Origin of the sequence: Pseudobutyrivibrio sp. UC1225, assembly GCF_900115215.1 — a bacterium.
Classification (GTDB): domain Bacteria; phylum Bacillota; class Clostridia; order Lachnospirales; family Lachnospiraceae; genus Pseudobutyrivibrio.
Window position 1 is genome coordinate 403,701 of the sequence record NZ_FOVQ01000002.1, and the last position, 57,671, is coordinate 461,371.

At 39.5% G+C, this 57,671-nt stretch carries 46 protein-coding genes and 1 pseudogene (2 of these 47 cut by a window edge); 40 read left to right on the forward strand and 7 right to left on the reverse strand.

The window, feature by feature from the left end; translation table 11 throughout:
- Window positions 1–38, forward strand: partial view of a hypothetical protein gene (locus tag BMZ41_RS04715; RefSeq protein WP_090527256.1) — the 3' end only. The gene continues 235 nt to the left of window position 1, outside the view; 38 of the gene's 273 nt are visible here — the last part of the coding sequence; its start codon lies beyond the left edge, outside the window; its stop codon occupies window positions 36–38.
- A gap of 129 nt (window positions 39–167) precedes the next feature.
- Window positions 168–815, forward strand: coding sequence for a hypothetical protein (locus BMZ41_RS04720; protein ID WP_090527259.1), 648 nt, complete (start codon window positions 168–170; stop codon window positions 813–815).
- Between the two features lie 41 nt (window positions 816–856).
- Here the strand turns inward: BMZ41_RS04720 and BMZ41_RS04725 are convergent, their stop codons facing one another.
- Window positions 857–1,753, reverse strand: a complete 897-nt coding sequence (locus BMZ41_RS04725) for a Fic family protein (protein ID WP_090527262.1) — start codon at window positions 1,751–1,753, stop codon at window positions 857–859.
- A gap of 210 nt (window positions 1,754–1,963) precedes the next feature.
- On the opposite strand from BMZ41_RS04725, the gene BMZ41_RS04730 reads away from it, so the two are divergent.
- The 7 genes and pseudogenes from BMZ41_RS04730 (at window position 1,964) to cysK (ending at window position 7,944) form a co-directional block, all read left to right on the forward strand.
- Window positions 1,964–2,272: a hypothetical protein gene (locus BMZ41_RS04730; RefSeq protein WP_090168811.1), complete on the forward strand. Its 309-nt coding sequence runs from the start codon at window positions 1,964–1,966 to the stop codon at window positions 2,270–2,272.
- A gap of 82 nt (window positions 2,273–2,354) precedes the next feature.
- Window positions 2,355–3,416 (forward strand): metal ABC transporter substrate-binding protein, encoded by a 1,062-nt coding sequence (locus BMZ41_RS04735; RefSeq protein ID WP_242942012.1) that lies wholly within the window; start codon window positions 2,355–2,357, stop codon window positions 3,414–3,416.
- A gap of 9 nt (window positions 3,417–3,425) precedes the next feature.
- Window positions 3,426–4,094 carry a metal ABC transporter ATP-binding protein gene (locus tag BMZ41_RS04740; RefSeq protein WP_090527264.1) on the forward strand — a complete coding sequence of 223 codons (669 nt, stop codon included), beginning with the start codon at window positions 3,426–3,428 and terminating at the stop codon, window positions 4,092–4,094.
- Window positions 4,088–4,920: pseudogene (locus BMZ41_RS04745) on the forward strand (metal ABC transporter permease). Before BMZ41_RS04740 ends, BMZ41_RS04745 begins: the two are co-directional and overlap by 7 nt.
- Before the next feature lie 6 nt (window positions 4,921–4,926).
- Window positions 4,927–5,460 (forward strand): hypothetical protein, encoded by a 534-nt coding sequence (locus tag BMZ41_RS04750; RefSeq protein ID WP_090527267.1) that lies wholly within the window; start codon window positions 4,927–4,929, stop codon window positions 5,458–5,460.
- A gap of 175 nt (window positions 5,461–5,635) precedes the next feature.
- Entirely contained in the window at window positions 5,636–6,967 is a 1,332-nt protein-coding gene (locus BMZ41_RS04755) for an O-acetylhomoserine aminocarboxypropyltransferase/cysteine synthase family protein (protein WP_090168801.1), read from the forward strand.
- Between the two features lie 44 nt (window positions 6,968–7,011).
- Window positions 7,012–7,944, forward strand: a complete 933-nt coding sequence (gene cysK, locus BMZ41_RS04760; protein ID WP_090527269.1) for a cysteine synthase A — start codon at window positions 7,012–7,014, stop codon at window positions 7,942–7,944.
- Here the strand turns inward: cysK and BMZ41_RS04765 are convergent.
- Window positions 7,934–8,134 (reverse strand): hypothetical protein, encoded by a 201-nt coding sequence (locus BMZ41_RS04765; RefSeq protein ID WP_090168797.1) that lies wholly within the window; start codon window positions 8,132–8,134, stop codon window positions 7,934–7,936. The genes cysK and BMZ41_RS04765 overlap by 11 nt on opposite strands.
- A 612-nt stretch (window positions 8,135–8,746) precedes the next feature.
- Here BMZ41_RS04765 and feoB point away from each other — a divergent pair.
- The 7 genes from feoB to BMZ41_RS04800 all read left to right on the forward strand — a co-directional run bounded on the left by feoB (window position 8,747) and on the right by BMZ41_RS04800 (window position 17,853).
- A complete protein-coding gene (gene feoB / locus BMZ41_RS04770) occupies window positions 8,747–11,107 on the forward strand; it encodes a ferrous iron transport protein B (RefSeq protein ID WP_090527273.1) in 2,361 nt (786 codons plus the stop codon).
- Between the two features lie 224 nt (window positions 11,108–11,331).
- Window positions 11,332–12,624, forward strand: a complete 1,293-nt coding sequence (locus BMZ41_RS04775) for an ABC transporter substrate-binding protein (protein ID WP_090168793.1) — start codon at window positions 11,332–11,334, stop codon at window positions 12,622–12,624.
- A gap of 66 nt (window positions 12,625–12,690) precedes the next feature.
- The gene (locus BMZ41_RS04780; RefSeq protein WP_090168791.1) at window positions 12,691–13,569 is read left to right on the forward strand and encodes a carbohydrate ABC transporter permease; all 879 of its coding nucleotides are present in this window, start codon (window positions 12,691–12,693) and stop codon (window positions 13,567–13,569) included.
- Entirely contained in the window at window positions 13,569–14,423 is an 855-nt protein-coding gene (locus BMZ41_RS04785) for a carbohydrate ABC transporter permease (RefSeq protein ID WP_028246512.1), read from the forward strand. The genes BMZ41_RS04780 and BMZ41_RS04785 overlap by 1 nt, the downstream gene beginning before the upstream one ends.
- 19 nt (window positions 14,424–14,442) lie before the next feature.
- Window positions 14,443–15,858, forward strand: a complete 1,416-nt coding sequence (gtfA, locus tag BMZ41_RS04790; RefSeq protein ID WP_090527276.1) for a sucrose phosphorylase — start codon at window positions 14,443–14,445, stop codon at window positions 15,856–15,858.
- Window positions 15,859–15,942: 84 nt separating this feature from the next.
- Window positions 15,943–16,923 (forward strand): LacI family DNA-binding transcriptional regulator, encoded by a 981-nt coding sequence (locus BMZ41_RS04795; RefSeq protein WP_090168789.1) that lies wholly within the window; start codon window positions 15,943–15,945, stop codon window positions 16,921–16,923.
- Window positions 16,924–17,853 (forward strand): carbohydrate kinase family protein, encoded by a 930-nt coding sequence (locus BMZ41_RS04800; protein WP_090527280.1) that lies wholly within the window; start codon window positions 16,924–16,926, stop codon window positions 17,851–17,853.
- Window positions 17,854–17,903: 50 nt separating this feature from the next.
- Here the strand turns inward: BMZ41_RS04800 and BMZ41_RS04805 are convergent, their stop codons facing one another.
- Window positions 17,904–19,187 (reverse strand): diguanylate cyclase domain-containing protein, encoded by a 1,284-nt coding sequence (locus BMZ41_RS04805; protein WP_090527283.1) that lies wholly within the window; start codon window positions 19,185–19,187, stop codon window positions 17,904–17,906.
- A gap of 169 nt (window positions 19,188–19,356) precedes the next feature.
- Between BMZ41_RS04805 and BMZ41_RS04810 the strand changes: the two genes are divergently transcribed.
- Both BMZ41_RS04810 and BMZ41_RS04815 read left to right on the forward strand, forming a co-directional pair.
- Window positions 19,357–20,001 carry a type I phosphoribosyltransferase gene (locus BMZ41_RS04810; RefSeq protein WP_028246521.1) on the forward strand — a complete coding sequence of 215 codons (645 nt, stop codon included), beginning with the start codon at window positions 19,357–19,359 and terminating at the stop codon, window positions 19,999–20,001.
- A 145-nt stretch (window positions 20,002–20,146) separates the two neighbouring features.
- Complete coding sequence (locus tag BMZ41_RS04815) at window positions 20,147–22,861, forward strand: GH36-type glycosyl hydrolase domain-containing protein (protein WP_090527286.1); 2,715 nt, start codon at window positions 20,147–20,149, stop codon at window positions 22,859–22,861.
- A 7-nt stretch (window positions 22,862–22,868) separates the two neighbouring features.
- On the opposite strand, the gene BMZ41_RS04820 is transcribed toward BMZ41_RS04815, so the two are convergent.
- Window positions 22,869–23,651 carry a helix-turn-helix domain-containing protein gene (locus BMZ41_RS04820; protein ID WP_090527288.1) on the reverse strand — a complete coding sequence of 261 codons (783 nt, stop codon included), beginning with the start codon at window positions 23,649–23,651 and terminating at the stop codon, window positions 22,869–22,871.
- Window positions 23,652–23,820: 169 nt separating this feature from the next.
- Between BMZ41_RS04820 and BMZ41_RS04825 the strand changes: the two genes are divergently transcribed.
- The 18 genes from BMZ41_RS04825 (at window position 23,821) to BMZ41_RS04925 (ending at window position 50,549) form a co-directional block, all read left to right on the forward strand.
- Window positions 23,821–25,230, forward strand: coding sequence for an ABC transporter substrate-binding protein (locus BMZ41_RS04825; RefSeq protein WP_090527291.1), 1,410 nt, complete (start codon window positions 23,821–23,823; stop codon window positions 25,228–25,230).
- A gap of 84 nt (window positions 25,231–25,314) precedes the next feature.
- Window positions 25,315–26,280: a carbohydrate ABC transporter permease gene (locus tag BMZ41_RS04830; protein ID WP_090168775.1), complete on the forward strand. Its 966-nt coding sequence runs from the start codon at window positions 25,315–25,317 to the stop codon at window positions 26,278–26,280.
- Window positions 26,280–27,128, forward strand: coding sequence for a carbohydrate ABC transporter permease (locus tag BMZ41_RS04835; protein ID WP_090527294.1), 849 nt, complete (start codon window positions 26,280–26,282; stop codon window positions 27,126–27,128). Before BMZ41_RS04830 ends, BMZ41_RS04835 begins: the two co-directional genes overlap by 1 nt.
- A 175-nt stretch (window positions 27,129–27,303) precedes the next feature.
- Entirely contained in the window at window positions 27,304–28,611 is a 1,308-nt protein-coding gene (locus BMZ41_RS04840) for an ABC transporter substrate-binding protein (RefSeq protein WP_090527297.1), read from the forward strand.
- An 18-nt stretch (window positions 28,612–28,629) separates the two neighbouring features.
- Entirely contained in the window at window positions 28,630–30,399 is a 1,770-nt protein-coding gene (locus BMZ41_RS04845) for a methyl-accepting chemotaxis protein (RefSeq protein ID WP_090527300.1), read from the forward strand.
- Window positions 30,400–30,574: 175 nt separating this feature from the next.
- Window positions 30,575–32,827: a glycoside hydrolase family 31 protein gene (locus BMZ41_RS04850; RefSeq protein ID WP_090527303.1), complete on the forward strand. Its 2,253-nt coding sequence runs from the start codon at window positions 30,575–30,577 to the stop codon at window positions 32,825–32,827.
- A gap of 80 nt (window positions 32,828–32,907) precedes the next feature.
- Window positions 32,908–33,921 carry a LacI family DNA-binding transcriptional regulator gene (locus BMZ41_RS04855; RefSeq protein WP_090527306.1) on the forward strand — a complete coding sequence of 338 codons (1,014 nt, stop codon included), beginning with the start codon at window positions 32,908–32,910 and terminating at the stop codon, window positions 33,919–33,921.
- Window positions 33,922–34,188: 267 nt separating this feature from the next.
- Entirely contained in the window at window positions 34,189–35,457 is a 1,269-nt protein-coding gene (locus BMZ41_RS04860; RefSeq protein ID WP_090527309.1) for an extracellular solute-binding protein, read from the forward strand.
- Window positions 35,458–35,468: 11 nt separating this feature from the next.
- Entirely contained in the window at window positions 35,469–36,788 is a 1,320-nt protein-coding gene (locus BMZ41_RS04865; protein WP_090527311.1) for a carbohydrate ABC transporter permease, read from the forward strand.
- A complete protein-coding gene (locus BMZ41_RS04870) occupies window positions 36,788–38,050 on the forward strand; it encodes a sugar ABC transporter permease (RefSeq protein WP_207646135.1) in 1,263 nt (420 codons plus the stop codon). The genes BMZ41_RS04865 and BMZ41_RS04870 overlap by 1 nt, the downstream gene beginning before the upstream one ends.
- A gap of 190 nt (window positions 38,051–38,240) precedes the next feature.
- Complete coding sequence (locus BMZ41_RS15560; protein ID WP_177184152.1) at window positions 38,241–42,098, forward strand: starch-binding protein; 3,858 nt, start codon at window positions 38,241–38,243, stop codon at window positions 42,096–42,098.
- A gap of 223 nt (window positions 42,099–42,321) precedes the next feature.
- Window positions 42,322–43,638, forward strand: coding sequence for an IS4 family transposase (locus BMZ41_RS04895; RefSeq protein ID WP_090527314.1), 1,317 nt, complete (start codon window positions 42,322–42,324; stop codon window positions 43,636–43,638).
- 398 nt (window positions 43,639–44,036) lie between these two features.
- Window positions 44,037–44,486, forward strand: a complete 450-nt coding sequence (locus tag BMZ41_RS04900; RefSeq protein ID WP_090527317.1) for a CotH kinase family protein — start codon at window positions 44,037–44,039, stop codon at window positions 44,484–44,486.
- Window positions 44,487–44,593: 107 nt separating this feature from the next.
- Window positions 44,594–45,955: an MATE family efflux transporter gene (locus BMZ41_RS04905; RefSeq protein WP_090527320.1), complete on the forward strand. Its 1,362-nt coding sequence runs from the start codon at window positions 44,594–44,596 to the stop codon at window positions 45,953–45,955.
- A complete protein-coding gene (locus tag BMZ41_RS04910; protein ID WP_090165530.1) occupies window positions 45,948–46,601 on the forward strand; it encodes an HAD family hydrolase in 654 nt (217 codons plus the stop codon). Before BMZ41_RS04905 ends, BMZ41_RS04910 begins: the two co-directional genes overlap by 8 nt.
- Window positions 46,602–46,610: 9 nt before the next feature.
- The gene (locus tag BMZ41_RS04915; RefSeq protein WP_090165532.1) at window positions 46,611–47,822 is read left to right on the forward strand and encodes a class I SAM-dependent rRNA methyltransferase; all 1,212 of its coding nucleotides are present in this window, start codon (window positions 46,611–46,613) and stop codon (window positions 47,820–47,822) included.
- A gap of 26 nt (window positions 47,823–47,848) precedes the next feature.
- Window positions 47,849–49,708 (forward strand): RsiV family protein, encoded by a 1,860-nt coding sequence (locus BMZ41_RS04920; RefSeq protein WP_090527324.1) that lies wholly within the window; start codon window positions 47,849–47,851, stop codon window positions 49,706–49,708.
- Between the two features lie 106 nt (window positions 49,709–49,814).
- Complete coding sequence (locus BMZ41_RS04925) at window positions 49,815–50,549, forward strand: hypothetical protein (RefSeq protein WP_090527327.1); 735 nt, start codon at window positions 49,815–49,817, stop codon at window positions 50,547–50,549.
- Between the two features lie 43 nt (window positions 50,550–50,592).
- On the opposite strand, the gene BMZ41_RS04930 is transcribed toward BMZ41_RS04925, so the two are convergent.
- Window positions 50,593–51,675: a PTS sugar transporter subunit IIC gene (locus BMZ41_RS04930; RefSeq protein ID WP_090165538.1), complete on the reverse strand. Its 1,083-nt coding sequence runs from the start codon at window positions 51,673–51,675 to the stop codon at window positions 50,593–50,595.
- Between the two features lie 244 nt (window positions 51,676–51,919).
- Between BMZ41_RS04930 and BMZ41_RS04935 the strand changes: the two genes are divergently transcribed.
- The 4 genes from BMZ41_RS04935 to BMZ41_RS04950 all read left to right on the forward strand — a co-directional run bounded on the left by BMZ41_RS04935 (window position 51,920) and on the right by BMZ41_RS04950 (window position 56,126).
- Window positions 51,920–54,199 carry a hypothetical protein gene (locus BMZ41_RS04935; protein WP_090527330.1) on the forward strand — a complete coding sequence of 760 codons (2,280 nt, stop codon included), beginning with the start codon at window positions 51,920–51,922 and terminating at the stop codon, window positions 54,197–54,199.
- A 210-nt stretch (window positions 54,200–54,409) separates the two neighbouring features.
- Complete coding sequence (locus BMZ41_RS04940) at window positions 54,410–55,270, forward strand: NAD(P)/FAD-dependent oxidoreductase (protein WP_090527333.1); 861 nt, start codon at window positions 54,410–54,412, stop codon at window positions 55,268–55,270.
- Window positions 55,271–55,314: 44 nt separating this feature from the next.
- On the forward strand, window positions 55,315–55,626 hold the full coding sequence (trxA, locus tag BMZ41_RS04945; RefSeq protein WP_090165544.1) for a thioredoxin: 312 nt from the start codon (window positions 55,315–55,317) through the stop codon (window positions 55,624–55,626).
- 56 nt (window positions 55,627–55,682) lie between these two features.
- The gene (locus BMZ41_RS04950; RefSeq protein WP_090165546.1) at window positions 55,683–56,126 is read left to right on the forward strand and encodes a MarR family winged helix-turn-helix transcriptional regulator; all 444 of its coding nucleotides are present in this window, start codon (window positions 55,683–55,685) and stop codon (window positions 56,124–56,126) included.
- A gap of 3 nt (window positions 56,127–56,129) precedes the next feature.
- On the opposite strand, the gene BMZ41_RS04955 is transcribed toward BMZ41_RS04950, so the two are convergent.
- Window positions 56,130–57,317, reverse strand: coding sequence for a hypothetical protein (locus BMZ41_RS04955; RefSeq protein ID WP_143001972.1), 1,188 nt, complete (start codon window positions 57,315–57,317; stop codon window positions 56,130–56,132).
- 10 nt (window positions 57,318–57,327) lie between these two features.
- Window positions 57,328–57,671 carry the end of a tetratricopeptide repeat protein gene (locus BMZ41_RS04960; RefSeq protein WP_090527334.1) on the reverse strand. It continues 604 nt past the right edge of the window, so 344 of the gene's 948 nt are visible here — the last part of the coding sequence; its start codon lies off the right edge, out of view; its stop codon occupies window positions 57,328–57,330.

Consider the following 57,671-nt stretch of genomic DNA (forward strand, 5'->3'; position numbering starts at 1 on the left):
GGATGCGTGGAGCACAAAATTTTTTTGGACCAAAATAGAAGATGCTTAATCCTGTAAATGATACGCTAGAGAACTTCGTTTAGAGTGTGGATTGATTATCGGCTAGAAATTGGCAACAAAAAGGGCTTGCTCATTGAGAACAAGCTCTATATATTAATAATATGATTATGGAAGCAGATTCAAATAAATTTATAGGTGGAGCTGATGGCCCGACTTCTATAGTGTTTTATAATAATTCTCATAAGCTTTCAATATCGCAAAGAATACAGCTAACTATAAACAATCTAAAAAGAAGATATTGGGCGAGACGTATAGTTCCAGGTACTCATAGCTTAGAGGAAGTTGAAGAGTTACTTTCAACAAAATATGGTTTTACTGAAGTAGATGTATCAGGTGTTGAATTTATGGAAGAGTATCAGCAGATGCGGACAACTTTTCTTCTTGAGGACATGCCTGAGTTAGCTGCGGATAGTTCTTATCTATCGTCAACAAGTGATGATGTTGGGACAATCATAAAGAATCTTGAATTAAAACTACAGCAAGAGCGCATGTTAGCGGAATCTATTCCTTCAGAAGTGTATGATATTGACTTTCATAAGTATATAAGACGAGGAAAATCACAAAACGACGAAATGCATATCATTATAGAGCGCACTCACGAATATATTGGTGGCGGTGCAGGTGGAAGTGAAAGATTTATACGCGAATGGAAAAAAATAATGAAGAATACCTATCTTTACTACGGAGTATCCGAGGAGGACATTAAAACCAAATCACAGCGCTACAAAGAATTGCTATTAGAGCTTATCCTATAGTAATTCACAAAAAAAGACTTGTCCTTTGTAACCGCATTTATTTAGTCATTATACTTTAAACTATAATAATCCATGTACTTCTTAAATCGATCTTGGCATGAGAGAATGGTATCGGTGAGATAACCTTTTTCATTATTCCATTCTTTCAGACCTCTATAGTAAAACTCTTTTATATCGTCTTCAATTATAAACGGAGTAATTCCATTTCTAAGACATTCTTTGAACATGATAAGTCGCCCAATTCGTCCATTTCCATCTTGAAATGGATGGATTTTTTCAAACTGATAGTGAAATTCGATTATGTCATTTATGGATTTTATCTTGTCTTTATTATATGTCTTAATAAGTTCTTTCATGGAATTTGGAACATTTTCAGGAGAAACAGTTTCTAATCCTCCAACCTCGTTGGCGAGTCTTTTGTAATCGCCTACAGCAAACCAAGGTTTTCTACTGTCAGAAGTGCCCGATTTGAGAACAAGATGTAATTGCTTAATAAAACTCTCGCTAAGTGCATAATTTGCCTGTTCAATAGCAAGATCTATACAGCGGAAATGATTGACTGTTTCCACAATATCATCGACATTAATAGTATCTTTCTCTACGCCTATTGTGTTTGTCTCGTATATGTATCTTGTTTCATCGTGTGTAAGGCGACTTCCTTCTATATGGTTGGAATTATATGTTAATTCAATCTGAATTTTGTGATATATTCCACCCGTGATTCCTGCGTCCTTTTCTATTTTTAAGCGTGAAAGAAGATCTGTCGGAAGTTTTCCAGCTCTTTGCTTTCTTGCTGGTTTTTCAGCATCCGAAGGGATAGCCCACGAACCATTTTGTATTACTGCTCCAGGGATTCTCCCAGCATTACAATAATTTCTTACACTACGTTCTGATATATTCCATTTATTTGCGGCTTCTGTAACATCAATATAAATCATATGCTTCTCCGAAAGTTCATTAATTATCTTTATGGAATAATTATAACATATTCGGCAATATAAAGCAGCATTCTGTTAGTTAAATATCTGTTTTATATTGCCGCAGATTTAGTACAAATTTACGCTGCCGAGGGGCAATTATTCTTTGACAAATGAAAAGAATTTATCTATGATTTCTATGACGTTAATTTTTTGAAAAAGGATATTTGCATGTATATGAATAAGTCTCACAGCAGAATAATATCTATGGTAGCCCTTGTAGCTACTATCTTTGTGATGCTTTTTTCAGTTGCGTATTCTTCAGGGCATGTTAACCATCATTGTAATGATAGTGCAGATTGTCCTATATGTTCAATGCTTGCTCAGTGTGAGAGCAGTCTTAAGTCACTTGGCACTGGTCTTATAGTTGCAGTATTATATGCGGCTGTTTTAGTGCAGCTATTTACTGTAAGCTTAGATTATAAATATCAGTCTGTTCAGACTACATTAGTTTCACAAAAAGTTAGATTAGATTCTTGAAAAACGCTTATTATTCAGGCCTGATAGCTCAGGTCTTATTTGTGTTGCATGAAATTGATAATTAGCATGAAAGGATCCAAAAATGAAAAATTTAATATCGAATGTTTTTACCAAAAGACTATTTACAAAGAATCGTAGAATTATGACTCTTCTATTTACTGCAGTCATTTTGGCAGGAAGTGTAATTGGCTGTGGCAATGCTCAGTCTTCAGAGATTACTGAGGAACAGGTACCTGCTACAAGTGAATCAAGTGAGAAAATTTCAGTAGTTACCACAATCTTTCCAGAGTACGACTGGGTAAAAGAGATTGTAGGAGATAACGATAATGTGGAAATCACAATGTTACTTGATAACGGCGTTGATTTACATAGCTTCCAGCCAACAGCTGAGGACATTATGAAGGTTGCCAATTGCGACATGTTCATTTACGTAGGTGGAGAATCAGATGAGTGGGTTGAGGATGCCCTTAAAGAGTCTGTTAATCCAGATATGGTTGTTATCAACCTTTTAGATGCTTTGGGAGAGAGCAACCTTAAGGAAGAAGAGGTTGTTGAAGGTATGGAAGCTGAAGAAGAGGAAGAAGAAGGAGAAGAGGAAGAAGGGCCTGAAATCGATGAGCATGTTTGGCTTTCTCTAAAGAATGCACAAACGCTAGTGAAGGTAATTGCAGAAAAGCTTTCAGAGATAGATGCCCCAAATAGTCAGACATACTCTTCAAATGCAGATTCTTACATTGCAAAGCTTGCAGATTTAGATGAAAAATACACTGCAGCAGTAGCTGATGCAAGTAAGGATACATTACTTTTTGGAGACAGATTTCCATTCAGATATTTGGTTGATGACTATGGTCTTAACTATTATGCAGCATTTGTAGGATGTTCTGCAGAGACAGAAGCAAGCTTTGAGACTGTTGCTTTCCTTTCAAAGAAGGTAGATGAATTAGATTTGAATACTGTGCTTACAATAGAAAAATCTGATGGAAAAATCGCAAATACGATAATTCAAAACACTGCAAACAAGGATGCAATAGTCTTGGCTATGGATTCAATGCAGGCTACTACAAGCCAGGATGTTGCAGGAGGGGCTTCTTACATAAGTATTATGGAAAGCAATTTGGAAGTATTAAAGGAAGCATTGAGGTAAGAAATAAAAATGATTGTATTATCAGCAAAGGATTTGGCGGTTGGTTATGAAGGAAAGGCTGTACTTCAAAATGTTAACTTTGAGGTAAATATTGGGGACTATTTCTGTATTGTGGGAGAGAATGGCTCAGGAAAGTCTACTCTGCTTAGAACAATTGTGGGGCTCATTCCTCCTATTTCAGGCGAATTGAATTATGGAGATGGTTTTACTAAGACTGCTGTAGGATATTTACCACAGCAGTCTGATGTTCAGCGTGATTTTCCAGCATCAGTATTTGAGATTGTTCTTTCAGGCTGCCAAAATGGCTTGGCACATAAATTCTTCTATTCAAAGAGTCAAAAGGAAATGGCACTGAAAAATATAGAGCGAATGGGGATAGGACATCTGGCAAAATGTTGCTACAGGGAACTGTCAGGAGGACAGCAACAAAGAGTTCTTCTGGCAAGAGCTCTTTGTGCCACAAAACAGGTTTTGATTTTGGATGAGCCTGTAGCTGGTCTTGATCCGGAAGCAACAGAAGAAATGTATAGGATGATAAAGCAGCTTAATGATGAAGGATTGACAATAATTATGATAAGTCACGATATTGCCAATGTGAAAAAATTCGCAAATACGATATTTGATGTGAATCAGATTCCAGAAACCATTTCTGTGCAGGGAGGTGTAAGTACATGTTAGAAATGCTTTTTATGTATCTGCAGTATCCTTTCGTCAGATATGCGATTATTGTTGGAGTATTGATTGCGCTTTGCTCATCATTGTTGGGAGTCACCCTTGTACTTAAGAGATATTCTTATATTGGAGATGGTTTATCACATGTGGCCTTTGGCGCTATGTCTATTGCTGCAGTACTAAACTTTACAAATAAGATGATTATAGTACTTCCTTTTACAGTGCTTGCTGCCATTCTTTTGCTGAAAAATGGTAATAATACCAAGTTTAAGGGTGATGCGGCCATTGCCATGATTTCTGTTGGAGCATTGGCATTTGGCTATATGTTGATGAATGTATTTCCAGTTTCTTCTAATATTTCTGGAGATGTTTGTTCAACTCTTTTTGGCTCTACATCAATATTGACACTTACCAAAGAAGAGGTGTGGATTAGTGGAATAATGTCAGTGATAGTTGTGGGCATTTTCATCCTTTTTTACAACAGAATTTTTGCGGTTACCTTTGATGAAAATTTTGCCATAGCAGTAGGACTAATGTGAAGGCTTACAATTTCCTTGTTGCTACAATCATTGCTGTGATTATCGTGCTCGCTATGAATTTAGTTGGTTCATTACTCATATCAGCACTGGTAATTTTTCCAGCTCTCTCAGCTATGAGTGTTTTAAAAAGTTTTAGGGCGGTAATAGTTTTCTCAGCTATTTCATCAGTCGTTTGTGCACTGTTTGGAATTATAATTTCTATTCTTGCTGGTACTCCTGTAGGTTCAACTATTGTAACAGCAGATGTAGTTTTGTTTTTAGCATGTTACTTGCTAGGTAAAGTTAGGGGGTAATAGCTGATGAAGAAGATTATTTTATTAGGAATCATATTACAGGCTTTATGTTTTATAGCATGCTCTGGTGCGGATAATTCTAAGAGTGCATCTGATGTAGAGGAAAATCAGGTTGTTGAAGAAGCTGCTGATGACACTCCAGTGGAAGAAGAGCCTGAGGAAGACTCAGCTGAAGAAGAGCTGAAAGGTGACCCCTCAGTAGATATTGATTTGACAGTTCTCTCAGCTACCTTTGTATACTCAGAAGTTTACAACATGGTAATGGAACCAGAGGTATATATAGGTGAAAAGGTCAAAATGGAGGGCACTTGTTCTATATATACAGATGAAAAAACAGGTAAAGTCTATTATGCTTGTATAATTAAAGATGCAACCCAGTGCTGTGCCCAAGGGCTTGAGTTCACCTTGGATGAGGAAAAATATACTCAGGAGGATTACCCGAAGGAGGGAGACTTCATCACAATCTCAGGTACGTTTGATACCTATAGTGAAGGGGCGAATAAGTATTTAACGGTTCGTGATAGTGAGTTGATTTTGTAGAAGTCAAACTACCATAGTAAATGAAAAACTATAGCTGGTTATAAATTTGATTGATAGCTGGCTATAGTTTTTCTTTATCCTAAAACCTATTGACCCAGTAGGTAATAACGTTTAACATAACATCATCAAATAAAAAACGAACCTAAAGGGTAGGTAATTCAAAGGAGGAGAAGACATGAGCAACTATAGATTTGAAACATTAGCACTTCATGTAGGACAGGAAAATCCAGATCCAGCATCTGATGCAAGAGCAGTACCTATTTACCAGACAACCTCTTATGTATTTAGAGATTCACAGCATGCAGCAGACAGATTTGGTCTTGCAGATGCAGGTAACATTTACGGAAGACTTACAAACTCAACACAGGGTGTTTTAGAGCAGAGAGTTGCAGCACTTGAAGGTGGTACAGCAGCACTTGCAGTTGCATCTGGTGCAGCAGCTATTACATACACAATCGAAGCACTTGCAGCAGGCGGCGGACACATCGTGGCACAGAAGACAATCTACGGTGGAAGCTACAACTTACTTGCACACACACTTCCACAGTATGGCGTTACAGCTACTTTCGTAGATGCTCACAACCTTAAAGAGGTTGAGGATGCAATCAAGGACGACACAAAGGCAATCTACATCGAGACACTTGGAAATCCAAATTCAGATATTCCTGATATTGATGCACTTGCAGAAATCGCTCACCGTCACGACCTTCCACTTGTTGTTGATAATACATTTGGAGCAGCTTATTGGGTACGTCCAATCGAGCACGGAGCAGACATCGTAGTTCATTCAGCAACAAAGTTCTTCGGCGGACACGGAACAACACTTGGTGGTGTTATCGTAGAAGCAGGTACTTATGATTGGAAGAAGAGCGGAAAGTTCCCTGCAATTGCAGAGCCAAACCCAAGTTACCACGGAATTTCCTTTGCAGATGCAACAGCACCTGCAGCATTCGTAACATACATCAGAGCAATCCTGCTTCGTGATACTGGAGCTACAATCTCTCCATTCAATGCATTCCTTCTTCTTCAGGGAATCGAGACACTTCCACTTCGTCTCGACAGACATGCAGAGAATACTACAAAGGTTGTAGAGTTCCTTAAGAATCATCCAAAGGTTTCTAAGGTTAACCATCCATCGCTTGAGGATCATCCAGACCACGAATTATATAAGAAGTACTTCCCTAAGGAAGGCGGAAGCATCTTCACCTTTGAAATCAAGGGAGGCAAGGAAGCAGCATTTAAGTTTATCGACAATCTTCAGATTTTCTCAATCCTTGCAAATGTAGCTGATGTAAAGAGCTTAGTAATTCACCCAGCGACAACAACACACTCACAGCTTACAGAGGAAGAGTTACTTGATCAGGGAATCACACAGTCTACAATCAGACTTTCAATTGGTACTGAGCACATTGATGACATCATTGAGGACCTTGAGAAAGGCTTTGCAGCAATTGACGGTATTAATAACGTAAATACGGATTCAAAAACTAATAGCCAGGCAGTCTAAAAAGGACTAGAATACAATATAGAAATTATCGGAGGTTTAATGTTATGGCAAACATTTATAAGAGCGCATCAGAGCTCATTGGAAACACACCACTTGTAGAGGTAACAAACATTGAGAAAGAGCTCGGTCTCGAGGCTACAGTATTAGTTAAGCTTGAGTACTTTAATCCAGCAGGATCTGTAAAGGATAGAGTAGCACTTGCTATGATTGAGGATGCAGAGAAGAAGGGACAGCTTAAGGAAGGCTCAGTTATCATTGAGCCAACATCTGGAAACACAGGTATCGGTCTTGCAGCTATTGCAGCAGCTAAGGGTTACAGAGCAATCCTTACAATGCCTGAGACAATGTCAGTTGAGCGTAGAAATATCCTTAAGGCATACGGTGCAGAAATCGTACTTACAGAAGGTGCTAAGGGCATGAAGGGGGCTATCGCTAAGGCTGAGGAGCTTGCAGCTGAAATCGAGGGAAGCTTCATTCCAGGTCAGTTCGTAAACCCAGCAAACTCAGCAGCTCACCGTGAAACAACAGGTCCAGAAATCTGGAAGGACACAGACGGAAAGGTTGATCTTTTCATCGCAGGCGTTGGTACAGGCGGAACTGTTACAGGCGTTGGCGAATACCTCAAGAGCCAGAATCCAAATGTAAAGGTTGTAGCTTTAGAGCCAAAAGATTCTCCAGTTCTTTCTGAGGGTCGTGCAGGTGCTCACAAGATTCAGGGTATCGGTGCTGGTTTCGTGCCTGATGTACTTAATACAGAAGTTTATGATGAAATCTTCACAGCAGAGGCAGAGGATGCATTTGCAGCCGCAAAGCTTCTTGCTAAGAAGGAAGGTATCTCAGTTGGTATCTCTTCAGGTGCTGCACTTCACGGTGCCATCGAGTACGCTAAGAAGCCAGAGAACAAGGGCAAAACAATCGTAGCTCTTCTCCCAGATTCAGGCGACAGATACTACTCAACACCACTTTTTACAGAATAAATTTTGGTTGAATAATGCTTATATGCGGTTCCTTGCTTAGGCGGGGGGCCGCTATTATTTTGCTCAATTTAGTGTATTGAGAAATAGCCCACCATGCTACCGTGCCCTGCCCATTCTCCTGCCCAATCACAAAATGTTGATTTTCTATAAGCTGCGTGTCGCTTTCTTTATTGGTGGGTGTTCTTTCCATTCTTTGCACTTCTATTAAGAATGTGTGCTTAACACAGACATGAAATATATTTTATGAATTATTCTCCAAATTTTTTGTTGAAGGTTGCTGGATATTTGGAGTGAGCTTAGTAGAACTAAAAGAGATATTTGAATTGTAAGGGCAGCTGCCGCTAGGACGGCGGCAGCAGTGGTCACTTGAAACAGGACGTTGAATGTGCCACGGTGCCCTTACAAACAAATATCTCTTTTTAAGTTCTACTTAGCAAACGGAATATGGAAGCAACCTCAACAAAAAACTTTGGAGAATATTTATAGACAAAAAACATGTCTGTGGAAAACACAGCATTCTTTTCGAAGTGCAAAATCAATGAAAGGACACCCACTTAAAGCTCCACCAGCAGCTTAAAAAAATCTAACATTTTGCTCAAATGCTGCAGGAGAATGGGCAGGGCACGGTAGCATGGTGGGATATTTCTATATGTTTTATGAGCAAAATAATAGCGGCCCCAATATTAAAGGAACCGCATATAAGCATTATTTAAACAAAAATGTATATTGTATACAACAAACTACGGTTAGTATGATATAATAAACGCGATTATAAACTAACTAAGATTAGAGGAGTCGAAATTTGAATTTAAGTACGTTAGAAATAGGCAAGACTGCCACGGTTACTAAGGTTGGAGGTAGTGGAGCATTACGTCAGCATTTTCTGGACATGGGTATCATTCCTGGTTCAGATGTGTCCATGATTAAGTATGCTCCAATGGGAGATCCAATCGAGCTTCGTATATCCGGCTATGAGCTTACCATCAGACTGGCAGATGCTAAGCAAATAGAAATTGAGAATATAAGAGATACTGCTGAGGTGGAAAAGAATCAGAAGAAACATGAAAAAAGTATTCCCCATCCAGCACTTGGTGAAGAGACGCTCACTCATGATTATGAGGTAGAGCATAAGGCAAAGGAAGTAAATACTGGTAAGCTTACTTTTGCCCTTGTAGGAAATCAGAATTGTGGAAAGACTACACTTTTCAATCAGCTTACTGGTGCTAATCAGCACGTAGGTAATTTCCCAGGTGTTACTGTAGATAGAAAGAGTGGTTCAATAAAGGGTTATCCAAATACTGAGGTGGTGGATCTTCCTGGTATTTATTCTATGAGCCCATACACTAGCGAGGAGGTTGTATCTCGTCGCTTCGTATTAGAGGAAAAGCCATCAGCTATCATTAATATAGTTGATGCCACTAATATTGAGAGAAACCTTTATCTTACCATGCAGCTTTTGGAGCTGGAGATTCCTACAATTCTCGCTCTTAATATGATGGATGAGATGGCAGGAAATGGTGGTTCAGTTCTTATTAATGAATTGGAGGATTTACTTCAGATTCCAGTTGTTCCAATTTCTGCATCTAAGAATGAAGGTATTGCGGAGCTTGTTTCCCATGCTATTCATATTGCAAAGTATAATGAGAAGCCTGGTCGCACAGATTTCTGTGGCAAGGAAGATCACAATGGTGCAGTTCATAGAGCTATCCATGGTGTTATGAGCTTGATTGAGGATCATGCAGAAAAGGCTGATATTCCTATTAGATTTGCTGCAACAAAGCTTCTAGAGGGAGATTCACTTGTTACAAAGGCTCTTGGTCTAGATGATAATGAGGCTGATACCTTAGAGAAGATTATCCTTCAGATGGAAAAGGAGAGAGGTCTTGATAGAGCAGCAGCCATGGCAGATATGCGATTTACATTTATAAATCGTATATGCGAAGAGACAGTTATCAAGCCTAAGGAGAGTAAGGAGCATATCAGAAGTAGAAATCTTGATAAGTTCTTCACTGGTAAGTGGACAGCTATTCCAGCGTTTATCGGAATTATGGCCCTAGTGTTTTATCTTACCTTTAATGTGGTGGGAGCATTCCTTCAGGGAGTTCTGGAAACAATCATAGGTGCGATTACAGATTCCTTTGATAATGTGCTTACAGCAGCAAATGTTGCGGCACCTATCCATTCCTTGATTATTGATGCTATTTTTACAGGTGTTGGTTCGGTGCTTAGCTTTGTGCCAATTATCGTTGTTCTATACTTCTTCCTGTCGATGCTAGAAGATAGTGGATATATGGCTCGTGTAGCTTTTGTTATGGATAAACTTCTTAGAAGAATTGGTCTTTCGGGACGAAGTATTGTGCCAATGCTTATTGGTTTTGGATGTTCAGTGCCAGCCATTATGTCTACACGTACATTGCCATCTGACAGAGATAGAAAGATGACACAGCTTCTTATTCCATTTATGAGCTGTAGTGCAAAGATGCCTATATATGCTTTTTTTGCAGCCGCATTCTTCCCAGATAAGGCGGCCCTTGTGATGGTAGGGCTTTATGTAATAGGAATAGTGGTAGCTGTAGTGGTAGCACTTTGTACGAAGAATACTATGTTTAAGGGGGAGGCAGTTCCTTTTGTAATGGAGCTTCCAAACTACAGATTACCTGGTCTTAAGAATGTATTGATGCTTATGTGGGACAAGGCTAAAGACTTTATCCAAAGAGCTTTCACAGTAATTTTCCTTGGAACAATTGCAGTGTGGTTCCTGCAGAACTTTAACTTTTACTTCCATATGGTGGAATCATCAGAAGAAAGTATTTTAGCAGCTTTGGCCGGAGTTCTTGCTCCTATATTTATTCCACTTGGCTTTGGAAACTGGAAGATGGTAACATCACTTATTTCAGGCTTCCTTGCAAAGGAAAGCGTAGTTTCAATGATTACTGTACTTTATGGTGGAGCAGAAGGTTTACAGGCAGAGCTTACTCCTCTTACGGTTTTTGTGTTCCTGATTTTCTGCTTGCTTTACACACCTTGTGTTGCTGCAATAGCTGCAGAAAAAAGAGAAGCAGGAAGACGAGCTGCTCTTAAGATGGTTATCTTCCAGTGCGCAGTAGCATGGCTCATAGCATTTATAGTTAGAGCAATAGGTCTTGCACTTGGTTTTAATTAATTGAAAAGAAGAATATGTCAAACGCATAACATATTTGTTTTTATATAGCAATAAGGGATTTTGTTGGTATTTTCAACAAAATCCTTTTTTCGTTTTATAGCGGTATTCACAAATCGTTCACGAAAACCTTTAAGATATATGTCAACCGGTTGACATACCATAACACACAGTGCTATCATCCAATCATCAAAACAAACAGACCTTTTGAAGGAGGGGTAATTGAAATGAAGAAAAAGTTAGTTTCATTAGTTATGGTAGCAGCTATGGGATTGTCTATGGTTGCATGTGGTTCAGCTTCAGGCTCAGGCGATGGGGCAGCAAAGGGTGATGGCGTTTCTATCACAATCTTAAACTCTAAGACAGAGATTCAGACTCAGTTCGAAGAGATGGCAGAAGAGTACGAGGCAAACACAGGTGTACACGTTGAGGTTTACAATGCTGATACAGATACAACAGTTGCTTCACAGGTAGCAACAAGATACGCATCAAACGATCCATATACACTTACAATGGTTGATGCAAAGGATATCTACTCACTTGCTGATGATTATGCTTATGATCTTTCAAATGAAGATTGGGCTAGTCACACATCAGTAGGTATTACAGTAAATGATAAGCTTGCCGGCTTCCCATTCTGTGTAGAGGCAAGAGGTATTCTTTACAACGCAGATGCAATTAAGAAGGTAACAGGTAAGGATTTTGATCCTTCATCAGTAGCAACACTTGATGACTTCCAGAAGCTTCTTGATGAGCTTGTAGCTGGTGGAATGGAAGCTCCAGTTGGTATTCTTTCAGAGTACTGGTCACTTGGTGCTCACTGGTTCCCAATGGTATACGAAGAGCAGGCTGATCCAGACGCATATGTAAATGGTCTTCTTGCAGGTTCTGAGGACCTTGCTGGAAATGAGAAGTTCAACTCAATCATGGATACATTCGAGACACTTGTTAAGTACAACTACGCTAAGGGTTCTGCTTCAAACGCTGACCGTGAAGAAACATCAATGAAGTTTGCTCAGGGCGACATTGCATTTATGTTTGGTGGTAACTGGGATTGGTCAGTAATCAACCAGTACGACTACACAGAGAACCTTGGTATGATGCCAGTTCCACAGAACACAGAAGATGGTACAAACCAGAAGCTTGTTGGTGGCGGTTCTAAGTACATCTTCGTAGACAGCTCTGATGCTACAAGCGATGAGCAGAGACAGGCAGCTCTTGATTTCCTTAACTGGTTAGTAAGTGATGCTGAAGGAAATGCTTTCCTTACAGAAAAGTGCGCTTTAGTTCCTGCATTCGACAACATTGATGCTTCAGCACTTGATCCACTTTCACTTTCAGTAAAGGCATACGCTGATGCTGGAAACCTTGTACCAAACTACAACTACCTTCCAGATGATCACATGACAGTAGTAGGTCAGGAGATTATGCAGAAGTACCTCGATGAGGCAATTGACAGAGCAGAGGTTGCTAAGGAAGTAACAGAGTACTTCAAGACAGCAACACCAATTCAGCACTAATCATCATTGATTACTAAGGGCTCTTAGGGAGACTTAAGAGCCCTATTTTAAAAGAAGGATAAAATTATGAAAACAAATACACTGAGCTATAAATTAAAACAGTATTTATTATTTGCTGGTCTTTCTACAGTAATCTTTGCTAGCGTGGTAATCATTCCTTTTATTTATGGTCTTTATCTTACATTTACAAGTTGGGATGGTGTTTCTAGAAATAAGCCATTTGTTGGCATTGATAATTATGTTAATGCAATAGGAGATTCAGGGTATTGGGTATCTCTTGGACGTACATTTATCTATTCAGCAATCGCTGTTATTTTGGTAAATGCAGTGGCCTTCATTATCGCTTACATGGTAACAAGCGGAATCAAAGGTCAGAATTTCTTTAGAGCAGGTTTCTTTGTTCCAAACCTTATCGGTGGTATCGTACTTGGTTATGTTTGGAAATTCGTATTTAATAAGGCATTAGTTTCACTTTCAGCTTCTATTGCAAGTGGAGATGCCAAGTCACTCCTTGCCACAGAAACAGGTGCTATTGCAGCACTTATCATTGTTTCAGTTTGGCAGTATGCAGGCTATATGATGCTTATTTATGTAGCAGGCTTTATGAGTGTTTCAGAAGATGTTATTGAGGCGGCTAAAATTGATGGCTGTACGGGGACACAGTCAATCATTCATATATCAATTCCACTTATGACAGCATCATTTGTACAGTGTTTATTCCTTACAATCACAAGATGCTTCATGGTATACGATGTTAACCTTTCACTGACAAACGGTGATCCATACGGAAGCTCAGCACTTGCAGCTATGCACGTTTACAACCAGGCTTTCATCAACAAGAATTATGGTACAGGTCAGGCAGAGGCACTTATCCTCTTTGTAATCTGCGCTATTATCGGTGGAATTCAAGTATACGTTGGTAAGAAAGGGGAGGTGCAGGCATAATGGAAAACGAAAAAGCAGCACGCAATAAAAAAATTAGACACGCCATTATGATTATCGTACTTGCGATATTATTTGTAGCATTTATTTTCCCTTTCATAATGGTAATCATAAATGTATTTAAGGTTAAGGCAGATATCACTGCTAATCCACTTGCTCTTATTGGTAAGCATGGATTTACATTAGAGAATTTCCCTAATGCTATTAAGAAAATGAATTTCTGGAACTCATTTGGAAATTCACTTTTTATAACAATTTTCTCAACAATCGGTACAATCATTCTTTCATCAATGACTGCATACCTTATTGTTAGAAATAACTGGAAAGCAAACAAGATTTTATTCGTAACAATGATTGCATCAATGGTAATTCCATTCCAGGTACTTATGGTTCCTCTTGTTTCTTTATACGGTGGAATATTTGGAATATTAAATCACAGAATTACACTTATTTTTATGCACATCGGTTTCTCACTTTCAATGGCAACATTTATGTTCCACGGAAGTATTCACACAAACGTACCTATCTCACTTGAGGAGGCAGCAACAATTGATGGCTGTAACAAATGGCAGATTTTCTCACAAATCGTATTTCCGATATTAAAGCCAACAATTGCAACAGTAGCAATCATTGATGCAATGGCATTCTGGAATGACTACTTACTTCCATCTCTTGTACTTGGACGTAAAGAGCTTTACACAATTCCTATCGCAACAAAGGTATTCTACGGTACTTATTCAACAGATACAGGATTAATTATGGCTGCACTGTTACTTGCAATGCTTCCAATCCTTCTTTTGTATTTGTTCCTCCAGAGATATATCGTAGAAGGTATTACAGCTGGCGCTGTTAAATAAAAAATAAAGGATTGAAAAAATGAAAAAGCTAGAAAACAAATGTATGCTTATCACTTATGCAGATTCTATGGGTGATAACCTTTCAGATTTAACAACAGTAATGAACAAGCATTTTAAGGATGCAGTCGGTGGAATTCACATTCTTCCATTTTTCCCTTCATCAGGAGACAGAGGTTTTGCTCCAATGGATTATCACGTAGTTGACCCAGCTTTTGGTGATTGGGATGATATTGAAAAGTTAGCAGAAGATTATTATCTTATGGCTGATTATATGATTAATCATATTTCAGCACAGAGTGAATACTATAAGGATTTCCTTGCAAAGAAGGATGATTCTAAGTACAAGGATCTTTTTATCCGTTACAAGGATTTCTGGGAGAACGGCGAACCAACAGAGGAAGAAGTAGATGCAATCTACAAGAGAAAGCCAAGAGCTCCATACGTAGATGCGAATTTCGCAGACGGAACTACTGAGAAGGTTTGGTGTACATTTGATGAGCAGCAGATTGATATCAACTGCAAATCAGCTACAGCTAAGGAATTTATCAAGGATAACCTTGAGACACTTTGCAAGCATGGTCTTGCAATGATTAGATTAGATGCTTTCGCCTACGCGACAAAGAAGGCAGGTTCTTCATGCTTCTTTATCGAGCCTGAGGTATGGGAGCTTATGGATGAGGCAGCAAAGATTGTTGAGCCATACGGCGTGACACTTCTTCCTGAGATTCACGAGCACTATACAATGCAGCAGAAGATTGAAAGTCATGATTACTATGTATATGATTTCGCTCTTCCAATGCTTCTTATCAACGGACTTTACTACGGTCAGTCACAGTACTTAAAGCATTGGCTTGAGATTTGCCCAAGAAAGCAGTTTACAACACTTGATACACACGATGGAATCGGAGTTGTAGACGTTAAGGATCTTCTTCCTGATGAGGAAATCGAGCGTACAAAGGAAGACATCTTTAAATTTGGCGCTAATGTTAAAAAGATTTACAATACAGCAGCATACAATAACCTTGATATTTATCAGGTTAACTGCAGCTACTATTCAGCGCTTGGAGATGATGACGATGCTTATCTTCTCGCAAGAGCAGTTCAGTTCTTTGCACCAGGTATTCCACAGGTTTATTATGTGGGACTTCTTGCAGGAAAGAACGACCTTCAGCTTTTAGAGGAGACAAAGGTTGGTAGAAATATTAATCGTCACTACTACAAGCTTGATGAAATCGACCGCGAGGTTGAAAGACCAGTGGTTAAGAAATTACTTGAGCTTATGAAGTTTAGAAATGAGCATCCAGTTTTTGATGGAGAGTTCATATTAGAGGATTGCAGCGATGAAGAGCTTGTTATTCTCAGACAAAAGGGAGATGCTTTTGCAAGACTTAAAGCTAACTTAAAAACTAAGAAGTTCACTATTGAACATTCGTAAAATAAAACGGCAATGCTCAGTGTGGTATTGCCGATTTTTATGGTAGAATGTGGACAGGGAGATTAGCTTTAATTGGAGGGAAAAATGGCAACATTAAAGGATGTGGCAGCAAAGTGCGGATTGACTGTCACTACAGTATCAAGAGTATTAAATAACAGAGGATACATTTCCGAAGAGACTAGAGCAAAGGTTTATGCGGCCATGGAAGAGCTTAACTATCAACCAAATGAGGTGGCAAGATCTTTATCCAAGAAGTCTACAAAAACCATAGGGGTTATAGTCCCACATATCAGACATCCTTACTTTTCGGAAATGATTAGTAATATTGAAAACGCAGCAAATAAACAAGGATATAAAATAATCCTTGCCAACTCAAAAGGGGCAAAACACAAGGAGAAGGAATACCTAGACATGTGCACAAGTAATAGAGTGGCAGGTGTTATATTATTTTCTTCCAGTGTACAGGTATCGGAGTTTGCAGATAGCAAAATTCCACTTGTCACAGTAGAGCGTTTTATAGAAAATGGAACTGCAGCCGTAGAGTGTGACAATGAACAGGGGGGAATGCTGGCAGCCCAGGCTCTTATTGATTCAGGATGTAAGAATGTTCTTATGATTTCAGGTGTTGTTAATAATTCAATGCCTGCGGATGATCGTGTAAAAGGTTTTGCAAAAGTTTGTGAAAAAAATGGTATTTCATATAAGGAAATAGTCACCAGTCAGGATCAGTACGAAAGCCTGGATTATCATTCACTTTTAGATAGTGCTTTAAAGCTTGATTCTGATATTGATGGAGTATTTGCCAGTTCGGATTTAATTGCCGCGCAAGTGCTTCAAGTTTGTGGTAAAATAGGTAGAAAAGTTCCTGAAGACATTAAGCTGGTGGGTTTTGATGATGTAATGATATCACGTCTTACTACACCACCTATATCCACTATACACCAGCCAATAAAAGAAATGGCAGAGTCGGCGGTGGAGCTTGTGATTTCAGCTGCGGAGGGAAAGGTCGTGCCAAAGCGCACACTTCTTCCAGTATCTTATATAGAAAGAGAGAGCACAGTATAAATGAAGAAATTCGATGTAATTGCATTAGGAGAGATTTTAATTGACATGGCTCCAGGTGAGCAGAGTTCACAGGGAAATGACACATTCGAGGCATGCCCAGGTGGAGCACCTTGCAATGTTCTTTCATTACTTAACAAGAACGGTCACAAGACTGCATTTATTGGCAAGGTTGGCGAGGACATGTTTGGTCGTTTGCTTACAGACACTATCGAGGAAATCGGAATCAACACAGAGGGTGTTGTTTTCGATAAGGAGGTTCGCACTACACTTGCTTTTGTTAAGAAGCTTCCTAACGGAGACAGAGATTTCAGCTTCTACAGAAATCCAGGTGCAGATATGATGTTAAATGCGTCTGAGGTTAAATATGGCTTAATCGAGGACTCAAAGATTTTCCATTTCGGAACACTTTCAATGACATCAGAATGTGCAAAGGAAGCTACAAAGAAAGCTGTAGCTTTTGCAAAGGAAAAAGGACTTCTTGTTTCTTTTGATCCAAACTTACGTGAGCCACTCTGGGCAAATCTTGATGATGCCAAGGCAGCTATCAAGTGGGGAATGGAAAACTGTGATATCCTTAAGATATCTGATAACGAGGTTGAGTTTATGACAGGCCTTACAGATATGGAAGCAGGATATAAAAAGATTAAAGAAATGTCATCAGCTAAGCAGGTGTTTGTTACACTTGGACCAGACGGAAGTATCGGAATGGCTGATGGTGAGCTTGTTAAAGTAGCTGGTGTTAAGATGGAATCAGTAGTAGACACTACAGGTGCTGGAGATACCTTCATGGGTTGCGCACTTCATTACATTTTAGGTCATGGCATGGAGCTTACAGCAGATCAGGTAAAAGAGTTGCTTACTATAGCAAACGCTACAGCTGCAAAGGTTACTCAGGTAAAGGGTGCTTTAAAGGTAATGCCTGAAATTTAATAGAAAATATAAGGACTGGCGAAATCGCCAGTCCATTTTTTTACTATGAGTTATTGTAGACTCTTTAAATACTGCTTATTTTTATACATCTGTTCATCAGCGGCTTTAAACACTGGGGATACACTACCTTCATTGTTATAAATGGCCATACCACAAGCTATAACAATTCCACCGCTCTTTATAGCTGCGTTATTTTGCTCGCTGAAATATTGTAATAATTCTTCTATGTTATCGAAGTCTTCCCCTTGAGATATTGCTACGAACTCATCACCGCCAATACGAAAGACAGGGCTGTGTTTAAATTTAGTACATATTATTTTACAGGCTTCGCATATGAATTGATCACCTGCTTGATGTCCTAGAGTGTCATTGATGGTTTTAAGGTTATTTACATCAAATATTGTTATAGCAAACTGAACCCAGCCTTTTTCATTAATAGTCTTATTGAGCTTGTTCTCAAACTCAACGTAGGCTGCTTTATTTCTTATACCTGTCAAAGCATCGACGTTGGCACGGTTCTGAGCATTTTCCAATTTCTTGTTATATTCTTCCTTAATTACCATGGCATCTGTCACATCCTGGCATAGTCCAAGGAGACAGGTTCTTCCTGTAGCATCCATGAATTTAAGCTTTGTAGTCTGAAATCGGCGTGGATTTCCATCTGCATCTGGCACATCTTCATAAAAGATGTAAGGTTTATTCATGTCCAAGGCCTTTTTATCATCATCTACAAAGTGCTGTGCGGTTTCCTTATCAAAAATCTCAAAATCAGTGAGCCCCACTACACCTTCTGGAGTTTCTTTGCATGAATAATCCGCAAAGGCTTGGTTACAAGCAATATATTTTCTTGTAACAACATCTTTTGAGAATGTCATGGCAGGCATATTTGAGAGAAGAGAAGAAACAGATTCCTGTAAATCCATAATTTTTTTAGTTACTTGATCGCCAGATTCTGCATAAACTACATGAACAAGATGTACTCCATTTTCCATATCTACATGCTTTCCAATGGCATGAATAACTTTATATTCAGCTGTATCGTCATTTCCAGCTGTGCGAGAGCGATAGATGATGTCATAAGTATCTCCAGCCATCAACGAGCGATAAGCCTCGTCATTAATTCGAGATACATCGGCTGGGTGGATATTATGATAAACATTTTTGTCCAAGGCCTCATAGGCTTGATCCTTGCTCTCAAACCCGAATAATTCGCAATATCCATCAGATAACATAATGGCAAAAATCTGATTATCTATAAATTGATAGATAGCCAGTGCATGTGGTAATCGCTCGTATGCAGTTTGAATTTCATCACTGAATCTGAATAATTCCATAATGCCCCCTAATATCTTATGTTTATTCTACATAACAATAGTAAAAAAATTGTGAATAGTTGCATTAAAAAATTCACACTTTTAATTTTAAGGGTATGATATAATAACTTTGCTAGAGAGTATTTTGTAAATGGGGTTATTAATATTAGGTTAATAAAAGGGGGTTATTATGCTAAAAGAGTATACTAAAATTCCTGCACCACTAAATTCAGAAGTCGCGCTCAAGATTATTCCTGGTCATTTTGCTACCAATCATTCACACATCACTAACTATATGGAAATCGGTACAATGAAGACCAGATGCAACGAGGCACAGGGTGTTGCCCAGCTTCTTGCTATGCATTATTCAGTACAAACTCCCGTTGACACAATCGTATGTGCCGATGACATGGAAGTTGTTGGAACATTTCTAGCTATGGAACTTACAAAAGCTGGAGTAGCAAATTATAATCAGCACAAGACGATCTATGTCACATCTCCAGAGCTTACATCTACAGGACAAAGTATTTTCCGTGATAATATGCAGTTAACTGTACGTGATAAAAATGTACTTTTACTTTTTGGTTCATTAAGTACAGGACGTACTGTAGAAAGTCTTGCAGAATGCGTTAAGTATTATGGAGCAAAGATAAGTGGCGCCTGTGCTATTTTCTCTGCTGTACGCCAGGTCGCTGGTATCGACATCACTGCAGTATTCCACGATGAGGATATTCCAAATTATGCTTCTTATCCACTTCATGACTGCCCTCTTTGCAAGCAGGGGGTACCAATCGACGCAATTGTCAATTCATTTGGATATTCGGAATTACGATAATTTTTTTGCCACCTCTAAAAAAGAGGTGGCTTATTTTTTTGAGTTCACAAATCTGATATTAAATAACGGATTTGATAACTTTTTTTAAAACCACGGCGTATAATACACCACATAATCACAAAATAAATTTCGTGAGGGGTATGATATGTTAAAAACAATCAATACAGGTAAGTTTGAGTTTTTAGATAACAAGGGAAGCTTTAAAATCGGCAGAGCCGAGGACACAAGCTACCTTTATTTTCCAATAGCTGGTGAGAAGGGTTTAAAGTCATCTGTTACACCAAATCTTGGTGGTGACGCTATGGTAAATCAGGAAACCTTTCTTCTCGAGCCAGTGAGCGTGGAGAACCTCCACAATAATAAAAATGGCCGTAACTTCTGGCTGTATATGGACAACGGTTCTGTATGGTCAGCTGTTGGTACTTCTGCAGAGCAGGAGAGTAAGAAATTCACAATGGAGCAGGATGAGAGCCTTGTTTCCGCTGGCTTTATGTGGCATACCGCTACAAGAGCAAACAGTAGCCTTGGTGTATTGGCAGAGATTACTTCATTTGTCCCTGTAGATGCAAATGTTGAAGTTATGTCAGTAACAATTAAAAATATCTCCGAACAGACAAAGGTTATAACCCCTATTGCAGCAATTCCTATTTTTGGACGTTCTGCAGATAACCTTCGTGATCATAGAAACGTTACATCTATGCTCCACCGAATTTCTACTATAGAAGATGGTGTTACTGTAAAGCCAACTATGTCTTTCGATGAGAAGGGACACAGATTAAATAATAAGACATACTTTGTAATTGGTTTTGATGAGAAGGGCAACAAGCCAGAATCATTCTTCCCAACTGTTGAGTCATTCATTGGTGAGGGTGGCAGCTTCTCAAAGCCAAGAAGTGTATATCGTCAGGAAGCAGGTTGTGGAGCTGGTGAAAGCTTCGCTGGTCTTGAGGCTGTTGGTGGATTAAAGTTCTCCAAGGCTACACTTGAACCTAAGGAAGAAATCGTATATACGGTATTAATTGGTGTGGCTGAAGATGAGGCTGAGTTTGCAGCAGCAAAGAAGAAGCTTGCTACAAAAGAAGATGTTGAAAAGGCACTTGAGGCTACAAAGAAATATTGGAGCGATAAGGTTAATGTAGCTTTTCACACAGGTAATAAAGAATTCGATGAGTTTATGGCTTGGGTAGCTTTCCAGCCATTCCTTAGAAGAGTCTATGGTTGTTCCTTCTTGCCATACCATGATTATGGTAGAGGCGGAAGAGGATGGAGAGATTTATGGCAGGATTGCCTGGCACTTCTCTTCATGGAGCCAGATGATGTTCGTAAGATGCTTGTTGCAAACTTTGGTGGTGTCAGAATGGATGGTACCAATGCCACAATCATCGGTGACGGTCTTGGTAACTTTATTGCTGATAGAAATGGAATCGCAAGAGTTTGGATGGATCATGCATACTGGCCACTGAAGACCTTGCTTCTTTATATTCATCAGTCAGGTGATTATGAAATCCTCAAGGAAAAGGTTCCTTATTTCAAGGATTCCATCGTACACAGAGGAAATCTTATAGATAAAAAGTTTGAGACAGTAGGCAACCATCAGTATAGTGAAGATGGTAAGGTATACGAGGGCTCAATCATCGAGCATCTTCTCGTTCAGAACCTTTGCGCATTCTACGAGGTGGGAGAGCACAATACATTAAGGCTTCGTGGAGCTGATTGGAACGATGCTCTTGATATGGCATCACATAATGGTGAGTCCGTTGCATTCTCATACGCATATGCTGGAAATCTTAAAGACCTTTCGAAATTGATTCAGGAATATGCAGAGAATACCGGCATCGATACTATTTCCATTGCCTCTGAGCTTAACGTTCTTTTGGATTCATACGTTCAGATTTACGAATCAGTAACAGAAAAGACTAAGCTTTTAGATAAGTATTGCAAGCTTGTTGAAGGAGATGTTTCTGGTAAGCAGATTTCTATTCCAGTATCTACATTGGTTTCTAAGCTTATGGAAATGTCAGAATGGTTTACAGAACATCTGAATAAACAGGAATGGATTTCAGGTGATGAGGGCCAGGGATGGTTCAATAGCTACTACGATGATAGCTGTCGTAGAGTTGAATGCTACGATAAGGATGATGAAAAAACTCGCATGATGCTGACAGGTCAGGTGTTTGCAATTATGGGTAATGTGGCAACTGACCAGCAGATAGAATATATAAGTAAGGCTGCAGACAGATATCTGTACAGGGAAGAGATTGGAGGTTACAGGCTGAATACTGACTTCCATGAGCTTAAGGGCGACCTTGGCAGAATGTTCGGCTTTGCTTACGGGGAGAAAGAAAATGGCGCGGTATTTTCACATATGGCTGTGATGTATTCAAATGCATTGTATCAGAGAGGCTTCGCTAAAGAGGGATACAAATCACTTAATGCTCTTTCAGAAGCTTCTATGAATTTCAATATAAGTCACATGTATCCAGGCATCCCTGAGTATTTTGATGCTAAGGGTCGAGGTAAATATCCTTACCTGACTGGAGCAGCATCATGGTATTTATTGACTATGATTACTGAGGTGTTTGGCGTTAAGGGGGAGGCAGGAAATTTGGTTCTTGCTCCTGCACTTTTAAAAGAACAGTTTGATGAAGCCGGCGAGGCTAAGATTAGTTTGAACTTTGCTGATAAGAGATTTGATATCGTATATGCGAATGCATCAAAGCTTCAGCAGGGCACATATAAAATAAAGGCGGCCAGCCTTAATGAGGGCCAACTCGCCTTTGATGAAACTAAGGTTACTATCTCACGAGAAGTTATTGATAACCTTCCAAAATGCAATAGCATTATCGTGACTTTAGGATAACATATCTTCATTCTTCATGGGGGATATAATCCATTATATCCCCCTCAGTTCCTTTCCAATGAGTACCGTAATATTTTTCACGGTACTTTTTTGGTGTAAGGCCAGTCTCTTTCTGGAAGAGTTGGCAGAAATGACTCTGAGACGTAAATGAAAAATAATTTGCTATCTCAACAAGAGAGTAATCGCTATATCTAAGAAGATTCTTCGAAGCTTCCAATTTTGCATTTCTAATATAATCACTAGTGGAAACACCTAATTCCTCTTTGAAAAGACGTGAAATATAGCTGGCAGAGTTGCTTGTGTATTCTGCAAGATCCTTTACAGTGATACGGTCTTTTAAATGAGAGAAGATGTAATTCATACATTCTGTCATAGGACGTGAAAGACCTGCATTCTGACGAATGATTTTCATCTTGCCAGTGTAGTCAGTGACCATTCGGTCGTGAAGCTGCTCCATCTTTTCTATAGAAGTAATGTCATCTAAACACTGAATGTAATAATCTGAAAGTCTGTATGATTTTTCCATTTCCATTCCATTATCTACACAAAGACGAGAAATAATCGCGACAGAAACAACGAAATGATATTTCAGATTCTGTAGAGGATCCTTTGAAAGAATGCCAACTCCTGCTTGATTCAAAAACTCATGCTTTAAGCAGTTTTCACGGATGGCATCAATATCCCCCTTGGCAACCTGCTGATAGAATAACAGCTCGGCATTCTGATGACGATGAACAACCTCATCACCGTCGTCATTCACATTAATAAATAAATTACTCATATTACTCATTATTTTATCCTCTATAAAACGGATTAAATTTTTAGAAAAGCATAGCATGATTTTTATATTTTAGCAATGAATTTGATATTAAAAAGATTGCCGAAAAATTAATATAGTAAACGTTTAAGGGAGATAAAAACGGAATCCCAAAGTAGTTTTCTTTAAGGAGGAAAAAGTAATGAAAAAAAGAGTAGTTAGTCTTATGCTTGCCTTCTCTATGGTAGCAGGACTTACAGCTTGCGGGGGAGACGCAGCTGGTAACAACAGCGGTGCAGCAGATGCTAGTGCGGATAGCAGCTATGTTGCAGAAGGCGAAGAAGGAAAGGTAATTAACATTTACTGCTGGAACGACGAGTTCAGAACAAGAGTTGAGGCAGTTTATGACAAGGTCGATCACACATCTGACGATGGAACAATCACATACCTTACAGATGGTACAGAGATTCACTGGACAGTAAATCCTAACCAGGACGGTGTATATCAGTCAAAGCTTGATGAGGGTCTTTTAAACCAGGCTACAGCAGCAGATGATGACAAGATTGATATGTTCCTTTCAGAGACAGATTATGTTGTTAAGTATACAGACGCTGAGGCAGATGTAGCTATTCCACTTACAGACCTCGGTATTGACCCAGAAACAGATTTAGCTGATCAGTATGACTTCACAAAGACAGTTGCTTCTGATGCTAACGGAGTACAGAGAGGTTCTACATGGCAGGCTTGCCCATGTCTTTTCGTATATCGTAGAGACATCGCTCAGGATACATTTGGAACAGATGATCCAGACGAGATTCACGCAAAGGTTGCTGATTGGGCAACAATGAAGGCTTCAGGCGAAGAGCTTAAGGCTAAGGGTTACTTCACACTTGCAGGTTATGCAGATACATTCCGTGCTTATGGAAACAGCATTTCAGCTCCATGGGTTGAGGAAGGTTCAACAGAGATTAACGTAGATCCACAGATCATCAACTGGATTAACGATTCTAAGGATTGGCTTGATGCTGGTCTTCTTGATAAGAACATCAAGGGTCAGTGGACAGATGATTGGAACAAGTCAATGGGTTCTGCTTCAAAGGTATTTGGTTTCTTACTTCCAGCTTGGGGTATCGATTTCGTACTTAATCCAAACTGGGATGGCGAAGCTGGTGAATGGGCAGTTACAGATGGTCCACAGGCATTCAACTGGGGTGGTTCTTTCGTTCACGGTTGTGCTGGTACAGATAACCCAGAGCACGTTAAGGAAATCATCCTTGCTGTTACAGCAAACAAGGATAACCTTATGAAGATTACAAAGGATTATCTTGATTTCACAAATACACAGTCTGGTATGAAGGAAATCGCAGAGGACGAGAGCTTTGGTGCTGAGTTCCTTGGCGGTGAGAATCCATTCAAGTACTTCCAGCCAGCAGCTGCATCTATCCAGATGACAACACTTTCACCATATGATCAGGGTTGTGTAGAGCTTATCCAGAGCTCATTTGGTGATTACTTCCAGGGTCAGGTTGACTTCGAAACAGCTAAGACTAACTTCGAAAAGGCTATTATGGAGAGATATCCAGATATCACAGCTGTTAACTGGCCAGAATAGAAATATCTAATTTAGCTTTCTCTATTCATCCCAAATATATATGGGGCAGGCATAAGTCTGCCCCGACTTTTTAAGGAGATTTACATTATGAAAAAAGCAAAAAGTATAAGCCGAGCAAAGTATGGCTACCTTTTCATATTGCCTTTCTTTGTGACTTATTTCATTTTTTCATTGATACCACTGTTAGACACGATTAGGTATAGTTTTTATGAATATTACCGCTCTGGTCTTCGTATCGTAGGACCATCTTTCGTGGGATTTGATAACTATATCAATGTGATGGGTGCGGATTTCTTCACATATATGGGAAATACCTTTATCCTTTGGATGATTGGATTTGTTCCACAGATTATCATCGCACTTCTACTTGCTTCATGGTTTGTAGATGTTCGTCTTAAAATCCGTTGTGAACAGTTCTTCAAGGTGGTGATATATTTACCAAATCTTATTATGGCATCAGCATTTGCAATGTTATTCTTTACTTTGTTCTCAACATCAGGTCCTGTTAACAACATCCTTACAGGCCTTGGAATTGTAAATGGACCAATTGATTTCATGGGAACACCAGTAGGAACAAGACTTCTTATTGCACTTATGAATTTCCTTATGTGGTTTGGTAATACAACAATCATGCTTATGGCGGCAATTATGGGTATCAGCCCTGATATTTTCGAGGCTGCATCAATCGATGGCTGCACACCTAGACAGTCATTCTTCCATATTACATTGCCACTTATTAGACCAATTTTGACTTACACATTAATCACATCACTTATCGGTGGTCTTCAGATGTTTGACGTTCCTCAGATCCTTACAAACGGACAGGGAAATCCAAACAGAACAAGCTACACACTTATTATGTGGCTCAACAACTTACTTCGCGCTCCAGATTACGGTCGCGCAGGTGCACTTTCAGTTTATTTGTTTATTGTCAGCGGTATTCTTTGCCTTGTTGTTTATAAGATGGTAAACGGACAGGATAATGATGCAAAGGCTGAAAAGAAAGCTGCCAAGAAGAGAATGAAGGCAGCGAAGGGAGGAAAGAACTAATGGCAAGAAAAGATTTTGCGGGAGTTGCAAGAAGCTTCATAGCACATTTAGTTTTAATTATTCTTGCTTTTATGTGCTTATTCTTCTTCTATATTTTGATTATCAACTCTACATGTTCGCATGCAGATTTACAGAAGGGCTTCTCAGCTCTTCCAAAGAATTACTTCGGTAAGAATTTTAACGCAGTTGCAAATGACGGTACATTCCCAATGATGAAGGGTATCGGAAACAGTATTATCGTATCCAGCCTTTGCGCTGCAATCTGTACATACTTCTCAGCACTTACTGCTTATGGACTTTATGTTTATGACTTCAAGCTTAAGAAGGTGGCATTTACATTCATCATGATTATCCTTGTAATGCCTACACAGGTTACAGCACTTGGTTTCCTTCGTCTTATTACAAATATGGGATTATATGATACATTAATTCCACTTATTTTACCTTCGATTGCAAGTCCAGCTGTTTTCTATTTCATGTACAGCTACCTTCAGTCAAACCTTCAGCTTTCACTTGTTGAAGCTGCAAGAATTGATGGTTGTGGCGAGATGAAGATATTCAACAAAATTATCTTCCCAATTATGAAGCCAGCCGTAGCAGTACAGGCTATCTTCACATTCGTAGGTTCATGGAATAACTACTTTGTTCCAGCACTTATTCTCCAGTCAAAGGAGAAGGCTACAGTACCTATTCTTATTGCTACTCTTCGTGGTGCTGATTATATGAACTTCGATATGGGTAAGGTTTACATGATGATTACAGTTGCAATCGTACCTATTATCATCGCGTACTTGTTCCTTTCAAAATTCATCATTGCAGGCGTTGCACTTGGTGGTGTTAAGGAATAGTGCTCCTTTAATTATTGAGTCTCCTTCGGGAGGCTCTTTTTTTGTCTAGGATAATTATCAGATAATATTCTCTAAAACCGTGAATTTTAATAGATAATTCACATTTTTTTAATCCATGTTCCCTATACTAATTGGGTAGACGTATGCTTACTAATAGGGCAGGAGGGGAAAACTTATGAGAAAGCAGATTAGTGTGTGGATGTGCTTGTTCCTGGTTATAGCCACTGTTTTGGGTGGTTGTGGAAAGCAGGAAGAGGCAGCAAGTGGTGATACTGGTGATACATCTGCTGGTGGCTCAATTACGATGGTAAACATCAAAAGTGAGATTAATTCTCAGGTTGAAGAGCTTGCTAAGGCTTATCAGGCAGCCACTGGCGTGGAGGTAAAGGTGATTAATGTCCCAGCTGGTGTTGATGCACAGGCAACATTAAAGGGATATTATCTGTCTGACCAGATGCCAGATATAATTGCCTGCGAGGCTTCGGGCTTTGGTAATTGGGAAGGTCTGCTTGTAGATATGAGCGATCAGGACTGGGCAAAGAGAACAGAGGCCGCCTATGTAGACAGTACATATGGAACTCTGGGCTTCCCTTATACTACAGAGGCTATCGGATTGGCATATAATGCTGACATTTTAGAGAAGTGCGGTGTTGACCCAGCGTCTATCACAGGACCAGATGCTCTTCGTGCTGCTTTCGAAGCAGTAGCTGCTAATAAGGATGCATTAGGACTTAAAGCAGTAATTGGTTATTGTGCAGAGCCAGTTAATTTAGGCTGGTCAGCTGGTAATCATATTACTGGCGCATATATAGATTCTGGATTGGCACGTGATGATACAACCTACATCGATATGATTGCAAATGATAAGAAGGTGGATGATTCCAGATTCCTAAATTTTGCAAATATGATAGGTTTGTTTAATCAATACTCTGACCCAGAGCTTTTAACAACTGGTATTTACGATGATCAGGTTGCAAATTTCGCAGCTGGAAAGTACGCATTTATCACACAGGGTTCATGGATTGGTGCATCTCTTACCTCTTCTGAAGCTTATGCAGCCGCAGGAAGCTTCAAGGTAGGAATGGTTCCATATGCATTTGAGGATGGAATGGAGACAATACTTACAGCGGCACCTTCATGGTGGGCAGTATTCAAGGAAGGAAATGTGGCAGCATCTGAGGCGTTTCTTCAGTGGTGTTCAGAGGATGCAGGCCAGAAGATTTTGGTAGAATCAGCAGGTTGTGTAAGCCCATTTACAGATTGCAAGTATGTGGCTTCAGATCCATTCGCACAGACTATTTCAGACTACATTGCGTCAGGAAAAACCTCCAACTGGCATTGGATGAACCTGCCTGAAGGTATTGGTAACGGAGAAGGAGGCTTCTGCTACAGCTATTATAGATATGCAAATGGAGAGCTTACTGCGGAAGGCTTTAGGGATGAGTTCAATCGTACCATTGAAGAATGGTACGCTAAATTATAGGAAGGGGGGGTGTTTGTTATGAGTAAGAAGGATAACGGAGACGTAAAAGTAGGCGGAATTCATTCAATAGTTGTACAGATATCTCTCTTAAATATTGGTATGCTTATAGCATTTTTGATAGTTATGGTTATGATCATGACATCAATGAACACCTCTACAAGCACCAGTGTTGAGATGTTTGATTCAATGATGAATCTGACTACACATGATGCAAAGCTGAAAACAGATATTATGTCTCTTTATGATCAGGTAACTGGTTATATAGCATCAGGCTCAGCAGAAACGCAGGAAGCATTGTTGCCTCAGATAGAAGTGGCTAAGTCTACAATAGCAGAGGATATTTCACAGCTGACCACAGATTTTGCCGCATACAGCAATGAGGACGCAGCAGCACAGCTTCAGGAAATTGAAGCTCAGTACGACAGAATGTGCTCATTTATTGATAAGGCAATCGAGAAGTGTGATGCTGGAGATCAGGATAACGCATATGCGATACTCTTTGATAAGGCAGAGATTCAGAAGGTTGCTATTATCCATTCAACAGAGATTTTGGATGAGGCAATCGAAGAAAACTCTTCAAATACCAAGGCTAATATGAATTACCTTCTTAAGAGAGGAAATATTATAGCTGCAATCGGTATTGGTATTTTCATTTTACTTATTATCTTCAACTTCCTCATGACCTATAGAAGTGTAGTTGCACGAATCAAGTCTATGAGTGCTGAGGTAAATGATATTATCGATAGCATCCAAAGGGGACAGGGCGATCTTACAGCAAGAATTAATACAAAGACCAGATCAGAGCTTCTTTATATCAAGAATGGTATAAATCATTTCATCGAGACACTTCAGGGAATTATGAAGGATGTTAAGGATGGTACAGTAGTACTTAGAGATAGTTCTGAGGAGGTTAACTCACAGCTTCAGATTGCAGATGATAATGTAACAAGTTCCTCTGCAGCACTTGAGGAGCTTTCAGCTAATATGGAATCTGTAGTTGGTATTCTTGCATCAATCAATGAGAGTGTTGAGGATGTTAAAGAAGCAGCTGAAAAGATTACAAATCAGGCTGAGGAAGGCTCGCAGACAGCAAACGAAATTAAGACTGAGGCAGAGGAGCTTCAGATTAAGGTTAATACCAAGAAGTCAGATGTAGGCATTAAGATGGCAGATCTTTCAGAGACACTTGAAAAGTCTGTTAAGGATTCAGAGAAAGTTGATCAGATTAGTGATCTTACAAATGATATTTTGGACATTGCCAGCCAGACAAATCTTCTTGCTCTTAATGCTTCTATTGAGGCTGCAAGAGCAGGCGAAGCAGGAAAGGGCTTCGCAGTTGTTGCAGATGAGATTAGTAAGCTTGCTGCTAATTCAAGACAGACCGCAGCTACTATTCAGGAGATAGCCAGTGAAGTTACAGCGGCAGTTAAGACTTTGGCTTCCAGTGCAGAAGAGGTTCTTGATTTCATCAATGGAACTGTAATCGGAGATTATGATGAGTTCGTTGATACTGGCGAGAAGTATGGACATACTGCAGAGGTTATGAACGAGATGCTTACAGAATTTACTGAGAAGGCAGAAAGCCTTAATGTAATTATGAAGGATATGGTTGATTCTGTAGATACAATTACAAATTCCGTTCGTGAAAGCTCTACAGCAATTACTATGAGTGCAGAGAATTCAGCAGAGATTGTTACTGGTATTAAGAACATTTTCAAGGCCATGGACAAGAATACCGAGGTTACAGAGCAGCTGAACGATACAACTCAGAAATTTACATCTCTGTAAAATAATAGTTGCAATTAGATTTGGTGCAACGTATAATACGGACATGGGTTAAAAGGTTTTCGCTTATTATGGCGAAAACCTTTTGTTGTCTAAAATTCTTTTTTATCTCTTTTTATCCCCAACAAAAGGTTCGAGCTCTGTAATTATAGTTTTATGTAGTAGAGAGAGGTCGACGATGACAATTGGAAATAAATATAGAATAACTGTGCTTACCAGCAGGCTTATTCGAATGGAGTATCAGGCTGGTTATGATTTTGTTGATGCACCAACTCAGATGGTGGTGAACAGATCATTTCCAAAGGTGGAGTACACAACACTTCACAAGGATGGACTCCTTATTTTAGAGACAGATGATTTGATTTTTAAATACGATGGCAAAGAATTCTCACCAGATGGATTGACGATAGAGCTAAAGGAAAGTGGTGAGGTTTGGCATTATAGCATCGTTTATGGAAATTCAGACAAAAACCTTTATGGTACTGCCCGTACACTTGATAACGCAGATGGTGGTGTCTGTCTTGAATATGGAATTTTTGGAGAAAAGGGTTTTGCTGTCCTTGATGACAGTGACAGTGCATTGCTGATTGATGGAGAATTTGTAGCAAGAGAAAATAAAGGGCATGATCTTTATTTCTTTGGATATGGAAAGGATTACAGAGGCGGATTGAAGGATTTCTTCACACTCTGTGGAAAAACACCTATGCTGCCTAGATATGCGCTTGGCAACTGGTGGAGCCGTTATTATGCCTATTCAGCAGAGGAATACAATCAGCTTTTAGATAAAATGGAGCAGGAGAATATCCCTGTTTCAGTGGCAGTTTTGGATATGGACTGGCATGTTACAAATGTTGATCCAAAGTACGGAACTGGCTGGACAGGCTATACCTGGAATGAAGATTTATTTCCAGATTATAAGGGCTTTTTGAAGGGACTAAAAAATAGGGGACTTGCAACAACACTTAATTTACATCCAGCAGATGGAATCAGAGCATTTGAGTCAATGTATGAAAAGATGGCAAAGAGACTGGGAGTGGATCCTGCCAGTGAAAGACCAATTGAATTTGATTTTTCAGATGCTGAATTTAGAAAAGCTTATTTTGATATAGTAATGGATCCTTATGAGGATGATGGTGTGGATTTCTGGTGGATAGACTGGCAGCAGGGCACCGGAGAGGAAAATGCTGTAGACCCATTATTCCTTTTGAATCATTATCACTATGAGGATTCAAACAGAGGAAATCGTCGTGGAATGATTTTCTCTCGCTATGGCGGAGTGGGAAGCCACAGATATCCTGTGGGATTTTCAGGAGATACTGTAGCTACGTGGAAGAGTCTGGATTTTCAGCCTTATTTCACAGCGTTGTCTTCAAACATTGGATACGGTTGGTGGAGCCATGACATTGGTGGCCACATGATGGGCACAAAGGATGAGGAGCGTCTTATAAGATGGATTCAGTTTGGTGTATTCTCTCCAATTATGAGATTACACAGCAGCTGCAGCCCATTCTTCAATAAGGAGCCTTGGAATGTTTCTGAGCCTTATAGAAGAGTTATGGGAGAATTTATGCGCCTTCGTCATCAGCTGATTCCATACATCTATTCTATGAATTATAAGATGTACACAGATGGTCAGATGCTTTTGGAACCAATGTATTATCGTATAAACGATAAGAAGGATGCTTACGAGGTAGGAAATGAATATTTCTTTGGAGATAATCTTTTGGTAGGAGCAATTACTGAAAAGACAGATGATAATCTCCGTATGGCAAAGGCAAATATGCTTATTCCAGAGGGCGTCTGGTTCGATATTTTCACAGGCTACAGATATACAGAAGGCAGAAGAAATCTTTACAGAACAATTGATTCCATTCCAGTTCTTATTAAGGCTGGTGGAATAGTGCCATTATCATTGAATGTTGGAAATGATGTAAGTAATCCAGTAAACATTAAACTTCTTATCGGTGCTGGAGAAAATGGTGAGTTTACCATGTTTGAGGATGATGGTTGCAGCAAGAACTTTGAAAATGGAGATTTTGTAACCACAAGATTTACCACTGAATATATTAGTGATAGGAATGTCACTCGTGTAGTTATCCATGGGGCAGAGGGCAATCTTGCACTTATTCCAGAAAAACGTACATACGAAATCCAGGTTATTGGTCTGGAAGGAAAAGTGGAGAAGCATATTACTCCTGAGATTCCAGTTCAACAGGATTATATTTGGGAGATTGAAGGAAGGCTTAAAGAGGAAAATGATATTGAGCAAGCAGCTTTTTCTATCCTTGAGAATGGCTGGATGGATATCTTAGAAAAGGAGAGAACCTTTGATGCTGTCAGAAGTTGTAAGTCTATGGATGAGTTAAAGCAGTGGATTTCAGGGGCAAATATTAATCTGATGGTTAAGGATGCTTTGCTTGAGTTAATGTAGGTGAATTAATTGACATTTAATTGGCAAAAGACTTATAGTTAATAGTGGTTAATCGTTTAATCTAAGGATGGGGAATAAAGATGAATTTAAAAGATATTGCGGCACTTGCCGGGGTTAGTACCGCTACAGTGTCAAATGTTCTAAATGGTAATAATAGCAAGGTTTCTCAGGAAACCAGAGAAAAAATAGAAAAAATCATCAAAGAAGTAGACTATAAGCCAAATGCCATGGCCAGATCTCTCGCTAAAAAAGAGAGTAAGATTCTTGGTTTGGTGGTTCCATATATAGGGGCTGAGGATGATTTCCTCATGAACCCATACTATGCCCGCATGGTGGCTGCCATCGAGCGTTTTGTAAGAAACAGGGATTATTATCTTATGCTGAGATGCGTTCCAGACTGCAGGGCGGTAATACCTCTGCTTTCTTCATGGAACGTAGATGGAGCATTTTTCCTTGGTGTAATGGAAAAGGATGTGGCAGAGATTCAGGATGCCCTGGGGGCACCGGTAGTATTTCTTGATACTTATTCAGACATAAAGGATACAGTTAATGTAGGTCTGGATGATTACAGAGGTGGTTATCTTTCTGCCAGATATCTGGCTGGAAAGGGCCATAGAAATATAGCTTTGGTCTGCCCGGACTATCATGAGGCTGGAGTAGTAAGAGAGCGATATCTGGGCTTTACTGCAGCCCTGAAGGAGCTTAATATAGATTTTACTGAGGATGATGTTTTCAAGGTAGATACTATTTACAAAAATGCAGTAAGCGTAGGTCTGGATGTGATGCTTGCAAAGAAGAAATACACTGCCGTAGCCACCATGTCGGATGTGGTTGCCTTTGGTGTAGTAGAAGGAATAAAGCAGTGTGGTCTTAAGGTGCCGGAGGATATTTCCGTGGTCGGTTTTGATAATTTACCAGAGTGCGAATTCATGACACCTAAGCTTACTACAATTTCTCAGGATTTTTCTGCCAAGGCTAAAGCAGCTGTGGAAGGAATGTTCAGGATTCTTGAGGGAGAAAAGGATGGCGGAGAAGATCTGCATTTGCCGGTGCAGCTGATAGAACGTCAGTCAGTAAAGGATATAAGTGAATAAAAGCGTCAGCAAAGCTGACGGATGAGGTGTAAGGCTTCCCATTTTTGGGGAAGCCTTTTTTGTATTTTTTAGCCAAATTAAATTGGTCTCTTTTTGTCAATTAATCACAAAATAAAAAATCCCTCTTGACGATTTGGGGTTCGATGACTATATTTTAGTTAAGCGATTAACCTAAATAAAACCCAAAGAAACAAATGAAGAAGAATGTTTAACTCCTTAAAATGAGTTAAACGCAAAACCAAAGAAAAGGTATGGAGGGAACAAAGAATGAAAATGAAAAGATTAGTAGCTACCATGCTTTCAGCTGCAATGGTAGCAGGCACAGTAACAGGCTGTGGAGCTAGCAGCGGGAGTAGCGAGGGTAGCGCTACAGCATCTACAGCTCAGGAAGGAGAGACACAGGATGTTACTCTTAAAATCTGGGTACCTGAGGAAGAGGTAGAGATTACAGATGCAATGGTTAAGAAGTTTGATGAGATTCATGATGAATTTAACATCACATACGAGATTGCAGTAGTAGGTATTGACGAAGCACCACAGGCACTTGATACAGATGCTGATACTGCAGCAGATATTTTCTATACACCATCAGGCGGTGTAGCGGATCTTGCAGGAAAGGGACTCCTTCTTCCAATTACAAAGGATTACGAGACAATCAAGGATGAGCTTCCAGAGAGTGCTTTAAATGCAGTTACAGTGGACGACATCACTTACGCAGTTCCATTTTCACCAAATACATTTTTCATGTACTACAACAAGGATCTTCTCACAGAGGAAGATGTGAAGGATCTTGATACTATCATGGCTAAGGATTTAGGAGATGGAAAGTACAACTTCAGTACACACATCACTGATTCATGGTACTCAGAGATGTTCTTCCTTGGAAATGGATGTACATTATTCGGTGATGACGGTAAGGATGCAACAGATTGCACATTCAACAACGAGGCTGGTCTTGCAGCTGGTCAGTATATTGTTGATCTTGTAAAGAATCCTAAGTACATCGAAGATTTAGATGGAGCAGGAGGTTCTGAATTCAAGGCAGGAAACCTTGGTGCTATCACATCAGGAGCTTGGTCAGCACCAGAGTTTAGAGAGGCACTTGGGGACAAGCTTGGAGCAGTTGCACTTCCTACAGCTACAATCGGAGGCAACAAGGTTCAGCTTTCAAACTTCGTAGATTTCAAGACAATCACTGTTAAGTCAAATACACAGTATCCACTTGCAGCACAGCAGCTTGCAGTATTTATGGGAAATCCAGAAAACTGTCTTACAAGATATGAGAATCAGGGAGATATTCCAGTGCTTGAGTCATTGGCTTCTAGCGACGCAATCTCAGCTGATTTCGTAGCAAAGGCACTTAATGAGCAGGCATCTTACGCGACAAACCAGCCAAGTATTCCAAAGATGGGAGACTATTGGGATCCTATGAAGGCTCTTGGCGAAGGAATCTACTATGGCGATATTACATCAGCAAACCTTCAGGCTCAGCTTGATTCATTAGTAGACAGCATTACAGGAACTCTTACAGAATAGAAGAAATTATTATGATTAAGGATATTTATACAAAATTATCATATGTGGTCTGGGGTCTTTTAAATATTATCCACGGACAGATAGTTAAAGGTTTGATTTTTCTTTCATTAGAAATTTCATACATACTCTTCATGATTATTAGCGGGGCGAGAAATCTCGCCCAGCTAATCACTCTTGGTGACAAGCTGCAGGGTATGAATTTCAATGAGGAAATCGGAATATACGAAATGACAGCCGGAGATAACTCCATGTTGATTCTTCTCTACGGAGTAATCACAATAGTTATTTCATGTGTTGTTATATCAGTTGGATTATTTTCAGTTTCATCTGGAAAGGCTGCCAGAGACAGAGCTTTGGCAGGAAAACATAACAACAACTTTTTGGAGGATGTAAGAAGTCTTTCAAACAATAACATCAGATTTTTATTACTCAGTGTTCCAGTGGTAGGACTTATCGTATTTACGGTAATGCCACTTCTGTACATGATTCTGATGGCATTTACAAACTACGATCAGAATCATCAGCCACCAGGAAATCTTTTTGACTGGGTAGGAATAAAGAACTTTATAACATTGCTTTCTACAGGCGACAGACTGGCATCTACATTCTGGCCTGTACTTGGCTGGACTCTTGTATGGGGATTTGCAGCCACATTTACCTGCTATTTTGGTGGAATGATTTTAGCAATGATTATCAATTCAAAGGGTATTAGATTTAAAAAGTTCTGGAGAACGATATTCGTATTTACCATGGCAATACCAGGTTTTATTTCACTTAGAGTAGTAGCTACAATGCTAGGTGAAAAAGGAATATTCAATGTGCTCCTTCAGCAGTGGGGATTTACAAGTGCATCACTTCCATTTTTATCAAATGCTACATGGGCCAGATTTTCAGTTATCATTGTAAATTTCTGGATAGGTGTTCCAGTTACAATGTTGATGGTGAGCGGCATATTAATGAATATTCCAGGGGAATTATATGAGGCAGCTAGAATCGATGGAGCAGGACCTGTGACCATGTTTAGGAAGATTACCTTCCCATATATGTGGTTCGTAACTACTCCATATCTGATTTCAAACCTGATTAGCAACTTTAATAATTTCAACACTATTTATTTCCTGACAGCAGGTGAACCACACACTCTTGATTACTATAAGGGTGCAGGAAAGACAGACCTTTTAGTTACCTGGTTGTACAAGCTGACTAAGGATAGCAACGACTTTAATTTAGCGGCAACAATCGGAATTATTATATTTGTTATTTCAGCGATTTTTACCCTGATATCATTTTCAAGGTCAAATTCACTTAAGAATGAGGAGGGATTCAGCTGATGAAAAAGGCGGTTATAGGATTAAATATAAAGTATTTCACAAGGGCAGTAGTGTTTGGAATTTTGCAGTTTATCTGCTTGTTCCTCCCTTATGTGAATATAGAAGGCAGCAAGCATAATTTTTTCCACATGACATCAATGTTAATTCACACAGAGGGTGGAAGTAAATTAAATGTAGCTGTCTATGGAACTATCGTATTTACGATATTATCCTTTGGCTTTGTGGTAGTGAATCTGATTTCAAAATCAAAGGTGAAGGTGCAGATATGGCAATGTCTTCAGGCAATTAATACAGTGGCCATAACAGTATTATTATTTTCAACGAAGACAATAGTTGAAAAAGCTGGATTGGCCAGGGGATTTTTAAACAAGGATCTGGGATTAGGTTATTATGGTGGATTCATTTTTGCTTTTCTCACATTAATCTTTGTTATGAAGCTAAATGAGACAAACACTGGCTATATTGTACTTACTATAATGGGAATTATTTGGATGTTTCCAATCCTTTGGATTTTACTTACAGCACTTCGTGCGGAACAGGGATATTATGTGGGATATTTCTTCCCAAAGGGACTTACACTTTCAAACTTTACGAAGCTATTTGCCAAGGACAGCGTAATACCATTTGGAAAATGGTGGGTAAACACATTTATAGTAGCTATCTGTGGATGTGTGTTAAATACACTGATTATTCTTGCTACATCATTTACACTGAGCCGTACAAGATTCGCAGGACGAAAAGCATTTATGAACGTGCTTATGATTATTGGTTTGTTCCCAGGATTTATGTCGCTGATTGCAGTTTATAACATCCTTAAGGGAATCGGACTTAATCAGTCACTTGTGGCACTTATCATTGTAAGTGCAGCGGGAGCGGCTATGGGATATCACGTAAGCAAAGGCTTTTTCGATACTATTCCAAGAGCTGTTGATGAGGCAGCCATAATTGACGGGGCATCGCGCTTACAGATTTTTACTCACATTACATTGCCTCTATCAAAGTCAATTATCGTATATACGGCACTTGTTAATTTCCTTGCAGCATGGTCGGATTACATTTTCCCAAGTATGCTGTTTGGCGATAAGCAAAGCTCGTACACAGTTGCAGTAGGTTTATACTGGCTGACAGATTTCAGACGTATCGACAGATACTATACACAGTTCGCTGCGGGGGCAGTGATAGTAGCAATACCTATTGTCATTCTATTTATATGGTTACAGAAGTTCTATGTAGAAGGATTATCCGGTTCTGTAAAAGGTTAAATTACATGCGCAACTCTTTATGGGGTTGCGCATTAAAATGACAAAATAATGCTATTGACCTTTTTGTGTCAAAGCCTTATATTTTAAATTAATGGGGGAAGGAAATCTCTAAAAATACTTATGCGCAAGTAGTTGCGCAGATGCCTTAGGCAAGCATCTAAAAACTAGTATGTTTAGGGAGGTCACATTAATGAAAAGAATGGGTAAGATGGCGAAGAGATTCGTCGCAGTTGCCATGTCACTTGCCATGGTAGCAGGCATTCCTGGTGCAAATCTTAGTGTATTTGCTACACAGGGAATGGATTCAGTTCAGGCAGCATCTGCTGTCACAAGGTCATCAATTCATGATGGCACAATTCTACACGCATTTTGTTGGAATTTTAATACCATAAAGGAGAAGATGCCAGAGATTGCAGCTGCAGGCTACACAGCAGTTCAGACATCACCAATCAATGATTGTCTTTCTATCCATAACGGAATGGCTCTTTATGGAGACACAGAAGACGAAGGTCGTTGGTACTATCACTATCAGCCAACAGACTGGAAGATTGGAAACTATCAGCTTGGCTCACGTGCTGAATTTAAGGCTATGTGTGACGAGGCTGACAAGTACGGCATTGGTATCATCGTAGATATCGCTCCTAACCACACAACACCTTTATATGATCAGGTTTCTGAGGATTTAAAGGCAGCTGCAGGTGGAGAGGATGCTCTTTATCACATCGGCGCAAAGGTTGAGAATGGCGATGATGGTGGAATGAAGTATGACAACCGTGTATCTGTTACATACGATGCAATGGGTGGTCTTCCAGACGTTGATACAGAGAATCCTGGATTCCAGGAGTACTTCTATGATTTCCTTGAGGATTGTATCGACTGTGGAGCAGACGGTTTCAGAATTGATACTGCAAAGCACATTGCACTTCCAGATGATCAGGTTCCAGAGGAGTATGCTGGTCAGGAGGACAGAAACAATTTCTATCCAAATATGAAGGCAGCTATTGATGCTTATGGCTCAAAGGATTATGCAGACCTTTTCGTATATGGCGAGGTTCTTGATGGTGATGCATCACGTGTGGCTGCATACCAGGATATGCTTGGAGGAACAGTAGCCAGCAATTACGGTGGAGCAATCAGAAATGCTACATCTTCAGGCAATGTTTCTGTAAAGAAGCTTCAAAGCTACAAGATTAGTGATGACACATCTATGGGAACTACCTACACAGCTGATTCAAACAAGCTTGTAACTTGGGTAGAGTCTCACGATAACTATATTAATGATCACAGCTACAACGAGGTTGACGACAGAGAAGTTATCCTTGGATGGGCAATTATTGCAGCACGTGCCGATGGAACTCCACTTTTCTTCAGCCGTCCAGAGGGAAGCTCAGCTGAGAACCCATGGGGTGCTAATCGCATCGGTGATGCAGGTAGCGATATATACAAAGCACCTGAGGTAGCTGCTGTTAACAAGTTTAGAACAGCAATGGAAGGACTTTCTGAGAATCTCAGAAATCCAGGAAATAACTCATCAATCTTAATGATTGAAAGAGGTACTAAGGGAGTTGTAATTGTAAATGCAAGCGAAAATGATTTTGCACTTGATTCGCAGACTAATCTTTCAGATGGAACTTATGTTGATTCGGTAGAAGGAAGAGATGGACTTTACACAGTATCAGATGGAAACATCTACGGTACAGTTCCAGCTAAGTCAGTGGTTGTTCTTGATACACCAGCTGACGGAGATTATTCCACGATCTTCTTTCACAACACCGATGGTTGGGCTAACGTTAGCGCTCTTGTTAACGGTAATAGCTATGCTTGTGATTATACACAGGATAACTGGTGGAAAGTTACCATTCCAGAGAAGGAATTCAAAGTAGTATTTACAGATGGAACAAATAAGTCTGCTGAGTTTAAAGTAACTTCTAAGTCAGGCAGATTTATGACTGCAAAGTCAAATAAGATATATGGAAGCAAGGCTGAGGCAGAGGACGCTCTTGGCATTGTTACAAAGACAGTTTACTTCCTCAACACAGAGGAGTGGAAATCCGTATATGCGTATGCGTGGACAGACGGAACACAGCACTTTGGTGGATGGCCAGGTGCACCAATTGTTAATGAAGAGGGATACTGGTGGAAAGCTGACGTAAAGATGGTTGGCGACCATGACTTCTCAATTATCTTTAACAACAACGACGGCGCTCAGACAGTTGACATTTCAATGTCAGACATGAGCAAGAATGTAATCGCTATTTCAGCAGATCAGCCAGGTGGAAATCTTGTTGTAGACAAGTATTCTTCAAAGGCTGAGGCAGAAGAGGCAACAGGTATCAACGGAAGCTCAACAACAGTTCATTTTTATGATGCAGCTGGTTGGGGAAATGTAGGTGTTTATACATGGGGCGATGTGGATATGGGAAGCTGGCCAGGTTCTCAGTGTGAATATGAGGGAGATGGCTGGTGGAAGAAGACTATTGAGTGCGCTCCAAGCTCAAACTTCAACATCATCTTTAACAATATGCCAACAAGCGATGATGACAAGCGCCAGACTGAGGATATGAAGTGCGACAGCTTGAAGAAGGTTTACTTCATTGGCGCTAAGTATAAGTATGCTTCAAAGGCAGCAGCTTTAGATGCACTTGAAAATGATAATCTTAAGTTAGAAAAGAATCTTCATCCAGAGCTCAATCCTATCGAAGAGCCAACAGACAGACCAGTTGAGGAAGAGCCAGCTTTAAAGGATGGCGAGGTAAAGATTTACTATTACAACAAGGCTGACTGGGATGAAGTTAGCATGTATGCATGGACAGATGGTGCCAACACAGAATACTTTGGTGGATGGCCAGGAAAGCAGATGCAGCACATCGGTGGCAACTGGTATTCAGTAAGTGTCAGCGAAGATGCATTGTCACATAATGGATTACATCTCATCGCTAATAACAATGGTAATGGTGAGCAGATTAATAATGTTGACCTTATTTCTGAGAGACCTGATGTAAATGAAAAGCCTCAGGAGCCAGCACCTTCTAATCCAGAGGAGCCAAAGGCATTTAAGGCAATCGAAGAAGAGCCAGAGCTTGCAGAAGGAAAGACAAGAGTTTACTACAAGCTTGATGCTGACTGGGACAGTGACGTATTTATGTATGGCTGGCTTAAGAAGGCAGATGGAACGTCAGCGGGTTCACCACTTGGTGATTGGCCAGGAACAAAGATGACTCACATCGGTAATGGATGGCATTCAGTAGATATTGATAGTCAGTATCTTGAGGATGTAGTTGCTGATGAAGAGTTAGTAGAAGAGGAAGTTGCAGAAGAGACTGAGGAAGAAGCAGAAGAGGTAGCAGAGGAAGAGACAACTGAGGTTGAAGAGCCAGTAGCTACAGCTGCTGAGGAAGCTTCCGAAGAGTCTGGCGATGAGTCAGAGGCTACAGAGGAATCTGACGAAATCACAGTAGGCGATATTGTACATAATATTATTAATTTCATGCATAAGGTTAAAGATGCTGTTGACACAACATTCGCACCAATCACAGTACATGCTGAGGAAGTGGCACCTGTGCTTCAGTTAATCGTAAACGACAATGGAAAGCATGATCAGATTGAAGGTGACAAGACTCTTGTTACTACTGTAAGACCAAGCGATGAGGAACTTAAGCAGGATGAGCCAGCTGAGGAGCCAGAACCAACACCTACTCCTGAGCCAACCCCAACTCCTACACCAGAACCAACTCCAGTGGTAACACCAACACCAGTAGTTGAGCCTACACCAGAGCCAACTCCAGTAGCGCCAACACCTATAGTAGTAGAACCAACACCAACCCCAGAGGTTGAGCCTACACCGGTAGTGGAGCCAACACCAACCCCTACATCAGAACCAACTCCAGTGGTAACACCAACACCTACCCCTGAAGTTAAGCCAACACCAACTCCAGCTCCAGAAAAACCTTCTAGAGAGCAGGTTGAGAAGGTAGTTCGCTATGTGGTTCAGCAGGTATGCTGCTTTATTAAAAAGGTTTGTGAATATTTACGAGGTTTTTGGAGATAAATAATAAGTAGTTTTTTATAGCCTGAGGCTTATGCCCAATGTCATTAAGTTAAGAGGGATGTATAAAGATCTCTGCATCAGGAATGATGCAGGGGTCTTTTTTCTATAAAGGGTTGACATTAATGCAGAAAAGTGCGGCCGCTTTCGCTACTGATTATTTTCAGAGGTAGCGAAAGCGGCCCTTGAAATTGTAAGTATATTTACAAATTTCAGGGAGGCGCACATGAAACCACAAATGGTAAAGAAACTTTTGATGTCACAAATTAAAACAATTGCAGATAATGCAAAATCTTTCTGTATTGATTCTGAAAGAAATTTCTCACGGAAAAGAAAATTGTCTATGGAAAAAGTCATTACAGGAATTATTGGTATGGGAAGCGGTAGTCTTACAAATGAATTGCTAGATTTATTTAATGATAGTTCTGAAACACCAACTGCGTCTGCTTTTTGCCAGCAACGAAGTAAAATAACAGTAGAGGCTTTTGAGGCGATATTTCGTCTTTTTTCAAAAAAACTATGTGATTCTTTTGATGATCAATTACCTATACTTGCAATAGATGGTTCAAAAATTCAAATTCCAACGAATCCAGATGATGTGGATTCCTATTTGCCTGGCACAAATGGTCAAAAGCCTTACAATCTCCTGCACCTAAATGCTCTATATAATCTCCAGCATCAAATATATCAGGATGCAATTATTCAGAAATCAAAGTATGCTAATGAGCATCTTGCTCTTGTCGAGATGGTTGATCGTTCTTTGCTAGATAGTGCTCTTTTAATGGCAGACAGAGGATATGAAAGTTACAACAACTTAGCTCATATTCAAGAAAAAGGATGGTATTTTTTGTTTCGAATTAAAGATGGTATATGTGGAATTAAACAGGGTTTGTCACTACCAAATGAGGATTCTTATGATATCAGTTTCGAGCTTAACCTCACTCGGAAGCAAACTAATAAAGTGAAGGAATTATTAAAAGATAAAAATCATTACAGATGGATTCCGAACAATACGATTTTTGATTATCTTCCAAATAAAAATAGAAAAGGTGAACCAACCAAGTTTTATAAACTCTCATTTAGAATTGTAAGATTCCAACTTTCTGAGGGTTCATATGAAACAATTATAACTAATCTTCCTAATAATAAGTATCCACCAGAAAAAATAAAGAAACTGTATGCTTTAAGATGGGGAATCGAAACATCGTTTAGGGATTTGAAATATACCATGGGAATGCTTGATTTTCACACAAAAAAGGTGGAATGCATACAGCAGGAATTATATGCACATTTGATAATGTATAATTTTGCAGAAATGATTACCTCGCACGTAGTCATTAAGAAAAAACAAAGAAAATATACATATAAAGCCAACTTTTCAGTTGCTGCTCACATGTGCCGAAAGTATTACCGTGGTATAACATCTCCACCTGATTTGGAAACCATCATTTCAAGAAATCTTGTACCCATTAGACCAGACAGGCACCGTGTAAGATACGAGTCTGCAAGAATTTTCAGAGGTTTCCTTTATAGAGTAGCATAAAGCTTTATATTTTACACGCTATTATAAGGCGGATTCTAATCCGTCTTTTTGACGTGAAAAAAACATGGAAAAAGAGGATGAAGGAACAGTTCCAACATCCTCTTTGATTCATTCGGCCCTCGGCCCCAATGTTAACTTAATGACATTGGGCTTATGCCTCAGGCTATTTTTTATATATATTATTTTAGTCTAATTATTATGAATTATTCTACTTATTTATAACAAAATGTGTGTCATTTTTACAAAGCGATTACAAAGTGCACAAATGCATCCAATAAGACTAAATTGAAAATTGTATTCTATTATCGTTGTTAACGCAGAAAAATCTTTATATAATCTTGAGCTTGTGTGACAAATAAGAACTCTATTATTTTGATATTTAGATTTTGGAGATAGAAATGAATAAGAGATTGATTGGAAACTTGGTACTCATGGGTTGTGTTATTTTGACGGTTTTTGTTGTTGTGGCTGAGAGAATAGATCAATTGGAGCATGATTTATTTTCGGCAGAAAACTTGTGTGAATATGCTGATTCAGTTGTGGCCTTCTTAGGAAATGCTGCAGATAGAAATTCTTATAGATGGTCTGCTTATAATGGTGGAAATACTTTTGAAAGTGAAGTTGATAGTTTAGAAGAATCATTCTATATTAACGAGATAAATGTACAGGATGCTCTTCTTGAATTGGAAGATACTGTTTATGATTCAACAATAAGCGTAGATACAATTTTAGGAGCATTTTTTATATTTATAATTTCAGGAGCATTTATTACATACCTTATTATGCTATGTAAATATGGCGCTACAACAATTAATGAGGTTTATGAAAAATCTGTTCGTTCTATGTAATGAATGGGATTATAAGGCTTCTCGACTTTTACTGTCGGGAAGCTTTTTTTGTATGGATGTGGTATAGTAATTGAGGTTTTTAAAATCAAAAAAGAAGAGACATTAAAATGGAAGACACAAAGAAAGATAAAAGAATATACACTCTTAGCGAAGAGGCACCAGCTAAGGCTGTTGTAAAGATGGGTGTGCCACTTATTATGGGCATGATGATAATGGTTCTCTATAACTTGGTAGATACCTATTTTATAGGCCTGATGCATGATGATTATCAGCTGGCAGCTGTTAATTTAGCCTATCCTGTAATGATGATTTCCATTGCCATATCTAATATGGTAGGAACAGGTGCAGCATCCCTTATCGCCAGGAGCTTTGGTGCAGGTAATAAGGAAAAGGCTAATCATACACTTACAGTTGGTTTTTCACTTACAGTTTTAAATAGTATTATAGTAACAATAATTGGAATAGCTCTGTTGCCACAGATTGTTACAGGACTTGGAGCAAAGGAAAATACCTTTGGCTACACAAGTCAGTACGCCTTCATCATTCTTTTAGGAAGCATTTTCACCATGGGAAATTACACCTTTGGACAGCTCCTTAGAGCAGAAGGCTCAGCTAAGTTTTCTATTATAGGAATGGTGCTTGGAACAGTTGTAAATATCATTTTAGATCCTATTTTCATTTTTGTTCTTGGAATGGAAATAAGAGGAGCGGCCATTGCCACAATACTTGGAAATGCCTGTGGAATGTTGGCATCTGTTTTATTATATGCAACTGGTAAATCGTTACTAAGACCCAGTATTAAATATATTCTCCCAACTAAGGAGATTCTTAAAGAGATTTTTTGGGTAGGTGTTCCAGCTACTTTAGAGACACTTCTTACATCTGTAGCTTATATTGTTAATAACAACTTAGCTGTAGGCTATGGAGAGCTCACAGTAGCTGCCATGGGAGTAGCACAGAAGATTCTTTCCATGGGTAATTATATTTATCAGGGCTTTGCAGCAGGTACCCAGCCTCTTATGGGCTACAATTACGGAGCAAAGAATTATAAGAGAATGCTTAATATTCTAAAATCAGGAATCGCAGTAGTAAGCTCTGTGGAGCTTTGTGTGATGGCGATATTTGGAATATTTGCCCCGCAGCTGATTGGCATATTTACACAGTCGCCTGATGTAATCGCTACAGGAGCAAAGGTGCTTAGAACACTTATGTGTATCCTTCCATTTGTAGGCGCCATATCCATGAGTCGTACTTCCTTTCAGTCTATGGGTAAGCCTCAATACGCATTTACGATAACACTGGTTCGTCAGTTGTTTTTATATGTGCCATTACTATTGATTTTCAATCACGTATTTGGTTTCAATGGTATGATTTGGGCACAGCCTGTGACTGAGGTTATTATGATGATTGTATCTACAACACTGCTCTATAGAGTGATTAGCAAACATGCAAGAGGTGCTTATGAGTAAAGAAATAAAAGCTGTTCTGTTTGATTTAGATGGAACACTTACAGATACAGAAAAGATTTATCAGGAACAATGGCCAAAAGCAATGGAGCATTTTGGCTATGAGATGACACCTGAAAAGCCTCTGATACTTCGCTCACTGGGAAGTGCTTTCGCAGTCGAACAGTTCAGAGAGTGGTATGGTGACGATTTCGATTATATTAAGGTGCGCGATTATCGTAGGCAGCTTGTAGAAAATGTGGTTGCAGAGACCGGTATTCCTTTAAAGCCAGGAGCAAAAGAGATTTTGCAATGGCTCAGAGACCATGATATATTTATTGCGCTTGTAACTGCTAATGTTAAGGAAAGAGCAGAGCGATATCTTAAGAAGATTGGCCTTTTTGAGTATTTCAATGCAGTAGTCTGCGCAGATATGGTTAAGGTTGGAAAGCCTGCTCCAGATATATATGCATACGCATGTGAGAGCCTTGGTATCAGTCCATCAGAGACATACGCAGTGGAGGATTCACCAAATGGCTGCCTTAGTGCCTATGGAGCCGGCTGTAATGTTATAATGATTCCAGATTTAACTGAACCAGATGAGGAGCTTAAGGAAAAGCTTTATGCAAGGCTGGATTCATTATTAGATATAAAATCATTGTTTGAATAGGAGAAAACTATGTCAGAAGCAATTGTTACATTGAAAAAGGGAGAAGGTCGTACAATCAAAGCAGGCGGAGCCTGGATTTTTGATAACGAGATTGATAGTGTAATGGGCTCTTTTGAAAATGGGGACATTGTTGTAGTGCATGATTTTGATGGATACATGATGGGACGTGGATTCATCAATACTAATTCAAAAATTAGAGTTCGTATGATGACTCGCAAGAAGGATCAGCTTATTGATGATGACTTCTTATATATGAGAGTAAAGAATGCCTGGGAGTATCGTAAATCCGTATTACTTCCAGTGGATTTAAATTGTTGCCGAGTAATCTTTGGCGAGGCAGATTTCTTACCAGGGCTTGTTATTGATAAGTACGATGATGTACTTGTTGTAGAATCTCTTGCCCTTGGAATCGACAAGTTAAAGCTTAAGATTGTAGATATGCTTAAGGAGCTTATGGCTGCCGATGGATTTAAGATTCGTGGCGTTTATGAGCGAAGCGATGCAAAGGTTCGTACTAAGGAAGGTCTTGCACCTTACAAGGGTTTTATCGGTGAGGAGTTTGATACAAACGTAGAGATAGTAGAGAACGGTGTTCACTACATGGTAGATGTTGTTAATGGTCAGAAGACAGGCTTCTTCCTTGACCAGAAGTACAATCGTCTTTCTATCCAGAGACTTTGCAAGGATAAGCGAGTTCTCGATTGCTTTACTCACATGGGTACCTTTGCCCTTAATGCTGGGCTTGGGGGAGCAGCTGAGGTTACAGGCCTTGATATTTCTGAATTTGCTGTGGCTCAGGCTACCGCAAATGCGAAGTTAAATGGACTTGATTCCACAGTAAAGTTCAAGCAGGCAAACGTATTAGATGAGCTTCCAAAGCTTGCCGAGGCAGGAGAGAAGTTTGATGTGGTTATTCTTGACCCACCTGCTTTTACAAAGTCTCGTGAGGCTACAAAGAATGCCATTAAAGGTTATCGTGAGATTAACATGAAGGGACTTAAGCTTGTTAAGGATGGCGGATATCTTGCCACCTGCTCATGCTCACACTTCATGACTCAGGATTTATTTATTAAGGTAATTGGTCAGGCTGCACAGGCAGCTCACAAGCGCCTTCGTCAGGTGGAGTTTAGAACTCAGGCTCCAGACCACCCAATCCTTTGGGCGGCAGACGAAAGCTACTACCTTAAGTTCTTGACCTTCCAGGTTTGCGACGAGAAATAAGGACTAAAATTCTAGGAGAATATGAAATGAAAAAATCTATAGTAATTCTTTTATGCGCAGTCCTTGGAGTGGGAAGCTGCGGCTGCAAAAAAGATGATATTAGCAATGCAATCAGTGATGTTAAAGATACCTTGTCAGAAACAGTTTCTGATGCTGTAAGCTCTTCTGATGAGCAGTATTATCTTACCTACGACTACAATATCGGATATACGGTAGATGCTGATGGCAATGAAATCGGCAAGTACACCCTTGAAGATTACAAGGGTGTATTTAAAGAAATCGGTGTAGATTATGAGTATGGTGTATCCATTGACGGTATGTACGATGGAATAATCTATTTCCATAACATAGATTATTCTGGGGACGAATCAGTAACTAGCTATTATGCCATTGATGGTTCATCAAAAAACTGGGCAAACTTTTACAACATCTCAGGTGAGTGGTCACCTATGTCCCTTGATTACTATCAGGGCAAGGTATATGTAGATATTCGTACATACGAAGATAATATTCGCCAGGATGAACGAGTATTTACTGTAGATAAGGATTCATTAACACTTGTAGAAGGTGCCTCTGAAGTCAGTGATATATTAAAAAATCATAATGGTAGTCTGATTCAGCCAGCAAAGGATAATGAGAGCATTCAGCGCACCTATGATGAGTTAGGATTTCTTGTGGTTGGAAAGATTACAGAAGATGGTGACGAAACAAAGTGGAGCTTTTCAAAGCTTACAGATGATGGAGAGACAGCTATAGAAGGTCTTCAAAATACTGGCAAGTACCTTACAGGCTACAGCAAGAACTATCTCTATCTCAGAGATTTCGATGACGATGACATAATCATGGATTGCTATAATCTGGAGGATGGAAAAGCACATACTATTCGAAAAGATAATAGTTACGATTTTTATTTAGCATACGAGGATGGCGTAGTATATTATGAGGCTATTTCTGAGAAACAGTATGGTGTAGAGGACTATAGCGTTTATCGTTATGATTGCAGAAAGGATCAAGCCGCACTGCTTTACACAACTTCAAAGATTCCAGGAACAGATAATAATAGATTTGGTATCGATGGCTTTAAGATTATCGATGGAAAGATTTATGCTTTGCAGTTCTTTGGCAACGAAGAAAAATGGGCACGATTTAATGAGAGTAACGGTACCTTCGAGGACTTAGATTTAGCAGTAAAAGAATATTCTGTATTTAATTACGGAACTATCAATTACTATTCATATACTGAAAAATGCTCAGCCTGTGGCACGATAGTTTCTAAAAACTATGGTGAGAATTTCGTTTTAGATGCAAAATACTCTTCACATGCTGATGAGATTAATAAGCTTCTTTCATATGCTGACGCTAAGAACGGTGAGATTGTTACAGATGCTTATACAGACGACTGTGATTGGCATAAAGAAAATGAAGAGCAGGGCTGCGAAACAGATGAGACTACTGTTTCTGATGTATCAATAATTGATGACAGATTCCTTGAGGTCCAGATGGCAGATTACTGGTATGGCGGTGGAGCACATGGCATGCCAGGTCGTGGAACAAGATTGTTTGATTTGACTACTGGAGAAGAGCTTGACATTACTGCTTTCTACAAAGGAACAGAGGAAGAGTTCAAGACACTTGTTGCAGGTAAGGTAAAGGAAGATTACCAGAATGGTTCGGAAAAATATTTTGCAGCAGATGCAGAGGAAGCATATTCAAATGCTTATGAATCAACACATATTGATTCAGGAAATCTTATCTGGTATGAGGACCATGCAGTATATTATTTCTATCCATATGATTTAGGACCTTATGCATCAGGATTTATTGATATAGAGCTTCCATACGATGAATTCCTTGGAGCAAATCAGCTTACAAGAATAGCAAAATAAGAGAATAGAATTAACCACAAAGCACATTACGATTTTGTAATGTGCTTTCACTTTTTCTAAACAAATGTGGAGTATGATTCTGTCATAGGGAGAGCGGAGGTAACCTATGACTCGAATGATGAAGAGAGCTCTAATCAATTTCTTTTTTAGATTGTTCGTATTCATATTTATATTTGGATTATATCTGACTAGAAAAGAAATGCTGTTTGAATTCATGACTCATGAGTTTACCTTTGGAATTTCTGAGTATGGAATCAGCCCGCTTCATGCACTGTGGTTTGTATTTATGGTGATGATGATTCAACATATTTTCCCAAACAAGGAGCTGTCGATGGCTTACAAAAAAGGGAAGATAGAAGAGTTTGAGGAGGTGCCTGGTTATTCCCGATTAGAGCTTTTGGAATTCGTTCAGAACATGAATGTGAAGGCTTGGATAGTAATGCTGAGCTGGCTTATCTTTAATGCAGTGTTTGCAGTGCTATACCTTTTTAAAATAATAGATGTAGCTGACATGCTGATGATGACGGTGTTCTTTTATTTAAGTGATTACCTTTGTATTTTGTTTTTCTGTCCATTCCAGACAGCAATTATGCACAACAGATGTTGTATAAATTGTCGCATCTACGATTGGGGGCATTTTATGATGTTCACACCAATGCTGTTTATAAAGAACTTTTTCTCCTGGAGCCTGTTTTTTACATCGCTGATAGTGCTCATTAGATGGGAAGTAAATTACGCCAAGCATCCAGAGCGTTTCTGGTATGGAAGTAATCAGCGGCTACAGTGCAGCCAGTGTAAAGAAAAACTTTGTGTGATTAAGAATAGATTGAAAAAAGAATAAAAAACAGGTCGCATCTCGCGACCTGTTTTCGTATATGCGGTATTTAGCTTAACTTCATATCCCCACTCTTTACCCAGCCAATTTTCTTGAGCCAATTGTTGATGGCAGGGCAGATTACAGCTGGAAGCACGAAACAGATAAGGATAAGTCCTACCCAGTCCATGGTGGTGATGGCTGACTTTGTGCCAGCGGCCACATCATTTACCCAGCCAGTGTAGACACCAATCTGACCAACAAGTCCGCAGGTACCCATTCCAGAAGAAACAGCGGCTCCGTTCATTTCCATTTTGAAGATGCAGGTAGCAATAGGGCCTGTGATAGCAGAGCAGAGGATTGGTGCAATCCAAATGCGAGGGTTCTTGATTATGTTTGGCATCTGAAGCATTGAAGTACCGATACCCTGTGAAACAAGTCCACCCCATTTATTTTCCTTAAAGCTCATTACAGCAAAGCCTACCATCTGTGCACAGCAGCCTGCTACGGCAGCACCACCAGCAAGACCAGTGAGTGAAAGGGCAGCACATATTGCTGCAGAGGAAATAGGAAGTGTAAGAGCAATTCCTACGATTACGGAAACAAGGATACCCATTAAGAATGGCTGCTTTGTAGTTGCCCACATGATAAGTGTACCAACTGAGCTTGCAGCACGTCCTAATGCAGGAGCCCACCATGCTGAAAGGGCAACACCAACTCCGATAGTAACAAGTGGAGTCACAAGAATATCAATCTTTGTCTCCTTTGAAACAGCCTTACCAATCTCAGCAGAGATAATTGCTACAAATAATACTGCAAGAGGGCCGCCGGCACCGCCGAGAGCATTAGCAGCAAAACCTACTGATATAAGTGAGAACAGTACAAGTGGAGGAGCCTGAAGAGCGTATCCAATTGCAACAGCCATGGCAGGACCGCTCATTGCAACTGCAAGACCACCTACGGTGTATTCAATTCCACCTACTGTAGCCACTGGAGTAGTTAAATAACTAATTCCAAACTGAGCTCCAATAGTATTGATGATGGTACCAATTAAAAGGGAGCAGAATAATCCCTGCGCCATGGCACCTAAAGCATCGATAAGATATCTCTTAACTGATATCTCGATATTTTTTCTTTTTAAGAATTTTCTCATATTAATCTTCTCCTTAATGAAAATTACCTTAACATTTTATATGAAAAGCCGGTTATTCACAATCCATAGATTACTGTTCCCTAGTTAAAAAATATATTATCTGAAATGTCTTAAAAACCCCGTAAAATCTAGCTCGGTGCTTAATCAACAAATGGAAACGATTTTGAAAATTTTAGTTTATAAAAGAAAAGTTATATGATATAATGCTACTCGGTTGTATTTTATTCAGGGAGGATAAAAACGAATGAAAAATCATTACAAAGCGGCTTCTTTAGCGCTTGCGGGAGTGCTCGCTGTGCAGACTTTTGTTCCTATGTCTGCCATGGCTGAGGAAGAAGAAAACCAGGTATTAGTGGAGAATGAGGCAGCAGAGGCTGTTGCCGAGCAGTCAAACACAGCTACAGACGAGACATCTAATGAGACAACAGAAGTAACTGTTATTCTTTCTGACGACACTAATAAGGAAGGAACAGACGAAATAAAAGGTGAGGTTGTTGTAGATGGAGCACCAGCTGCAGACGAGACTTCATCAGAGGAGTCTTCTGAAGAGGAGACTGAGGAAGAAGAGAAGACAGAGGAAGAGCTTTTAGCAGATGAAGAGCTCGAGCTTCTCGAAGCAAAGGAAGATGAGGACTTCAATGGCGATGGCATCAGTGATTTACACACAAAGATGCTTTGCGAAGGCGAGATTCTTACAGAGACTGGCAAGAAGGTTTTTGGAGATTACTCTTATCTTCAGGTTCAGCAGTCTAACGACTTAGATGCTGACGGATTATCAAACGGCGAGGAAGTCGTTATTGAGACTAGAGAGGATGGTTCGCTCTATGCAGTTCTTGTATCAGACCCATGTAAGGCTGACACTGATGAGGATGGTATCAAGGACTATGATGACACAGACAAGTGGCATCGCGGATTATACGGTGGCGTTTTAGGTAGCGTAAGACTTGTTGCACGCCACGATGATTCAAAGAACTTCAGAGATGGTCACGTATATCTTGTTTACACAAGCTACGTTGATAATCTCGAGATTTCTCTTGATAAGCTTTATGGATATTACATCGCAAATCCTGAGTATGCAGATCGTCTTAGAGAAGCATGCGATAACGATGACAGTGTAGTATCTTGGAGAAGCACTCTTGAGGAAATTAATGAGGCAGCGCAGACTGATACTAACGAAGCTATCAGAATAGCTAAGGCTAATGATATGTACGTTGATCAGGAGATTGAGCATTTTACTAAGGGCACAGTTATTTTAAACCGTGGTGAGTATGTTACAATCGGAAACTACAGCATGTCTACTCCAGAGGAAGAGCTTGAGAAAGATTACATTCCATACCTAATGAACGAGGGAATGACTAAGGAAGATATTGCTAAGCTTACAGAGTTTGCAAACAAAGCTCTTAACGAGCAGTTAACAGAGGAATATGTTGCTGCAAACTACTTAACTATCCTTAAGCTTTTAGATGAGCATGGTCAGTCTTTTGGACAGCATGTTGCAGAGACTACTACTGAGGGTGGTGTTTGGATTAACCGTGAGCTTTACAACCAGAAGTATGCTTACGATCAGGGACCAAACGAGGTTGTTGAGCAGGAGTTCACAGAGCGTGAGCTCAATGTAATGCTTGATGCTTTCGATGCACACAGCTACGTTAACGCTTTCAATCACAACTGTACAACAGTTGGCGCTCTTGTATGGAACGAAGCTTATGGCACTAAAAAGGACGAGAATGGTAACACAGTTAAGACTGATTACTACGTAAATTCAGGTGTTCAGGTTAAGCAGGACATTCAGAATCCTATTTCTGGAAATGTGTTCCACATCGACACAAAGGTTGATTATCCAGGCGCTGTTAAGGAGTCTATTAAGGCTATGGTAAATCTTCCAGGTTACATTGGTCAGATGACATATGTAACAGGTAAGAAGGTTGTAGATACAGTTATTAATACTGTAAAGAAGTTCAACATTTCAAAGCTCTTTACAAAGAAGACAAAGAGCGAGGAGACAACACCAGTTGTTACTCCAGTACAGCCATCTAACGGTGGTTCAAATTCTTCAAACAGCACAACAGTTTCAAACAATACAGCAGCTTCTAATAGCACATCATCTATAAGCACAGCATCTTCAAGCAGAACATCTTCAGCTTCTGCATCTACAACAAAGAATGCTGGCACAGTTGATACACTTACAAGTGTAACAGCTGAGGATTTAGCTGATGAGGAAATCGTTGTTGCAGCAAATGTTGCACCAACAGTAAAGAAGAGCGCTTCTAAGAAGGTTGCTTCTACAGAAGAGGCTACTTTTGAGGAAGAAGAGACAGAAGAGGCTGAGGAAGAAGTTGTTGAAGAGGAAGAAGAGGAAATCGTTCAGGAGTCTCCAGTAGAAGAGACAAAGATCGATGATGAGGAAGTTCCTACAGTTGCTAAGGAGACAAAGTCTTTAACATGGATTTGGGTTTCATTAGTAGCAGTTATTGCAGCAGCTGGTATTGGTACAGCTTTTGCCTTCAGCAAAAAGAAGAAATAAGCTTCAGAATAAATGCTGAAAACAATTAACAAAATATTCAATTATTGATAATATAATTGATGAAGGCTTTAGGATACTAAGTCCTAAAGCCTTTTTTAAAACAAATAAATATGAAAAAAACTGTTGACAAAAACAATTTAATTGCATACAATCTAATTACAAGGAATAGTTGTATGCAATTTAATCGAGATGTCAATGGAGGTAATATCAATGGAAAGGTACGATGTAGCAATAATAGGTACTGGACCAGCAGGTCTTGAAGCAGCTATTACAGCAAAGGTTAGAAATAAAACAGTTCTTCTTCTTGGAGGAAAGGGCTCATCAGATAAGGTGTCAAAAGCACACACCATACAGAATTATCTTGGCTTGCCAGATGTGTCTGGAGAAGACATGGCAAAAGCATTTTTAGATCATGCCACAAAGATGGGTGTGGAGATTACAGAGGATAAGGTAAATGCCATTTACTCAATGGGACAGTATTTCGCAATACAGTGCCACAACGGTGATTATGAAGCAAGCACTGTGATTGTAGCAGCTGGTATGACAGCTATGAAGCCATTCCCAGGAGAGATGGAGAATCTCGGACGTGGAGTTAGCTATTGTGCAACTTGTGATGCGGCTTTATATAAAGGAAAGACAGCTATCATAGTTGCTTACAGTGCAGAGGATGAGCCAGAGGCAGAGTTCCTTGCAGAGCGAGCAGAGAAGGTTTATTACCTTCCACAGTATGAGTATGCAGGATCTTTAGGCGGAAATATCGAGGTTACTTTAGAGGTAAAGCCTGAGTCCATTGAAATGAAAGATGGTATGGCAGTTCTAAATACCAAGGATTCTTCCTTTACAGCAAATGGTATATTTATTTTGAGAGAGCAGATTGCTCCATCACAGCTTGTTCCAGGCCTTGAAATGGATGGAAATCACATTAAGGTAGACCGTTCAATGGCCACAAATATCAAAGGCTTGTTTGCAGCTGGAGATATTACAGGAGCACCTTACCAGTATATTAAGGCAGCTGGTGAAGGAAATGTGGCAGCACTTTCAGCTGTTTCATATATGAATAGTAACAAATAATTCATACAATATAATTGATTAAAATTGAAAGGAGTTTTATTATTATGGTAAAGAAAATTAGTACAGATGAGTTTAATTCAATGGATAAGGCAGGAGTTACAGTATTAGATTTTAATGCTGTTTGGTGTGGACCATGTAAGATGCTCGGCCCAGTATTGGAAGAGGTCTCTGAGGAAATGGCTGACGATGCAAAGTTCTACAGCATCGATACTGATGAGAATCCAGATTTAGCAAAAGAATTCGGTATTATGAATATTCCTGCAGTTGTTATTTTAAAGGATGGACAGAAGGTAGACATGAACGTTGGATTTGTTCCAAAGGATGTCCTTAAGGATTTCGTTTCTAAGAACCTTTAAAATAAATCTATTATTAAGCTCAGAAAGATTTTATTAAAACGATGAGGTGATAAATAATGGGTGACAAGTACGATTGCTTAAAAATTTCTAATCAATTATGTTTTCCTCTTTATGCCTGCTCAAAGGAGATTGTTAAGAGATATAAGCCATATCTCGATCCTTTGGATCTTACCTACACTCAGTATATTGCCATGATGGTAATATGGGAGGAAAAGGAGATTACAGTTAAGGCACTTGGGAACAAGCTGTTCCTGGATTCAGGTACACTTACTCCTGTTTTAAAGAAGCTGGAGCAGAAGGGCTATGTTAAGCGTAGTCGTTCAAAGGATGATGAGAGAAATCTTATTATCACTTTGACAAAGGATGGCGAGGAATTAAAAAAGCAGGCATCAACGATACCTGCTAAAATGGGTAAGTGTGTATGTCTTTCTCCAGAGGAGTCAGAACAGCTATACAAACTGCTCTACAAGATTCTTGGTTCCTTTGAAGAGGAAGAATAATCACTAGTCAAATAAGTTTAATATATCTACATTTTCACGAGCTTGAGATATGACATCGTCTATGAATGAGGCGGTGTCATTTTTTATTTTATCCCAATCAATGATAGTAACACCTGATAAGTCAACGCCAGCATTTTCAAAGACATCACCCATGTTTTCTTTAGTAGCGACCTTGCCCTTGATATAACCCTGAGCGAGAACGTTGCTATCCTGAGTGACGCTGATGTCATTAGCCTCGAATTTGATGCCTTCATCAACGAAGTTCATAAGTACATTGCAATCTAGCATGTAGTTGCCACCTGAATTTGTGATGTAGGTGATGTTGTTAGTGAAGGAATTAGTGTAGTTGTTCTGGCCGTTACGAGTGATAGTAGCCACAACTCTTTCATTATCTGGAAGAGGAGCAAAGATTTCTATCTTGTTGCAATTCTTTCCAAGGATTGAAATGTAAGCGCCCTTTGTCTTATACGAAAGATCGAAGGTAAGCTTTCTTGTGTGATTGAATTTATCCAAGAAGATAGAGCACTTGATATCGTGATCTGGCGCCTTCATGCCAAGGAGCTCCCAGATAAAATCACCCTCGCCTTGAGGAATGGTAATCTGAAATTCTTCGCTTTCAGTTCCGTCCTCATCAACGTAGATTACATCTGTCTTCTGAATATCGATTTTACGAACAAAGTCGAAGATGTTGCGCTTGTTGTTATGGAACCACTCATGGTTGATATCGTTGTTAAGATTAGGTGCTGTTGGGAATAAATCCGAATCAGTGTTAAAGCCATAGGAGATATCACCAAGAAGAGGGGCAAAAAGATATACGGTCTTATCCTGAGCGTAAAAATCCATTTCGCCAACATTCAAAACAAGCACATCCAAATTTGATTTGCAGGAGAACTTCTTTTGAGAAGCAGATCGCTGACCCTCGATACTGCCGCTGATTGAGTATGGAAATCCTTGTAATTTTTTGATGTAGGCATTACCAGAGTAATCAATGTCTGCGTTTGTGTAATTGATAAATAAATCCTTCAAATCAATGTTGTAAGCCAGGTAGTCAGGACTTTTTAAGGTAGTCTCTGAAAAGTGTACTACTGACGCAAGTATTCGCATGGAAGGATTCAACATAAGCTCTGCTTTTATAACTATGGTGAGAGCTAAAACCACAAAAATTATTATCCCTATTTTCTTATTTTTCATAATAAGAACATTATAGTAATTCTAATGGAGTGTCTGCAATAGACAAAGCAATTGATGTGTCCATCTCCAATAAATGTTCTGCAGCCTGAGCCTTTTCATAAGCTAAATTATCTTCCGCATAATGAACGCAAGCCTGATGGTATTTTTCTTCATCACCGCTCTTTTTATATATAGCCATATACAGCTTTGAAGTTTCCAGCTTCATATGATAATCCGAAGAAATAGTGGCGGTAGAATCAAGATTCTTTGCTACGGCCTCAGCTTTTTCAAATTCCTTCATACTACAGAAAGTTTCGATTAAAAGCTTTAAATCCTCCAGATAATCTTGGATAGTGATAGAAGGATCCTTCATTA

Coding starts and splice junctions, on each gene's coding strand:
- BMZ41_RS04855 (WP_090527306.1), top strand. CDS start 32,908: ATGAATTTAAAAGATATTGCGGCACTTGCCGGGGTTAGTACCGCTACA.
- BMZ41_RS04905 (WP_090527320.1), top strand. CDS start 44,594: ATGGAAGACACAAAGAAAGATAAAAGAATATACACTCTTAGCGAAGAG.
- BMZ41_RS04935 (WP_090527330.1), top strand. CDS start 51,920: ATGAAAAATCATTACAAAGCGGCTTCTTTAGCGCTTGCGGGAGTGCTC.
- BMZ41_RS04825 (WP_090527291.1), top strand. CDS start 23,821: ATGAAAAAAAGAGTAGTTAGTCTTATGCTTGCCTTCTCTATGGTAGCA.
- BMZ41_RS04785 (WP_028246512.1), top strand. CDS start 13,569: ATGGAAAACGAAAAAGCAGCACGCAATAAAAAAATTAGACACGCCATT.
- cysK (WP_090527269.1), top strand. CDS start 7,012: ATGGCAAACATTTATAAGAGCGCATCAGAGCTCATTGGAAACACACCA.
- BMZ41_RS04915 (WP_090165532.1), top strand. CDS start 46,611: ATGTCAGAAGCAATTGTTACATTGAAAAAGGGAGAAGGTCGTACAATC.
- BMZ41_RS04950 (WP_090165546.1), top strand. CDS start 55,683: ATGGGTGACAAGTACGATTGCTTAAAAATTTCTAATCAATTATGTTTT.
- BMZ41_RS04815 (WP_090527286.1), top strand. CDS start 20,147: ATGTTAAAAACAATCAATACAGGTAAGTTTGAGTTTTTAGATAACAAG.
- BMZ41_RS04865 (WP_090527311.1), top strand. CDS start 35,469: ATGATTAAGGATATTTATACAAAATTATCATATGTGGTCTGGGGTCTT.
- BMZ41_RS04740 (WP_090527264.1), top strand. CDS start 3,426: ATGATTGTATTATCAGCAAAGGATTTGGCGGTTGGTTATGAAGGAAAG.
- BMZ41_RS04720 (WP_090527259.1), top strand. CDS start 168: ATGGAAGCAGATTCAAATAAATTTATAGGTGGAGCTGATGGCCCGACT.
- BMZ41_RS04845 (WP_090527300.1), top strand. CDS start 28,630: ATGAGTAAGAAGGATAACGGAGACGTAAAAGTAGGCGGAATTCATTCA.
- BMZ41_RS04860 (WP_090527309.1), top strand. CDS start 34,189: ATGAAAATGAAAAGATTAGTAGCTACCATGCTTTCAGCTGCAATGGTA.
- BMZ41_RS04870 (WP_207646135.1), top strand. CDS start 36,788: ATGAAAAAGGCGGTTATAGGATTAAATATAAAGTATTTCACAAGGGCA.
- BMZ41_RS04940 (WP_090527333.1), top strand. CDS start 54,410: ATGGAAAGGTACGATGTAGCAATAATAGGTACTGGACCAGCAGGTCTT.
- BMZ41_RS04900 (WP_090527317.1), top strand. CDS start 44,037: ATGAATAAGAGATTGATTGGAAACTTGGTACTCATGGGTTGTGTTATT.
- BMZ41_RS04910 (WP_090165530.1), top strand. CDS start 45,948: ATGAGTAAAGAAATAAAAGCTGTTCTGTTTGATTTAGATGGAACACTT.
- BMZ41_RS04840 (WP_090527297.1), top strand. CDS start 27,304: ATGAGAAAGCAGATTAGTGTGTGGATGTGCTTGTTCCTGGTTATAGCC.
- BMZ41_RS04850 (WP_090527303.1), top strand. CDS start 30,575: ATGACAATTGGAAATAAATATAGAATAACTGTGCTTACCAGCAGGCTT.
- BMZ41_RS04780 (WP_090168791.1), top strand. CDS start 12,691: ATGAAAACAAATACACTGAGCTATAAATTAAAACAGTATTTATTATTT.
- BMZ41_RS15560 (WP_177184152.1), top strand. CDS start 38,241: ATGAAAAGAATGGGTAAGATGGCGAAGAGATTCGTCGCAGTTGCCATG.
- BMZ41_RS04925 (WP_090527327.1), top strand. CDS start 49,815: ATGACTCGAATGATGAAGAGAGCTCTAATCAATTTCTTTTTTAGATTG.
- BMZ41_RS04795 (WP_090168789.1), top strand. CDS start 15,943: ATGGCAACATTAAAGGATGTGGCAGCAAAGTGCGGATTGACTGTCACT.
- gtfA (WP_090527276.1), top strand. CDS start 14,443: ATGAAAAAGCTAGAAAACAAATGTATGCTTATCACTTATGCAGATTCT.
- BMZ41_RS04805 (WP_090527283.1), bottom strand. CDS start 19,187: ATGGAATTATTCAGATTCAGTGATGAAATTCAAACTGCATACGAGCGA.
- BMZ41_RS04730 (WP_090168811.1), top strand. CDS start 1,964: ATGTATATGAATAAGTCTCACAGCAGAATAATATCTATGGTAGCCCTT.
- BMZ41_RS04920 (WP_090527324.1), top strand. CDS start 47,849: ATGAAAAAATCTATAGTAATTCTTTTATGCGCAGTCCTTGGAGTGGGA.
- BMZ41_RS04810 (WP_028246521.1), top strand. CDS start 19,357: ATGCTAAAAGAGTATACTAAAATTCCTGCACCACTAAATTCAGAAGTC.
- BMZ41_RS04725 (WP_090527262.1), bottom strand. CDS start 1,753: ATGATTTATATTGATGTTACAGAAGCCGCAAATAAATGGAATATATCA.
- BMZ41_RS04800 (WP_090527280.1), top strand. CDS start 16,924: ATGAAGAAATTCGATGTAATTGCATTAGGAGAGATTTTAATTGACATG.
- BMZ41_RS04755 (WP_090168801.1), top strand. CDS start 5,636: ATGAGCAACTATAGATTTGAAACATTAGCACTTCATGTAGGACAGGAA.
- BMZ41_RS04835 (WP_090527294.1), top strand. CDS start 26,280: ATGGCAAGAAAAGATTTTGCGGGAGTTGCAAGAAGCTTCATAGCACAT.
- BMZ41_RS04930 (WP_090165538.1), bottom strand. CDS start 51,675: ATGAGAAAATTCTTAAAAAGAAAAAATATCGAGATATCAGTTAAGAGA.
- BMZ41_RS04765 (WP_090168797.1), bottom strand. CDS start 8,134: ATGGAAAGAACACCCACCAATAAAGAAAGCGACACGCAGCTTATAGAA.
- BMZ41_RS04750 (WP_090527267.1), top strand. CDS start 4,927: ATGAAGAAGATTATTTTATTAGGAATCATATTACAGGCTTTATGTTTT.
- BMZ41_RS04895 (WP_090527314.1), top strand. CDS start 42,322: ATGAAACCACAAATGGTAAAGAAACTTTTGATGTCACAAATTAAAACA.
- BMZ41_RS04735 (WP_242942012.1), top strand. CDS start 2,355: ATGAAAAATTTAATATCGAATGTTTTTACCAAAAGACTATTTACAAAG.
- BMZ41_RS04955 (WP_143001972.1), bottom strand. CDS start 57,317: ATGAAAAATAAGAAAATAGGGATAATAATTTTTGTGGTTTTAGCTCTC.
- BMZ41_RS04775 (WP_090168793.1), top strand. CDS start 11,332: ATGAAGAAAAAGTTAGTTTCATTAGTTATGGTAGCAGCTATGGGATTG.
- trxA (WP_090165544.1), top strand. CDS start 55,315: ATGGTAAAGAAAATTAGTACAGATGAGTTTAATTCAATGGATAAGGCA.
- BMZ41_RS04820 (WP_090527288.1), bottom strand. CDS start 23,651: ATGAGTAATATGAGTAATTTATTTATTAATGTGAATGACGACGGTGAT.